At 55.5% G+C, this 57,671-nt stretch carries 45 protein-coding genes (2 of these 45 cut by a window edge); 17 read left to right on the forward strand and 28 right to left on the reverse strand.

Annotated features, from left to right (window positions below):
• Positions 1-3,585 carry the 5' portion of a hypothetical protein gene (locus Mal52_RS01265; protein WP_145373798.1) on the reverse strand. 408 nt of this gene lie to the left of the window's left edge, so only the first 3,585 of its 3,993 coding nucleotides appear in the window; the start codon lies at positions 3,583-3,585; the stop codon falls past the left edge of the window.
• Between the two features lie 444 nt (positions 3,586-4,029).
• On the opposite strand from Mal52_RS01265, the gene Mal52_RS01270 reads away from it, so the two are divergent.
• Both Mal52_RS01270 and Mal52_RS01275 read left to right on the forward strand, forming a co-directional pair.
• Positions 4,030-4,494, forward strand: a complete 465-nt coding sequence (locus tag Mal52_RS01270; protein WP_145373799.1) for a universal stress protein — start codon at positions 4,030-4,032, stop codon at positions 4,492-4,494.
• A 128-nt stretch (positions 4,495-4,622) separates the two neighbouring features.
• The gene (locus Mal52_RS01275) at positions 4,623-6,611 is read left to right on the forward strand and encodes an Nramp family divalent metal transporter (protein ID WP_145373800.1); all 1,989 of its coding nucleotides are present in this window, start codon (positions 4,623-4,625) and stop codon (positions 6,609-6,611) included.
• 110 nt (positions 6,612-6,721) lie between these two features.
• Here Mal52_RS01275 and Mal52_RS01280 read toward each other — a convergent pair whose 3' ends face one another.
• From Mal52_RS01280 to Mal52_RS01320, 9 genes are all read right to left on the reverse strand, one after another.
• Positions 6,722-7,780 carry a fatty acid desaturase family protein gene (locus Mal52_RS01280; RefSeq protein WP_145373801.1) on the reverse strand — a complete coding sequence of 353 codons (1,059 nt, stop codon included), beginning with the start codon at positions 7,778-7,780 and terminating at the stop codon, positions 6,722-6,724.
• 14 nt (positions 7,781-7,794) lie between these two features.
• The gene (locus Mal52_RS01285; RefSeq protein ID WP_145373802.1) at positions 7,795-8,706 is read right to left on the reverse strand and encodes a ThiF family adenylyltransferase; all 912 of its coding nucleotides are present in this window, start codon (positions 8,704-8,706) and stop codon (positions 7,795-7,797) included.
• Positions 8,707-8,766: 60 nt separating this feature from the next.
• Entirely contained in the window at positions 8,767-9,474 is a 708-nt protein-coding gene (locus Mal52_RS01290; protein ID WP_145373803.1) for a class I SAM-dependent methyltransferase, read from the reverse strand.
• A gap of 136 nt (positions 9,475-9,610) precedes the next feature.
• Positions 9,611-10,630, reverse strand: coding sequence for a patatin-like phospholipase family protein (locus tag Mal52_RS01295; protein WP_197534587.1), 1,020 nt, complete (start codon positions 10,628-10,630; stop codon positions 9,611-9,613).
• A gap of 55 nt (positions 10,631-10,685) precedes the next feature.
• Positions 10,686-11,837: an HlyD family secretion protein gene (locus tag Mal52_RS01300; protein ID WP_145373805.1), complete on the reverse strand. Its 1,152-nt coding sequence runs from the start codon at positions 11,835-11,837 to the stop codon at positions 10,686-10,688.
• Positions 11,838-11,942: 105 nt separating this feature from the next.
• Positions 11,943-12,689 (reverse strand): ABC transporter ATP-binding protein, encoded by a 747-nt coding sequence (locus tag Mal52_RS01305; RefSeq protein WP_145373806.1) that lies wholly within the window; start codon positions 12,687-12,689, stop codon positions 11,943-11,945.
• A gap of 10 nt (positions 12,690-12,699) precedes the next feature.
• Positions 12,700-13,824, reverse strand: a complete 1,125-nt coding sequence (locus Mal52_RS01310; RefSeq protein WP_145373807.1) for an ABC transporter permease — start codon at positions 13,822-13,824, stop codon at positions 12,700-12,702.
• Between the two features lie 46 nt (positions 13,825-13,870).
• On the reverse strand, positions 13,871-14,686 hold the full coding sequence (locus Mal52_RS01315; protein ID WP_145373808.1) for an N-acyl amino acid synthase FeeM domain-containing protein: 816 nt from the start codon (positions 14,684-14,686) through the stop codon (positions 13,871-13,873).
• 129 nt (positions 14,687-14,815) lie between these two features.
• Positions 14,816-15,073, reverse strand: a complete 258-nt coding sequence (locus Mal52_RS01320) for a hypothetical protein (protein WP_145373809.1) — start codon at positions 15,071-15,073, stop codon at positions 14,816-14,818.
• Positions 15,074-15,728: 655 nt separating this feature from the next.
• On the opposite strand from Mal52_RS01320, the gene Mal52_RS01325 reads away from it, so the two are divergent.
• On the forward strand, positions 15,729-15,932 hold the full coding sequence (locus Mal52_RS01325; RefSeq protein WP_145373810.1) for a hypothetical protein: 204 nt from the start codon (positions 15,729-15,731) through the stop codon (positions 15,930-15,932).
• Here the strand turns inward: Mal52_RS01325 and Mal52_RS01330 are convergent, their stop codons facing one another.
• The 3 genes from Mal52_RS01330 to Mal52_RS01340 all read right to left on the reverse strand — a co-directional run bounded on the left by Mal52_RS01330 (position 15,933) and on the right by Mal52_RS01340 (position 18,368).
• Positions 15,933-17,147, reverse strand: a complete 1,215-nt coding sequence (locus Mal52_RS01330; protein WP_145373811.1) for a class I SAM-dependent methyltransferase — start codon at positions 17,145-17,147, stop codon at positions 15,933-15,935.
• Complete coding sequence (locus tag Mal52_RS01335; protein ID WP_145373812.1) at positions 17,144-17,767, reverse strand: hypothetical protein; 624 nt, start codon at positions 17,765-17,767, stop codon at positions 17,144-17,146. Before Mal52_RS01335 ends, Mal52_RS01330 begins: the two co-directional genes overlap by 4 nt.
• Before the next feature lie 166 nt (positions 17,768-17,933).
• Positions 17,934-18,368, reverse strand: a complete 435-nt coding sequence (locus tag Mal52_RS01340; RefSeq protein ID WP_197533631.1) for a nuclear transport factor 2 family protein — start codon at positions 18,366-18,368, stop codon at positions 17,934-17,936.
• 222 nt (positions 18,369-18,590) lie between these two features.
• On the opposite strand from Mal52_RS01340, the gene Mal52_RS01345 reads away from it, so the two are divergent.
• From Mal52_RS01345 to Mal52_RS01355, 3 genes are all read left to right on the forward strand, one after another.
• Positions 18,591-19,103: a DinB family protein gene (locus tag Mal52_RS01345; RefSeq protein WP_145373814.1), complete on the forward strand. Its 513-nt coding sequence runs from the start codon at positions 18,591-18,593 to the stop codon at positions 19,101-19,103.
• Between the two features lie 113 nt (positions 19,104-19,216).
• Entirely contained in the window at positions 19,217-20,020 is an 804-nt protein-coding gene (gene yaaA, locus Mal52_RS01350; protein ID WP_145373815.1) for a peroxide stress protein YaaA, read from the forward strand.
• A gap of 388 nt (positions 20,021-20,408) precedes the next feature.
• Complete coding sequence (locus Mal52_RS01355; protein ID WP_145373816.1) at positions 20,409-23,129, forward strand: cadherin repeat domain-containing protein; 2,721 nt, start codon at positions 20,409-20,411, stop codon at positions 23,127-23,129.
• A 129-nt stretch (positions 23,130-23,258) separates the two neighbouring features.
• Here the strand turns inward: Mal52_RS01355 and Mal52_RS01360 are convergent, their stop codons facing one another.
• On the reverse strand, positions 23,259-24,737 hold the full coding sequence (locus Mal52_RS01360) for a HEAT repeat domain-containing protein (RefSeq protein ID WP_145373817.1): 1,479 nt from the start codon (positions 24,735-24,737) through the stop codon (positions 23,259-23,261).
• A gap of 772 nt (positions 24,738-25,509) precedes the next feature.
• On the opposite strand from Mal52_RS01360, the gene Mal52_RS01365 reads away from it, so the two are divergent.
• The 5 genes from Mal52_RS01365 (at position 25,510) to Mal52_RS01385 (ending at position 31,948) form a co-directional block, all read left to right on the forward strand.
• A complete protein-coding gene (locus Mal52_RS01365; RefSeq protein WP_145373818.1) occupies positions 25,510-25,857 on the forward strand; it encodes a histidine triad nucleotide-binding protein in 348 nt (115 codons plus the stop codon).
• Between the two features lie 121 nt (positions 25,858-25,978).
• The gene (locus Mal52_RS01370; RefSeq protein ID WP_231962495.1) at positions 25,979-27,001 is read left to right on the forward strand and encodes a DUF3500 domain-containing protein; all 1,023 of its coding nucleotides are present in this window, start codon (positions 25,979-25,981) and stop codon (positions 26,999-27,001) included.
• Between the two features lie 402 nt (positions 27,002-27,403).
• Positions 27,404-28,771 carry an aspartate aminotransferase family protein gene (locus Mal52_RS01375; protein WP_145373820.1) on the forward strand — a complete coding sequence of 456 codons (1,368 nt, stop codon included), beginning with the start codon at positions 27,404-27,406 and terminating at the stop codon, positions 28,769-28,771.
• A 139-nt stretch (positions 28,772-28,910) separates the two neighbouring features.
• Positions 28,911-30,095, forward strand: a complete 1,185-nt coding sequence (locus Mal52_RS01380; RefSeq protein WP_231962496.1) for an N-acetylglucosamine-6-phosphate deacetylase — start codon at positions 28,911-28,913, stop codon at positions 30,093-30,095.
• A 368-nt stretch (positions 30,096-30,463) separates the two neighbouring features.
• Positions 30,464-31,948, forward strand: a complete 1,485-nt coding sequence (locus Mal52_RS01385) for a serine/threonine-protein kinase (protein ID WP_145373822.1) — start codon at positions 30,464-30,466, stop codon at positions 31,946-31,948.
• 55 nt (positions 31,949-32,003) lie between these two features.
• Here the strand turns inward: Mal52_RS01385 and Mal52_RS01390 are convergent, their stop codons facing one another.
• From Mal52_RS01390 to trpD, 8 genes are all read right to left on the reverse strand, one after another.
• Complete coding sequence (locus Mal52_RS01390) at positions 32,004-32,846, reverse strand: ATP-grasp domain-containing protein (protein ID WP_145373823.1); 843 nt, start codon at positions 32,844-32,846, stop codon at positions 32,004-32,006.
• A gap of 116 nt (positions 32,847-32,962) precedes the next feature.
• Entirely contained in the window at positions 32,963-35,107 is a 2,145-nt protein-coding gene (gene glgP, locus Mal52_RS01395) for an alpha-glucan family phosphorylase (protein ID WP_145373824.1), read from the reverse strand.
• Between the two features lie 378 nt (positions 35,108-35,485).
• Positions 35,486-36,724 (reverse strand): NADH-quinone oxidoreductase subunit D, encoded by a 1,239-nt coding sequence (locus Mal52_RS01400; protein ID WP_145373825.1) that lies wholly within the window; start codon positions 36,722-36,724, stop codon positions 35,486-35,488.
• Between the two features lie 117 nt (positions 36,725-36,841).
• Entirely contained in the window at positions 36,842-37,369 is a 528-nt protein-coding gene (locus Mal52_RS01405) for an NADH-quinone oxidoreductase subunit C (RefSeq protein WP_145373826.1), read from the reverse strand.
• Between the two features lie 57 nt (positions 37,370-37,426).
• Positions 37,427-37,996, reverse strand: a complete 570-nt coding sequence (locus Mal52_RS01410) for an NADH-quinone oxidoreductase subunit A (RefSeq protein ID WP_145373827.1) — start codon at positions 37,994-37,996, stop codon at positions 37,427-37,429.
• Positions 37,997-38,104: 108 nt separating this feature from the next.
• Complete coding sequence (locus Mal52_RS01415; protein WP_145373828.1) at positions 38,105-38,587, reverse strand: DUF2203 domain-containing protein; 483 nt, start codon at positions 38,585-38,587, stop codon at positions 38,105-38,107.
• Between the two features lie 186 nt (positions 38,588-38,773).
• Positions 38,774-39,319: a NuoI/complex I 23 kDa subunit family protein gene (locus tag Mal52_RS01420; RefSeq protein ID WP_145373829.1), complete on the reverse strand. Its 546-nt coding sequence runs from the start codon at positions 39,317-39,319 to the stop codon at positions 38,774-38,776.
• Positions 39,320-39,619: 300 nt separating this feature from the next.
• The gene (gene trpD, locus Mal52_RS01425) at positions 39,620-40,639 is read right to left on the reverse strand and encodes an anthranilate phosphoribosyltransferase (protein ID WP_145373830.1); all 1,020 of its coding nucleotides are present in this window, start codon (positions 40,637-40,639) and stop codon (positions 39,620-39,622) included.
• A gap of 256 nt (positions 40,640-40,895) precedes the next feature.
• Between trpD and Mal52_RS01430 the strand changes: the two genes are divergently transcribed.
• Positions 40,896-41,849, forward strand: coding sequence for a nucleoside hydrolase (locus Mal52_RS01430; RefSeq protein ID WP_197533632.1), 954 nt, complete (start codon positions 40,896-40,898; stop codon positions 41,847-41,849).
• A gap of 160 nt (positions 41,850-42,009) precedes the next feature.
• Positions 42,010-44,508 carry a hypothetical protein gene (locus Mal52_RS01435; protein ID WP_145373832.1) on the forward strand — a complete coding sequence of 833 codons (2,499 nt, stop codon included), beginning with the start codon at positions 42,010-42,012 and terminating at the stop codon, positions 44,506-44,508.
• A 202-nt stretch (positions 44,509-44,710) separates the two neighbouring features.
• Here the strand turns inward: Mal52_RS01435 and Mal52_RS01440 are convergent, their stop codons facing one another.
• From Mal52_RS01440 to Mal52_RS01450, 3 genes are all read right to left on the reverse strand, one after another.
• A complete protein-coding gene (locus Mal52_RS01440) occupies positions 44,711-45,535 on the reverse strand; it encodes a hypothetical protein (RefSeq protein ID WP_145373833.1) in 825 nt (274 codons plus the stop codon).
• 43 nt (positions 45,536-45,578) lie between these two features.
• Positions 45,579-46,535: a glycoside hydrolase family 130 protein gene (locus tag Mal52_RS01445; RefSeq protein ID WP_145373834.1), complete on the reverse strand. Its 957-nt coding sequence runs from the start codon at positions 46,533-46,535 to the stop codon at positions 45,579-45,581.
• Between the two features lie 211 nt (positions 46,536-46,746).
• The gene (locus Mal52_RS01450) at positions 46,747-47,211 is read right to left on the reverse strand and encodes a superoxide dismutase [Ni] (RefSeq protein WP_145373835.1); all 465 of its coding nucleotides are present in this window, start codon (positions 47,209-47,211) and stop codon (positions 46,747-46,749) included.
• Between the two features lie 413 nt (positions 47,212-47,624).
• Between Mal52_RS01450 and Mal52_RS01455 the strand changes: the two genes are divergently transcribed.
• The gene (locus Mal52_RS01455; RefSeq protein WP_145373836.1) at positions 47,625-48,089 is read left to right on the forward strand and encodes a ferritin-like domain-containing protein; all 465 of its coding nucleotides are present in this window, start codon (positions 47,625-47,627) and stop codon (positions 48,087-48,089) included.
• A 193-nt stretch (positions 48,090-48,282) separates the two neighbouring features.
• Positions 48,283-48,762 (forward strand): molybdopterin-dependent oxidoreductase, encoded by a 480-nt coding sequence (locus Mal52_RS01460; protein ID WP_145373837.1) that lies wholly within the window; start codon positions 48,283-48,285, stop codon positions 48,760-48,762.
• Positions 48,763-49,451: 689 nt separating this feature from the next.
• Here Mal52_RS01460 and Mal52_RS01470 read toward each other — a convergent pair.
• The 3 genes from Mal52_RS01470 to Mal52_RS01480 form a co-directional block, all read right to left on the reverse strand.
• Positions 49,452-49,877 carry a diacylglycerol kinase gene (locus tag Mal52_RS01470; RefSeq protein ID WP_145373839.1) on the reverse strand — a complete coding sequence of 142 codons (426 nt, stop codon included), beginning with the start codon at positions 49,875-49,877 and terminating at the stop codon, positions 49,452-49,454.
• Between the two features lie 95 nt (positions 49,878-49,972).
• Entirely contained in the window at positions 49,973-53,041 is a 3,069-nt protein-coding gene (locus tag Mal52_RS01475) for an LPS-assembly protein LptD (RefSeq protein ID WP_145373840.1), read from the reverse strand.
• Positions 53,042-53,396: 355 nt separating this feature from the next.
• Positions 53,397-54,668: an ArnT family glycosyltransferase gene (locus tag Mal52_RS01480; protein ID WP_197534588.1), complete on the reverse strand. Its 1,272-nt coding sequence runs from the start codon at positions 54,666-54,668 to the stop codon at positions 53,397-53,399.
• 256 nt (positions 54,669-54,924) lie between these two features.
• On the opposite strand from Mal52_RS01480, the gene Mal52_RS01485 reads away from it, so the two are divergent.
• Together Mal52_RS01485 and acs are read left to right on the forward strand one after the other, a co-directional pair.
• Positions 54,925-57,207 carry an efflux RND transporter permease subunit gene (locus Mal52_RS01485; RefSeq protein ID WP_145373842.1) on the forward strand — a complete coding sequence of 761 codons (2,283 nt, stop codon included), beginning with the start codon at positions 54,925-54,927 and terminating at the stop codon, positions 57,205-57,207.
• Positions 57,208-57,492: 285 nt separating this feature from the next.
• A protein-coding gene (gene acs / locus Mal52_RS01490) for an acetate--CoA ligase (protein ID WP_145373843.1) crosses the window boundary here: on the forward strand, positions 57,493-57,671 show its beginning. It continues 1,777 nt past the right edge of the window; 179 of the gene's 1,956 nt are visible here — the first part of the coding sequence; its start codon is at positions 57,493-57,495; its stop codon lies off the right edge, out of view.

Consider the following 57,671-nt stretch of genomic DNA (forward strand, 5'->3'; position numbering starts at 1 on the left):
CGTTTCTGAAAGCGTTTCGGTTTTAATGCGGAACACATCCTGCCAAATCTCCGCCGCCTCAATCGCGCCTTCACGGGCCAGTGCTTCGTGCACGATGGCCACCGGCGTCAGATCCCACGCCTTGCGGTCGTAATCGGCTTCCAATCGCAGGAACGCCAACAGCTGATAAATGTTTTCGCCGTAGTCCGATTGCGTGGTTGTGCTGTTGTATTCGATAAAGCGTTCGTACTTGTCCTGCAAACAGCGAAGGATGATTTCCAAGCAATCAGATGCGTCTTCCCGATCCAATTCGCCGCTGGAAAGATCCTCTACCAATCGCATCGGATTGAGTGGATCGTCGTCCTCTTCCAGCATGTCCAGGTACGATTCGACTCCTTGACGCAAGATCGCGCGGATGCCCCCCAAGGTCAGATTGCCGCCGTAAAATAGATCCTGACCATATCGGCGGATAAACCATTTGACCTCGGACCAAGCCACACGGTCGTTCAGCGCTTCGACGGTGGAAATCCGCATCGTGCTACTGTGGTCCAGCCACAGTTCCAGATAGTACTCGCCGATTTCACCGACCGATTGAATCAACTGCTCGTCGGTGAATTTTCCGTTTTCCCAATCTTCGGAACTCCGGATCACGCAGCTCAGCGAATTTCGCAAGGCGGCTGAAAACAACCCGGCGAATTCCGTGACCGTCACACCGGCGCGATTGCTGCGGCGCTCCATCAATTGCGCTGTCTTGAGCGTATGCCACGTTTCGCGCAACAAACCCAGTCGCGGCAACTGCTCCAACAGAAATTGAATCGCTGATTGCAGCGTCCGCACGCGGGCGATCGCCAGCGGATCTCCTCCTTCGTGCAGTGGTACATACAACAGCGGTCGCCGCGAGATCGCTTTGAGGAAAGGCGGCAGCAACGCTTGGGTCTGCGCGACGTCGGAACGGAAAATAGCGCGGTACAACGGAACGGCCGATTGCTCCCAACCTTTCAAGACCGCTCCCGACGGTTTGTCCGGCAGGCAACTCAACAACGTCCGCGAGGAATCGCCGCATTTGCTGAAGACAATAATCAACATCCGCAACAACTCAATCTTCATCTGCGACTGACGGTCGAATTCGATCAACGATTCTTGATCGCCCATCGGCAAGTCCGATTCCATGTCGGAAACCGATTCAATGAGCACTTTCAGGCCCTTGAGCAGCGCCGTGTCATGTTGCCGCCAATGCAGGATCGTCTCGCCCAACGTCTCGGCAAAATCAGCTGCATCGTCGTCGGTCGGTGACATGGCGGACGACATATTCGCCGCCGCAATTTGCCGCAGATGCGACAGATTGGCCAAAAACACCAACCGGTCACGCAGTCCCGAACTCAGCGAATCAAATTCGCTATCCCGCGAGAAAAGATCGTCGTCGACAGTGTCACCACTGCGGCCGTCGCGGGCGCTTTCTTTGAACGTCACATCCTCATAAGCCGCCTCGAAGAGATTTGCTTCTTCGTCCTCGTCGTCGTCACCTTCGAGGTCCTCAAGTTCCTCGTCGTCGAGCAGCATATGCTGTTCGCCGGCTATCGCTTCGTTAAACGAGGGAACAGACCAATATGCGCCGGCGTTGGCTTCGAGGTAATCGAAGAACTTTTGAATCTTTGGCCAGGCACGGCGGCTGGTTGCGGTGGGGTCTTCGTCTTCGAGCGGCGTGAGCACCATTTCCAACCAGCGTCCCGCCAAAATGTGAAACGAGTAGTTACCCGATTCGAGCGAAACGGTTTCCCCTTCGCTGAGCCACTGAATCAGCAGTCCCATCGATGCGACAATATCCCCTTTGTCCAACAAGGCCGAGACGACCAGCGCGTACGACTTGGGGGATTGAAAGCGTTCGACTTGCTGCCGCCAAAAGGCAATGTCGCCCGCCGATTCACCAGCCGTCCGCCATTCGGCCAAGACCTCTGCTACGTGCGACGCGGACTGCCAACTTTCCTGCCCCGAGACGGGTGGCAAGTCGGCCACAGCTGTCGTGGCGTAGCGATCCCATTCGTCGGCCAAGTTGTGAAACTCCGTGGAGATCTTATCCAATGTTTCCCGGTCCCCGGCAGCGGCCGCCTCGCTCATCAACCGGGCGAACAAGCTGAAGACGCGGTCGACCAGATCGATCAACACGTCGACCCGCGGATCAACAATGCTGTCTTCCCGCGCGGTGAACAACGGAAACAAACCTTGAAAGCCGAGAATATTCCACGGGTCGACCAACGCGCCGCAACCAATTCCCCGGTGAATCAAATCCGGAATTTCCGCTGCCCGCTGAGCAGCCGCGGTGATGTCGTTATGATCCAAGTCAATATTGGCCGCCGTAATCGCGCACTGAATCTCGCATTCAATCCGCGCTGCCGAGGAAGGGATCGTATTCGCGTGCCGCATCGATTCTTCGGGATACCCCATCCGCGCATACAGCAGCGAGGTATGCACATGCTGCAGTTGCCGTGCTCCGTAATCGGCGAGAAACAAATTCAAATGCTGCCGGACGCGTCCAAACGGTTGCCGGTGCACCCGGGCTTCGGCGATGATTTTCTCAGCCACCAGTCCGGAGAGGGACTCCATCAGCCGCGTATAAAACGCATCCCGTTGGCGCGCGACTTTGGGCAACAATGTCGTAAGGCTAATGTCTGAGCTATGCGTGTCGGGGCCGGCGCCGCTGATCGACGATGCCATCAACATCGTTCCACACAACGCCGCTGCCGCTTGATACAGCGCCTCTTCTTCGGTCATGTCCTCGGCTTGCTCGATCCAATCGACCAAGGCATCGACAACAATTTGCCGCACGATAAAACGATGGTACAACCCTTTGTTATCGATGCAGTGCGGATCCCATTCGCCGAACGTGTAATTCGTCCGTTTATAAACCGGATGGCTTTGATCGTACGCCCGCACATCGATGGCGACTTCTTGGAGTTGATCCAAATCGAAATAGGCGTCTCGCAACAAGGCCGGCGGCGAAGCCCGCAAGATATCGAGTGTGGTCTGGATCAACTTCTGGTATTTGCCAACAGCAACGCCCGCCTGTTGAATATAAATCGGGACTGGGCGAAACCGCTCATGCGGATACGGCTGCATCCTGCGGCCCGATTCCAGAACCGCAATCGGACGATGCCCGATGAAGTCGTTCAGTTGCTTCAATGCGCCTGCGACAATCCGATCGGTTTCATCCCAAGGCGGACCTTGCGCCAACGTGGCTTCGAACAGCCGCGCCAGAAAAAAGGGCTGCTGCAAGGCGCCGTCGGGCAAATGGAATAATAAATCCCGATGGTATCGGCGATATTCCGGAGCGACTTCGTCGAAGACCAGCTTCAAGACCGCTTCGACCTGCCCCGTGTCGGCAAAGGCCGCCGACTGTCCCTCTGCCTTGCGCAAATATTCACCGAGCAGAACCCGCAGACGATTCCACGGAAACTCCGTATCGATCCAGCCGTGCAGCCGATTCAGTGCGCTGTGAAAACCGGGGTCGGGATTTCCAGCGGAAAAATTTAGATATCCCAGCAGAACTTGTAAGTCTGCTGCGACCTCTTGAGGAATCGCGGTCGAGGATCGGGCAGCTTTTCGAGCCATCGGAAGTTTTGAATTCTCATCATACAGTGAAAGCAGTTGGTCTATTGCGCATTATCTCGCTGCGCCTTAGTAGAGCAACCGCGTCGGCATTTGAAAACCCCGACGCCCGGTCCGTGGGTGTGCATGGAGACGATGCAGTTTTCAGCATGTCACACCGACGTCTTCGGGGCAATGCTACCGCACAAATGCCCAAACCGTAGGGTGTTTTTGAAATCATGCCACCTAGTTTGAGACAAAATGACCGAAAACGGTTCGGATCGGCCCGCAGGCGTAAATCGTTCCGGTTTTCCCTTTTCCGTAGCCTCATGGTTGGGTTTCCCAGCGTGATCCGATTAGAATCAAGATTGCCAGTTATTGCCAAACACGCCGGTGTCGACAGGTTCCGCGGGTCAATCATCCGTACTCGTCTTCGCCGATTCACTATTTTTTCGAGGGCGAGTCAACATGATTAACCTCAAACGTATTCTCGTGGCGACTGACTTTAGCGAACACTCCAACGTCGCCGTCAAGTACGCCACCGCATTAGCACAGGCCTTTGACAGCGAAGTGATTCTGTGCCACGTCGTCGAGGCGCCCGATTTGATTTCGCAAATCCCGCCAACCGGCGAAGGCTATTTTCCGCCGAACTTCCAAGAACAACAGCGGAAAGCGGCGGAGGAAGAATGCGCCAAAATCATCACCGACTCCGGCATCAAAAACGGCCGGTCGTTGATTGTGGAAGGGAGCGCCTTCTTCGAGGTGATCCGAGCTGCCAAAGCCGAAGACGTGGATCTGATCATCGTTGGGACACACGGTCGCGGCGCGATCGCACATGTGCTGCTCGGTTCGGTGGCGGAAAAAATCGTCCGCAAAGCCCCGTGTCCGGTCTTGACCGTCCGCGAGGGAGAACACGAGTTCGTCCTGCCCTAATGCTGCATGAGCCCTCGGAGGACCCGAGGGCTGGAGACAAGTTCGCCGCTTGAACTCCTGAACCCCCGGTTTTGCTGGGGGACCGTTTATGGAACTTGAATGACTCAACCGCCACAAGCGAGCTGAATATGTCTGAGACGCCGCAATTCTCCACCGATGACGTGACCGAACTCGATGCCGGCAAAAGAAAAGTCCCCAAAGACCAAATGCCGGGCGTTGCCAATATGCCCGCCTGGAATGTGGGGGAATTGATCGACGCCCCCAAATTCGGTTGGAGGCAGTGGACGTTGTTGCTCGGGCCGGGTTTGCTGATGGGGGGCTCGGCGATCGGTGGCGGCGAGTGGCTGATGGGGCCATTGGTGACTGCGAAATACGGCGGCAGCCTGCTATGGTTAGCGACGCTCAGTATCCTGGGCCAAGTGATCTACAACTTGGAGATCAGCCGTTACACGCTGTATACCGGCGAGCCGATTTTCACCGGCAAATTCCGCATGGTGCCCGGCCCCACGTTTTGGGTCTTCATCTATCTGCTGCTCGATTTTGGCTCGGTGTTTCCCTATCTGGCAGCCAACGCAGCGACACCGCTGGCGGCCGTCATTCTGGGGCATATTCCCGATCCCGAAAACGTCGTCTATGAACGGCATCTTCTCAAGTACTTAGGTTATGGGATTTTTCTGGCAGCCATGATTCCTTTGGTCTTTGGCGGAAAAATCTACAACTCTCTCAAGGCGCTGATGACGTTCAAGATCGTGACCGTGATGGGCTTTTTGATCGTCTTGGGCATGTTCTATTCTCACACCGCCACCTGGGTCGACATCTTCGGCGGCTTTGTCAAATTCGGCAACCTCCCCATCCGTCGCGGAGAAGATCTCAACCACAATGGAAAACTCGACCCCGGCGAAGACTGGGACCACGACGGGCGACTCGACGTCAAGGAACCGATGCTCAAACCGTTGTTGGATTCTGATGGTGATGGAAAACCAGATGCAACGGACATCTATGAAACCGGCAAGCCCGACAACATGGTCACCATCCAACAAGGGGACGAAACGGTCTATTGGCCCGACTTGGACAAGGACGGAAAACCGGATAAGACGGTGATGCTCGACACCAACAACGACGACGTGCCGGATACCGAATTTCCGCTCGATGCGGATCAAGACGGAAAATTGGACACATTTGTTGACATCGACGGGCCGAACAAAGATGGCCACGTGACTCGCGATGGCGACAATGTCGCCAACATTTTCACCACGCTGTATCGCGGCGAACCGATGCCCGATATCGACTGGTCGATGATCGCGTTTCTGTCGGCGCTGGTGGCGATTTCCGGTTCGGGTGGACTGTCGAACACTCCGGTCAGCAATTACACCCGCGACCAAGGTTGGGGCATGGGGCACCTTGTCGGCGCTATTCCCAGCGTGGTCGGCGGCCAGGACCTGGAACTCTCGCACGAGGGAACCGTCTTTGTCGTCAACGACGAAAGCCTGCCTCGCTGGAAGCGTTGGTACAAACACATTCTCCGCGACCAACTCGTCGTCTGGATGCCGGCATGCTTCTTTGGGTTGGCACTGCCCAGTATGCTCTCGGTACAATTTCTACCGCGGGGCGCCGTCATCGACGACCAATGGACGGCCGCCGGGATGACCGCCGGAGCTGTGCAGGACGCGGTCGGCGGCACGCTGGGGCAATTGGCTTGGTTTATGACGCTGTTCTGCGGATTTCTGGTATTGGCGCCCAGCATGGCCACCTCAGCGGATGGTGTGATTCGCCGCTGGGTCGATGTCTTCTGGACCTCCAGTCCGCGACTTCACAAAGTCGAACCCAAGCATATCCGTTACGTCTATTTTGCTGTGCTTACGGTGTATGCGACCTTCGGAATGATCATGTTGACCCTCGGCAAACCAGTCACGCTGTTGTTGATCGCGACGACGATCTTCAACTTCGCTTTAGGTTTCAGTTGTTGGCACACCTTGTGGTTGAACCTGGTGCTGTTACCCCAACAAATCCGTCCCGGTTGGTTCGCCCGCATCACGTTGTTCTTGTCGGGCTGTTTCTTCTGGACGGTCGCCACCATCTCCGCCACGATCACCCTACAAAAGTTTGGCTTGTTGTAGAATAGGGTGGCTGGGGACAGACGAAGTCTGCCCCCAGTTCATGAGGCGTAGGTATATCAAACGACCTGACGTCATGCACAGCATGACCTACGCAACATGCGAAATGCCGTTTAAGCAGGCAAGACGTCATTCAGTACGCTCTTGCCTCGCAAGCCCAGCAGTGAATCGTTTTGATGCGCGTGGTCGGCGTATTCGGGATGCTTCAGCAGTGCGGCATGCAACTGCGGGAGATTGTAATACGGCACCGACGGGAACAAATGGTGGTCCAGGTGGTAGCCCACATTGTGCGGCGCGAATAACAATCGCTCCACCGGTCCTGCGGCGAAGTTGCGTGACATGTTCAAATCATGTTCACCTTCCAACCCAAAATGCTCAGCGATACTCCGCAATCGCAAAATCACGGGCAGAATCGTAAAGGCCGGCAGGTACCACAACAACAGCACGGGCACCCACATGCCGGTGACCGTCACAGCTGTGGCCAACAAGACGTAATAGCACAACTTGCCCCAGGGGCGCGGCTTAGCTTCGTCCGCTTTGGGCTTTTGGCTGGAGAGATCACCGATGGCTTTGAGCATGTCCAAAAATCCGCCGCCGCACAGATCGCGCGCCAGCAATTTGGCCAATGCCCAACGGGTCTTGGGAAACTCCCATTCCGGTTTGCCTTCTTTGCGAGTCCAGTCCGGGTCGTCGTCGGTGTTCAGATGACTGTGATGCGCCAAGTGGTTGGCCCGGTACCCTTCGGTCGAAACCAACACCGGCCAGGCCAACAACCAATTGCTCAGTCGGTCATTCCAACGGCGGCTGGAAACAATACGAAAATGCGATGCATCATGCATGATGATCAACAACGCATGCTGTCGCGCCGCAATCAGAATCGCGCAGCCAACCCATACCAATGGATGTGGAAACATGATTGCTGCCGTAAAGCAGGCGGCGATCATTGCCCAGTCACAAGCGATCGCCGCTAGGCCTCGCCCGGGAGTGAGTTTTGACAATTCGCGCAGGCGCTGGCGAAACTCATCCGTAAGGCGGATTTCTCCCGGCGAGACGGCGTCTGTCTCGCCGCGGGTTTGCGTTTGACCGGAGAGGATTTCCTGCATCTCAGTCGCGGCAAGCTCGTGCGTTTCTGCCAGTTGTGTTGCTTGATCGTCGTTCGTGGTTGTGGACATCGTCGTGACTCCCGTTAATCCAGTAGGCCCATTTTGCGAAACTGACGTTTCGCGAGCCACAGCTTGAGCCGTTGTTTAGGATGGCGATTGCCGCCGCGAAGCTTGCCATGCCGGAACTTCTGCAGCAATGCATCGAATTGGAAATAGTAGGGAGCCGCCTTGACCCGTCCCACACCGATCAAAATTTTTGTCACTTCCGTCGCCGCCACGCCCGCGCACATTTGACAGGCCAGTCCCAGCGAGGGAATCGATTTATCCGTAAATTGTTCTTTGGTGACGTCCATGTATTTCAGGTACAGCGTATCGGGCGTCAACCCGCCGATGAAATTCAACATCTGCTCAAACGGCGTTTGCCCGTCATGCATGTCAAAATAGTCGTCAAAGCCAATGCCGCCCGGTTCAAACACCATCCAACCGATGCTGAATCCAAAGGGACCGGCGGTGACCACATGTGTTCCTTGTTCGGCCGCGACTTTGAACACCGTCCGTCGGACGTCGGTTTTCAATAGGTCCATGCCGTCGAGCAGCACATCCACGCCGTCCAGGAATTCGTGACAGTTGTCCAAGGCGAGCGGGCGATGCCAGGCGTCGATTTCGATTTCCGGATTGATGTCACGAGCGATTTTCGACATGACCTCGACCTTCGGTTCTCCTACAGTCGAAGCCTTGGCGCCGTATTGCCGGTTGGTGTTGGCCACGTCGTAATGATCGGGATCGGCGATACGAAACCGCGTGATCCCCAATCGCGCCAAGGTCGCTAGATGGCTCCCTCCCACGCCCCCCATGCCGGCAATTGCCACACAACTGTTTCTGAGCTTTTGTTGCTGTTCGGGCGAGATCAATCCGCTATGCCGCGAAAACGCTTCGTCATATGACCAAGGTTGCGTCGCATCGGTGATCGGGATCGCTTGAGTGGCTGCGGACATGTGTGTGATTTCATTCTTTGACTGAGGGTTGTCGACCAAGCGGCACGAATGTTCTGCGAATTAAGCCGCTGGTTTTTTCACCGTCAAATACAACGTATTGCCCCGGACCTCATCGCCAATGATTTCAAATCCGTGTTCTGTGAATAACGTGCGAGCCTGGTCAGCATCAAAGGGACTGATCAGAATTCCCTTCCGCATTGCCCAACCATTGATCCGATTCGCAAACCAACGCAGCGGCGCCAATCCGCGGGGATTTAATAGAACATTCGCCGTCGCCACGCCCCCGGGCGCCAGCACGCGTGAAATTTCATCCAGCGCCAAACCGGGATCGGGAAAGCAGTGGAAACCGTTGGCAATATTGACCGTCTGGAATTGTCCGTCGCTGAAATCGAGTTTTCCTACATCGCCGTATTGCACCGTGACGTTCTCCCTCTTGCGGAACGCCTTGGTCGCCGATTCGATCATCGCAGACGAAACGTCGATAGCAATCACGCCGGGAGTCGGCCGTTTACGTAACCGACGGTACTTTAGGCACATATCAAGCACGCTGCCGTTGCCGATCGGAACTTCCAGATGACTCTCCGACAAGTTGCCTTCGAAAAACGAGACCTGTTTCCAGATCGTCGAGTTGTAGGCGAACGTCACCAGAAACATGCCGCGGATGTCGTACCACCACGACGGCGTGTTGAATGCCCGCGCTACCCGACGGACTGACGGGGAAGCGGAGGACGCGGCTAATGAGGCTGTGTTGGAGTCGACTTCGTACATGATTTCCAACTTATTCAATCGAATACTGTAGACCGAGCAAAATCCCACTCGGTCTGTTTTTAAGTTTGGGTGGTAGTAGATACCTAACCCACTATGTATCTAGCCCATGGATTGACAACGGCGAACCGAGAGCGTGCTACAGGGCATCGAATCCGAATCCTGTCATCGTTGTATAAGGGTTGTGAGGAATCTGTTCCCGCTTCTTTTCCGGTGTGGGCAACGGACCGTCTGCGGTTGGCAATCGGACCGTCCGTGACGTATCACACGCCAATCGAACCGCATCTTCGGCCAATTCCTCAAGATCGCGATAATCCTTTGTCGCGGCCGGTTGGGCGGCCGACTTCTTCCGGACTTCAGTTCCCGACAGGTCGAGAAAGTTCCGAGACTGTTCGTAGCCCATCGCGTACAATTCCGCTCGCTCTTGGACTGAAAGATCAAAGTTCACCGACGAATGTGCGCCGGTGCGGACCAACAAGGTCCGCCGCCATTGATCGCCGGAGATGCTCGGTTCATCGGCGGCGTCCAACAACATTCCCGCTACGCGTTGTACATAGGTCTTGAGTCCAAATTGCTTGGAGCGTGCGAGTCGGGCGACTTGATTTCGCACCAGCCGAATGGTCACCGTCTCGTGCGGACTGCCGGGAAACAACAACTCATCGTCGATGGCTGCCAACGACCCGTCGATCAAAATCGCACCCTGCATGCGGCGCACGGCAAAGATGCCTGGAATTCCGATCGAACACCGCACACTCGTAGCCACTTTTGTTTCGGGTGTCGTTTGATTCGAGAAAATGAACGGTTCGCCCGTTTGAATGTCGGTGCAAACCACAGACAACGGGTGCTGCAAATCACAAAAACGCCGACCTTCTAAAAAGCTATCCAGCCATTGTTCGAAACGGCGTCCGGCGCATAATCCATAACCACGGACGATACCCAACGGCCGGAAATCTAAAAATTGGCGATAGTCGGTATCCCGCATGAGATCGACCGCCTCGTCATGCGAAAATCCAGCAGCCAGGACGGAAGCAACCAAGCTACCTGCCGACGCACCGGCCCAGCCGCGAATGCGACCGCCATGCTCGTCGATCCCTTTCAAGCTGCCGAGATGGGCCGCCAATCGCGTGCCGCCACCTAACATGCATACATTTAATTCCATGAACCGACTCCCCCCGAAGCCACAAATCTTGTGTGAATCGTTGTTGCTTCTGCTCTTAATTTCGTTGTTCTTGTTTCTTTGCGTTATCGGTGGTGACGACTTCCGGAGCAGCGGATTTGCTTTCCGAAGCTTCCGGTTCCTGGTCTTCACCCGTTTCGATAAACACATCAACCGGCAAACCGACGACCAGCGTGTTTTGCTCGTCCAGCACGATGACAACTTCACGCACCTTCACGTCGATACGCTCGCCCGGTTCGTTGCTCATATATTTCTTGGGAACCATCAACGGCGAACAGGAAACCACCTTGCCGTGAAATTTTGTCTCGGGATCACCATCGGCCGTTACGTAGGCGTGCTGGCCCGGTTTGACAGCTAGTGCATCCAATTCTTCCACGTAAGCCCGCGTCCGCATTTGCGACGCATCGACCATGACCAGCAATGGCTGCAAGTCTTGAGGGCCGACCATCTGTCCCGGCTCGCGGCCCACGCGGAGAATGATCCCGTCTGTGGGAGCGACTAATTCCGCCTTTTTCAATTCGGTTTGAGCGACACCCAATTCTGCTTCGGCCTGGGCGATTTTAGCGTCGGCAATAATCAAATCGTCCTCCCGAGCGGGAGCTTCGATTTCCTTGATCCGCGAGTTTTCCAATTGCTGTTCCGCAAGGGCCGCTTGATAGGCTGATCGGCGTTCTTCGAAAGCCTCGGCCGTAATGGCGTTTTTCTTTTGCAGTTCCAAACCGCGTTGATACCCTTGCTTGGCGGTTTCCAACTGCACGCGAATTTTGACGAGCGCGTTTTTAGCGACCTCAATCGTCTCGGGCCGTTCGCCGTTGGAAAGGCGGGTCCGTTCACTTTTGGCCAGGGCCAATTTGGCCTGCGCGAACTCGAGTTGTTTTTTTAAGGTTTCCGTACCCAATACGGCCAACACCTCTCCCTGTTTGACTTGTTGGCCTTCGTTGACATTGACCTTCGCCAAACGTCCGGCAATTTCGAACCGCAAGGGGACATCACGCTGCGCCCCTTCGATGATACCGCTGGCAAAGATTAGCGGCCGTTTGTTGACCGAAACGGCCGGTGTTTCTCTTTTTTCTGGCGCGGGCGCTGCACCCACTGACCAATTGTGCAGCCACGGCATTTTCTCAGGCGAGGTCATCGCCACGAAAGCGCCGATGCCCATCGGGAGAACGATTAATAATAACCACCGCATTGCTATGCCCTCGAGACGCGATTACGACCGCGTGTTATGTCTTTGAAAATTTTGTTTGGTGTTCGGGTCGCCGTCAGGTTTCTGCCGACTCCGCAATTTTAATAATCACCGGATATCATTCGCCGATACCGTTTGCCCGGCAAAGTTTGTCGTGCGTGCTTTTTGTTCGGTTGTCGATTCGTTAATCCGGCCGTCGACCAGATGTAAAATTCGGTCGGCCATCGAAAAAATCCGCGAGTCGTGCGTGACTACGACGACCGTTTTCCCCAATGACTTGGCCAGCGTGTTCAATGTCTTCATCGCACTTGCGCCCGATTCGGCATCCAGCGAAGCGGTCGGTTCGTCCGCCAAAATCAAATCGGGATCGCCGGCCAAAGCCCGCGCCAAGGCAACCCGCTGTCGTTGGCCCATGCTCAATTGTGTCGAACGATGATCCGCCCGATCCGACAGGCCGACCAAATCCAACAGCCGCCGCGATTCGGATTGCGCCAATCGGGAGGGGTATCCCAACAGGTCCAACGCCACCTTCACGTTTTCCCAAGCCCGCAGACCGTCAAACAGATGAAACCGTTGAAAGACAAATCCAATGTTTTCGCGACGAAACCGCGCCTGCTGTTTCGCATTCAGGCGACTGACATCCTGATCCAAGATCTGTAACGTGCCGCTGTCGGGAGATAATATACATCCCAGGATCGACAACAGCGTCGTCTTCCCGCTTCCCGAGGGACCGACCAAAAATACACACTCTCCGCGCATGACCTCCAAGTCGATCCCGTGCAGGACGGTCGTTTTGATCGCCCCGGACCGATAGGTCTTTTCAATACCGCGAGATAGGATGACGTGGTCAGTCACAGAACTTGTTTTATCCTTGAAGTACAATGGCCGGATCAATCCGACGTAAACGTTGGAAGGGCAACACAGAGGCCACGAGGCAAATTGTCGCGACCAGTCCAATCCCCGCTACTCGCAAAATCATGGGAATTTCGATCGGTGCCAGCGGCGTGGAGCAATACGTCTCCGCCACCCACACAATCCCCATGCCGATCAACGTGCCCACCACGGCAATCGTACAGGACTGGACCAACACCACTTGTAAAATCTGACCGTTCTCCGCACCGATCGCTTTGAGCGTCGCGAAATCGTTGACGTGATCCAATGCGAGCGCATACAAACTTTGGGCCACCATCAACAGTCCCACTAACAACCCCAGGACCGTTGCCATACCAAAACTAATACCAATTCCGGTGCGGTGCATCCAATAATCTTGAGAAATCTTGCGGAACTGGGCCGCTGTATATACGTTCGCACTCGGCACGAGATGCCGGATCTCTTCGCTCAGCTCATTGAGATTCACACCGTCAGCGGCTTGAATCAAAAAGTACGAGCAATAACCCTCACGGATTTGGGCGTACTGTCGTGCGGAATCGATGTTGGTGAATACGTAGGGCGTGGTCATGAAACCGATCACGCCATCGGTAAACCCGGTGATCTTTGCCCGATGGCCGCTAATTTCAACAATGTCGCCGATTTGTGCATACCCCAATTTGCGGGCATCGAGTCGGTCGATGGTGATCGAATCGGGACGGTAGACATATGTCTCGCCGCCTTCGTCAACATTCCACGCAGCTCCTATCTTAGAAAGCGGGTCGATGCCGATAATCATCAGCGTTTCGAAACCGCCATCGGGGAGCGTCGCAATACTCGGCTGGACGATATAGGGGTCTGCTAGGGCAACACCCTCAAGTCCGCGGATGCGATTGAGCCATTCGACCGGAATGTCGTTGGCCAGGTCGACGTTCTCGACCAAGTGCTTGCCCACCCAGATATCGGCGTCGGTGTGATCCACCAGCAAACTGGCTTTATGGATCAGCCCGAGATACAACCCGCCCTGAACATTAACCAAGACTAGCGAGAAAATGACTCCCGTTAGAGCTGTGATTAGTTTTCCGCGATTCGAAAGCAGAATTTTTAGGGCAAAAGAAATCATCGCGCGACCACCAGCGGGGGCTAGGTCGGCGTCCGTGTGTCGGTGATTAACACATCAGACTGGGGATAGTTAAGCCGCCTTCCAGTGCGGCATCAGCAAATTCTTCAACCTCAAGGGCGTTCATCGGTGTCGACTGCAGTTCTTCCCTGGGAATAGCTGTCCCAAAGAACTGGCTATAGCAGGCAGGCCGTTCCACATCAATACGAGGGAAATTCAAGGCACACGCCACAGCCGGATTATTTCGCACCGAAGGAAAGGATTTTTGGCTGCCGATTTGCTCGAATCCCATAAACCGCATGTAAAACTGAGCATGACGGGGGTGGACGGCAATCAGAAACTGATCCATGCCATTTTGGCGAGAATGTTGAGCCATCAGCCGGGTCATCTGCACAAACAACGGCAATGTCTGCTTCACTTGTTGACGCCGGTGCGCCAGACAAGAGACCTCGCCCAGCGAATACCCGCGGTCCCGCAGGCCGTTGACTTCTCGATCATAGATGCAATCCATCGGCAGACCGAGTTCACCGTCGCCGATCAAACTGACCGTGCCGATGACTTCGTTCTGGTAAACCGCTATGAAAACATTGGTCGTCGGCAACAAATGGTACGGTGTCACGCGCATTTCGAAATCGTTGGGTTCAATCAAACCCGTTTCGACATACGCTTCGTAAACCAGATTGAAGGCCGCCCTGCGCTCATATTGAGTACTCGCAATACGATACGAGATCTCCTTGAGAGGCGCAACGGGTACATCGGCCGCAATGTTCATAGTTGCTTCGGCCGGGGCTACCATGACTGCTCCAGTTGAAAATCTAGTCCATCGTGGGAAACCACGAAGTTTGGGTAAAGTCTTTTCAACCATAGCTTACAGATTCCTGTCTAACGTCCTCGAACCCCACGAAAGGGGTTTCCGGGTGCAATTTAATACTCAGTCGCCGACACAATCGAATCGGGTTTTCAACTGCAACTGGATCCATCCACGGAATTTATGTCACAAGACGTGTCTGGAATATTCGCAAATGTCACTGTCAGCGTCGTTCTTCAAGGAATCAAACGAATTGCCATAACCAAACTCATCCGTAGAAATCACACGATTCCCCAAAGCGGTCACACGACTTGTGCCGATTGTTACGATAACGCCTGGATGTGTCGGATATTGGCTTCGCTCAATCCAAGTTTCTGAATCCTTCAATTGTCCGGGACGCAAGCCGCGCCCTTCGTTGGTGGCATTGAAATCGGTCGTAATCATACGACCAACAATCTCATCGACTTGTCGATGCCGTCACTACGGGGCGTATCACGTCTATTGTTCACATTTTGCCGGGAGAACCGGTGATCGGGGTCATAGTTTTCCTCATACGTCTGACCCGTACATCGATAATCCGGCGACCACAAGGTTGTTTGGCCATGTCAACGTTTTGAGGCCATCGCCTCTTAAAACAAAAAGCTATGATTGAATGAATTCCCGTTTCTCTTAAGCATTCAGGTGCGCATTGCCCCGTATGCAAATGAGATACGTTTATGATTTGAATGTGGATAAGACGACCGAAACGGTCAGAGGAGAGGGGGCGCACAGGGGTGGTTTGAATCGTCGCGAACTTACCGGAGCGCGAAGCGCGTTATAGCAGCGCGTCAACGAACGAAGAACAGGGATTCCCCTGAAATCTGCAAAACCACTTAATCCTAAAAGACTGCATCCTTGCGAGAGTTGGCCCGAAACTCCTATTTTACTCGCTTTCGTAAATAGCAATGTCCTTTAATGTACTGGCGTAGCCGTCAATTCCATTTGACATCGCGCAAGTGATAGAGTAGAGAGGTTACGTAAAGTTTCCCGGAAGGACAAGGCTGCGAGGCAACTCGGCGGGCAGTTTTTTTGGCTGGATGAAGCTAATCGGAATATCAGCATGGCCATGAACGACGAAGAATTGCTCGAAATCAAAGACCGCCTACAAACCGGATATTGCAATCCGCATTGGCGTAAGCATGTCGAAGAACTTGTCGCCGAAGTCGAACGACTGCAGACGTTGCTCGATGCCATCACGCGGCTCTCTGCCGTCGATCCAGCGGATTTCGACCACGATCCCGGCTCGGATACCGTGATTCTTTGATTATTCGGCGACCCGCTCTGCTAGCTCAGGCAACACACGCTCCAGATGCGGCCGCTCGATCGACAACAGCTGCTTCAAAGTGCGATACTCGGCAATCAGCGCCGTACGCCGGGCTTGGTTCACAGGCTGCTTGACCGCTCGCAGTAGTACGTTTTTTGCTGTGTGCTCCATGTCGATGAACTCGACGACCGACGTGGCATAGTCACAAATCCCTAGTGCCGTCGCCCGAAACGCATCGGTGGCAACCGCCGCGAACCGCTCCTTGAGAATTCCATGCGCGGTCAATGCCCGCAGCTCCTGGTTCTGGATTGAGGTGGCGAATTCGTGCTGGCAACACGGAACTGCCAGGATGACCTCGGCTTTCCAACGCACTGACTGGGCAATGGCATCGTCGGTCGCGGTATCGCAGGCGTGCAATGAAACCGAGAGGTCCACTTTCTCCTCGTCTGCAAAGCGGTCGATGTTGCCTGTCTCAAATCGCAACCCCCGGCAATGCAGTTTCTCGGCGACTCGTTGGCAAGTTGCAATCACGCTGGGTTCGCGATCCAAGCCCGTGATCTCCACATCAAAGTCGTGGATCACGGTCAACAGATGGTGCAGGGCGAAGGTCAAATAGCTTTTGCCACACCCAAAATCAATCACCCGCAAACGACGGTCGCGGGGAAGATGCTCTACGATATCGTTGACGATCTCCAGGTAGCGATTGATTTGCCGAAACTTTTTGCGTTTGGCGGCGCGCACGGCTCCGTCGGCGGTCATGACCCCGATCTCGACCAGAAACGGACAGGCAGTCCCTTCGGGGATCAAGTATTGCTTCTCGCGGTCATGCAATTGCACGGACGGTTGTTTGGTCGGTGCATGGCGTTTGACTTTGTACGAGCCATCCGCCCGCGCCCGCACAACGTAGTCGCAATTGGCGGTGAACAGATGCCCGTGTTCAAATTCGGTTTGCAACAGATCTCCCAACCGCGCTGCTGCTTCCGGTTCCGAAAGGTTCTCGTGCGTCTCTTTTTTCTGGAAGTGATACGTCAATTGAACAGCCGTCTGCTCCTTGATCGCCACCAGCCGCGCGGTGACCTTGCGATATTCAACATCCGAGGCGGAGCGGCGTTTGCTCAGCGTACACTGCACGAAAACCTCGTCAGCCAGCGCTTGGGAAAACAGTTCTGTGGGAAGAGCAGGGGACAAGTTCACGTCCGGAGAGGAATGCGTCATGTCACCACGTGTTTCCAGGGCGGCGTTGCAATCAGGTTGAACATGTTTTTATCGAACGCCTCTCGCGGTGAAGCAGGTACGAGTTTCAATTTTGTGCTGTGACCGCGGTGAATGATCCATGCGCCAAAGCGGCGGGAAATGGATTGTATCATCGCACTGGGAACAAAAAACGCGCCGGGGTTCTCCATCAATGATCGCGGCATGGCATCCGCCTGTTCCGGCGCCAAGCGTTGCGGGTGGAATGTAGTCGCGCGGGAGAGTTCGTCGGGACTCCAATTCAGAAAAATTGCACAGAGTGACAAGGGGGCCCACAAAGCCGAAGCGATCGACCAAAGGACCATGCCGTCGGAGTGATTTCGCTCTGGGTCAGCGAGTTCATCGACGAGATGCGGCAAAAAATACAAGCCGTTGGTTGTGGCATACAGCAAACCTCGGGCGGGCAGCGCGCGACGGCGGACTGTCACTTCTCCCAACGGCGCACGGACTTCACCCAAGATCGTCTGCAATCGGGAAAGGGGTGGATCGGCTTCGTTGATGTCGACCGCTGCCATACAATCGGGGCAATGCCCGCCGCGAGGCTCGACCCAGCTATAGCATTCGTGGCACAACAGCATCGACATACAAAGTTCCAAAGTCAGCCCGTTTCCCTACCGTTCGGTCGGCAGTTGCCGCTGCGTTACTGTAATTACCGCAGCCCCGCGCAGCAAGGTGAGCCTCACGGCAGGTGCTTTTGCCACGGGTTGCGAAAAAGAGGAATCACCACCGGGTACCGGTCACTGCATCCGGTCACTTTTTGACCGGTGTCTCTTGGTAGAAGACCGAGCGCCACTTGCCGTCCCGCAAGGCCCATGTCGATGTCGCGTATACGGTGGTGAGGGGAATCTGCTTATCGCCGTGGCTTCCCTTCCAACGGAATTTGTAGGTCAAAATACCCACGTCGGGACTGACCTGGACCAGCTTCACGTCGGTCACGGTGTACGATGTGATCGTGACCTGCTCCAGGCTACGCAAGATGTCCTGACCGGCTTGGCGGCCGCCATCGTACGTGACAGCAAACGTCTCCTCGGCCAACAGCGCTTTTAATGTCGCTTGATCCTGCTGTTTGATCGCTTCGATGAGTTTTGACTCTTGTGCCAACAGTGTTTTCTGAAGTGGGTTCGGCGGCGCATCGGCACCGGACAACAACACCGCAAACAGAACGATGGCGAATCGATATTTCATGGTGATTTTCACTTCCGACTGAAGACAGAAAAAACGAGGTCCCGAACGATCAGCTGATTCTATGAGCCGATGCGCTCCCCAACAACCGCGTAACATCCTTGGCAGTTGCAATTCACAGGGTTCTGGAGTTTTGGAAATTGCATGTTGAAAGGCGTGACCATAAAATCGGCGGTCAGCACGTCACCAGTTCCATCAACCAATTCGCATTGAGGTCACCCCGTCATGAACATTGGCCAAACGATGATTCCCGAGTTTGATATGGAGATGGCAAATACGCGCAAAGTGCTGCAGCTGGTTCCCGATGAGAAATGGGACTGGAAAATCCATGACAAATCTAACACCGTCGGCTGGGTTGCCAATCATCTGGCCGACATTCCCGCCTGGGTCGAGAAAATTCTTTGCCACGATACACTCGACGTCGAACCGGTTGAGGGACAGCCCTATCAATCCCCCGTAGAAACATCGACAGCTGCGGTGTTGGCGTTGTTTGATAAAAACGTCGCCACTGCCCGACAACTACTGGAAACCGTCGAGGATGCAAAACTGTTTGAGCCTTGGTCGCTATTACGGCAAGGGCAAGAACTCATGACCTTGCCTCGCTTGGCTGTCTTGCGAACCTGGGTTCTCAATCATACGATCCACCATCGCGCGCATTTGTGCGTCTACTTGCGGGTCAATGATGTTCCAGTTCCCGGTCTCTATGGCCCCTCGGCCGACGATGCCGGACCGGCCTAACAAGCGGACGGAAACAAATGTTGCGACATTCCTGGTCGGAAAATTCGCCAACCCATTCGTCGGCAAGAGCACTCCTCGTCTAACGCTATTTCTCAAAAAACGATCGTCCCGCAATGTTGATACTGCTCTCTCCGGCAAAAACACTCGATCTGTCGCCGCAACAACAAACGCAGACATACACCGAGCCACTATTTCCCGACGATGCCCAGCAGTTGATTAAAAAGTTGCGCGGAATGTCGATGAAGGCCTTGGGAGAGTTGATGGGCATCAGCAGCGATTTAGCGCGGCTGAATCGCGACCGGTATGCCGAATGGTCGCTTCCCTTTACACCAGAAAATGCGAAACAGGCCGTGCTGGCGTTCGACGGCGAGGTCTATACGGGACTCGCGGCGAGTTCGTTTCGCGCGGCTGACCTCAAATTTGCGCAAAGTCATTTGCGTATCCTATCAGGGCTTTACGGCGTGTTACGCCCACTCGATTTGATGCAGGCGTACCGGTTGGAAATGGGGACGCGACTCGCCACGCGGCGGGGCAAGGATTTGTATGAATTTTGGGGCGATCGGATTTCCCAATCGATCAATGCCGATTTGGCTCAGCAAAAACACCGTGTGTTGGTCAATCTGGCATCTCAGGAATACTTCAAGGCGGTACGACCTCGGCAGGTCGACGGCCGGACCGTCGCGGTCGTGTTTCGGGAAATCAAAGGCGGCAAGTCGCGGACAATTGCGACGTTTGCCAAACAGGCGCGGGGACGGATGGCGGCTTGGATCATTCGCAACCGCATCGTCGACCCGGCCGATTTGAATCAGTTCGCCGAGGCTGATTATCAATATGTCGCCTCGGAGTCGACCGCGGATGAAATCGTCTTCTCCCGCCCGCAACCGCCACCACCGGGCAAAGCCAAACGGTCGGCATAATTGCCATCTCCCGAGTGACCGGTGATTCCGGTAGAGACGCCCGAATCTTCTCTGAACTGCGGGCTGGAGGTTGCTAAAAAGCATCATCGCGCGTGGCAGGTGCTAGAGTCTTATGCGGATGCGGATTTCTCGGAATCCGTGAAGTATCGCGATATCGTAGACCGCGCAAGCGACTTGGCTCGGTTCAGCGACTTCATTCTGCAACGTCCATTCTGAAATGTCATGAATATCGAAGTTACATGATCACGAAACCCGCAAGGTTTTGTGCGTAACGAACAGTGGGCACATGACGAACCAGTGTGGGGACACTACTACCATCCTGAACTCCAATAGCCGAATTTTCGTCGCCGACACGCGATGAAAGGGCATTGGTTGGGGGGCAATTGACGTGCGAATTTCTCTTTTCATCACGACCGTCTTGGCCATTTCATCCCAAACGGGCATGTCGGATGAGACACAATCGGCCAATGCGCCGGGGCAACCTCAAGGGCCGCGGTTTTCCGTCGCAGAGAATAGTCCCATTGGAACCACAGTGGGAACGGTCACCTCGAAAAAAGGGGCCAACCAATCGCTGCGAACGTATTCCATTACTGGTGGCAACGAACACCAGACGTTCGTGATCCACGCCAAGACCGGCCGGATCGCTGTGCGAAATTCCTCCCGATTGGATTACGAAACCAACCCCGAATACGTGCTGCAAATCACGGTCGAGGGGACGGAAGATTTTGATGACAGTTTTGATAGCGGGTTTGCTGCGGAATTGCGCAAATCAGGCATCAACGTCGAGGATGACAAGCAACTGCTCGAAACACTTTCCGTGACGATCACTGTTAAAAATGTCAATGAGTTTCCCGCACTCGAAGCACAAACGCTGTCAATCGCCGAGAATAGCGCCGCTAGTGTGGTTGTCGGCCGCGTGTTGGTCTCTGATCCAGATGCGGGTGACACGCATTTGTTTTTATTCAACAACGACAACGCGCGCTCTCCGTTCGAGATTGATCCTCGCACTGGTGAGATCACGGTCCTCGATCCCACGGCACTCGACTATGAAATACAAACCTACTTTGAAATGAACGTCGTCGCCATCGACGCCGGGGGAGCGGCCCTCTCAGAAACGCTGCGCATCGAAGTGACGGACATCAACGAGCCGCCGCAACTTGCCGCCGAAATGTTTACGCTGCCCGAAGCCAGTGATCCCGGCACGGTTGTCGGTCGTATCCCCGGGGTTGATCCCGATGGTGAAGCTGCGCTGACTTATGCCATTGTCCGTGGCAATGACGACAACGCTTTCACTATCAACGAACGGACGGGCGAAATCAGCGTTGCAAAGAGCGCTGCATTGGACTTTGAACAGACACCACAACGACAGATTGGCATCGAAGCTCGCGACGCCCAAGGCGACATCGGAACGACAGAGGTGCAAATTCAACTCACCGATGTGAATGAACCACCTGTTGCTGGAAACCAAGAGTTTGCGTTACCTAGCCAAATCGAATCGGGCGCGGTGCTCGGAACGATCTCGGCAGATGACCCGGACCAGGGGGAGCAGTTGACGTTCGGGATTACCGACGGAAACGATGACGGTGCCTTTGCAATTGATCCGAAGACCGGTGAGCTGACAGTCGTCTCTCCGGAAAAACTAAATGCCCGGTCCGCGCGTCAAGCGGCCTTGTCGATCAGCATCGCTGACCGTGCGGAAGCATCAACCACGGCGACCGCCACGATTGATTTGGGAATCGCCCAGGCAGATTCATCACTGGCTGCCGCCATTCGGGCCATGTCCGCAGAAAATGAAGACACCGACGATACGACCCATCCCGTGGACAGCCAAACGGCAGCGGTTGTAGCAAAGCCGACCCCCAAAACCAAACCAGCTCCGCCCGTGACTCCCAAAGTTGCAACGTCGGCCACAGCACCGGCCGCGGTTGCAACGGCGGTACCCACGAATGTCGTTCCTGCATCCAACAAACGAGCGGCAGCGAGTTGGTTGCTACTTTGTATCGGAGGTGCTGCGGTCGTTTGGGGTGCAGTCTTGGTGCTGACGTCCTTGCGTCAGCGGCGAATGTCGGCGACTCTTAGGAAATCCATTGCCGCCGCTCATCACGATGAAGAATTGCTGCATGAGCGGATGCTGAGTTTGGACGCGTTTTCTAATGAATTACGTGCCGAACGCGATGAGTTGATGGCTACGCGGCGGCTGCTTACTGGAGAATTCGAGAAACTCAAGTCGCTGTTGGGGCGGCAAACTGAGGAACTCCGCTCGACTGACACTGTGCTGCAACATGGCGATGAAATACTACAAAAACAAATGGCCATGGCTGCTGCTCCTGCACCTGTAACAGGCCCCGCCGGCGAGACTTTAGATTCGGTGCGCCGCCAATTCGCCGTGCAACACCAACGCTTGGGGACATTGCAGGAAACGATGGAGCAACGCGATCGCGAGCTGATCGATACCTGTTCTAAAATGGATACGCGTCTGGAGGAAGTTTTGCAGAAAGTGTCGCTGATTGACACTTTTGACGAATCGCAACAGGGAGGCGGAGATGACTTACCTCCATCTGAGGAAGATAACGTTGCCGGAGCCCATGCGATGGCTGCCTGGGACAAACGACAAGCGCAGATCCAGGAACTGGAACAACAATTCGATAGCAGTACCGGCGAACCTTCTCCAAGCGGAATGGCCACGAAAGCCTCTTTGCAAGACGAGGCCATGACATCGACGGCTGTAAGCGACATGGAATTTGACTATGGACTTCTCGACGCCAAGCCATCGCCTGGTGAACTCTTTACCGATGACCCCGCTACCGATGAGCACGTTACCGAAGAGATGCAACAAAAGTGGGCGGCCCGTACGGAACTGAATACACTCCGCTCAGTGGCGAATCAATCCACTCGAACAACTCTTGCGAATTACTCCCGCAAGAAATTTCTCAGAAGTAAACTGCTGTTGGGTTCGCTGGCGCTGTTTGGAGTCAGTTTCGCGATGCTCCTGTGGCTGGGCGGATTGGGGGCCAATGCCTCGCAGTCCTCGCTGGGCTGGGGGGCTTTGGGAACAGGTGCCGTCGCAACGGTCTTGCTGGTCTCCTCTTGGTTTAAACACCGCAGGTAGTCGCAAGCGGCTGACGTCACTCGAGACGTAAAAACCTTAGACATAAAAAAACGGGGCGGAGGGACATCAGCGTCACCTCCGTCCCGTTTGTTTTTTTATCGCTGGTAGCCTGATGAACCAGCCCATGCTTTACGGGTCGATGAGCAGCAAGGCGCGTGTGGCCGCATTGCGTACGCCTGGGTTATCGTCGTTCATTGCTTCGAGCAATTCCGGAACGACCGTTTTCGACGGCGAACCGACAGCCCCTAAGGCGAAGGCGGAAACTTCTCGCACGCGAGCATTCTCATCACTCAGCCGAGCTGCCAAAGCTTTCACCACGACATTGCTGTTGGGTGCGATCTCTGCCAAGGCATAGGCGGAAACCCAACGGACGTCGGCGTCGGCATCGTCCAAGGCGCTGGTCAATACGGCAATGGAGTTCGCATTTTTGCCGGCCACCTTCCACAAGGCTTCAGCCGCTTGCAAATTGCCCGGCGTCACTTCGCATTCTGACGCAGAGACGAGCATCGGGACTGCTTTTTCGGCTGGCGGACCAATCTCGCCCAAGGCGACTGCTGCCAACGACTGCACCGAATTGGCGCCGTCACTCAGCCCGTTGGAAAGTGTGGGGACCGCAAACTCGGTTTTATGGGTGATCCGCCACAAGGCCAACGCAGAGTGCATGCGCACCTTGGCGTCGGCATCGTGCAGCAAGACCGTTAATGCGGGAACCGCGGGGGCCGCTTCCTCTTTCATCATTCCCAACCGATAGACAAGTTTGTCTCGATTGGGTGCGTTTGGGTTGCTCAGTGCTTGCAACAGATCAGCGACGTCCCCTTCTGCTTCCAGGGGAATCGGTAGGGCCGGGGCCGTTGTCGGAAAAGTGGATGTCGGGCGACGGTCGTCGACTGCAATGTCGGAAGCAGCCGGGGTTTCAATGGTCTCTAACCGAACCAACGGTTCGCGGCGATTGATCTGCCGCGGTTTGCGCGTCACTTGAATCGCAGGTTGTTCAGACGCTGTCGTGGTTCGCTCGGTCGTGGTCACTTGCCGTCGCGTACGCGGCGGTAGAAACAGATCGCTGGATGCTTCTTCATCATTGGCCGGGACCGGTTCCGACTCAACGGGCGGAGCTTCCGGAGGCAAGTCCAACGCAGGAGCATCTTCGGAAATATCCGGCACCGGATTAATATCGGTGGGGACGTCGTCAGCCGGTTCTTCATAAGGGAGAGCCGGTGGCACGGGCGGAGGCCCATCCTCAGCCGGGACGTCACCAGTATCGACCGGCAGGTCACCGTCGTCGGCCGGTTCGGGGGCCGGGACGTCAACCGGCATCTCGGAGTCACCCGGATATTGCGGCTGCATCATCGTCGGCGAACTGGGACAGAATCCCCCCGGCGGGCAGTTTTGGAAGTCTTGAGGAAAGACCCGCCAACACGTGGGGAAGTATCCGTAATACTGTTGGCAATGAGGACTAATCTTCACCGGATCGTATTCGGTTCGATTTTCTTTGTGAAAGAGTCCTTTGAACCACCCCGCCGATACGGTCGTTGGCCAGAAGATGGGAATGACTGCGAGGGCAGTCACGACAGACAGAAGCCGACTAGCCGACCATGATTTCTTTAACACGATGATCTGCCTCCCTGCGGGGCGTTTTCAGTAACAAGACCTCGATCCCCTGCGCGCTCAGGCAACGCAAATTCGAAGACCGCTTCCCGCATTTTGGTGGAAGGGTTTCGAGGCTGGGTCGGATCCAGGTAGGTTATTTGGTCGTTGAGGTCCCCCCTGCGCAAAACCAATTCTTGCGCGGCAGGACCACGGGTATGGTTTACATCGGTTGGCGCACCCGGTCCATTTGAAGGAATTGCGCCGGTTATGCCCGACTTGACGTCTCTTGCCTAGATTGACATTCGCGGCTGTCCCGAAACGATGACGATCGCAGTCCCATTACGATCGCAATGGGCGGTCAACGTAACCCAGGGCGTCGCTGCGCTTTGCCCTGGGCTGACATGTTATGGCTCCGTCGGGGCGAGATCAGCGACCACTCGACGGTACCAAGTGTATTTATGCCTTTGGCCGCTATTGCACCTCAATCGAGGCCCCAACGGGGCCACACAAGTCAGCCCAGGGCAAGGGTGCGTGAGCGAAGCGAACGCCCCGCCGCCCTGGGTTTGGATGGCCGTAGAGCGATTTAGCCCTGAAAGGGCGACACAATTCATTGGCTTAAACAACGCCAAATTTCGCCGCCGTCCAGGGATTCATTCGCGAGACACGAATTGAGATCGCTCGGCCGATTTGCTACGCTCAGCACAGCAATCGCAGGTTTTCCCGGACTGAGATGTTCTAGAACCGGGACCGTGTTTAGAGACCGTTGCGAATTGACCCGGCGGGAGCGAGTCCGATGAGTGACGAAAAAACGATCTTCAAAAAAATCATTGATAAAGAGATTCCAGCAGACATCGTTTTCGAAGATGACCTCTGCTTGGCATTTCGCGACGTCAATCCACAAGCACCCACGCACGTGCTGGTGATCCCTAAACAGGAGATTCCTTCCGTCGCGGATTTAGCAGATAGCGACGCCGCCTTGGCGGGTCACTTGCTGTTGGTAGCCCGCGACGTGGCAAAACAGTTAGAATTGGACAGTGGATTTCGTCTGGTGGTCAACAACGGTCCCGGAGCAGGCCAAACAGTGGATCATCTGCACATCCATATTCTGGGAGGTCGCAGCTTGGTTTGGCCGCCCGGATAAATCCGCACGGTGAAATTGCTCGCTGAGGAATAGAACCGTACTTCGTTTCACTGATTAGATCCTACCCCCGTTGATATTCGCCTTTGCAAAGACATCGCTCATGAATTTTAAGGAACACCGCATGCGATCGACTAAACCTCTGATTGCCTTTGTTGTCATGGCCGCCATGGGAACGTTGTTGTGGGCCGGAGCCGAGGGGGACGTTCCTTCGGGAGAGCGGATGATTGCCGCCGCCACCAAATTTGAGAACTCTCTCAATGCCAAACAGCGCAGCAAAGCGGAGTTTCAATTCGACGACGAGGAACGCTTGAACTGGCATTTCATTCCCCGCGAGCGGAAAGGTCTTCCGCTGAAAGACCTGGAAGGGGAGGCACTCAAGGCGGCTCACAACCTGATTCAATCGGGCCTGTCGGATGCCGGTTATACGCAGGCACTGGATGTAATGAGCCTCGAAGAGGTGGTCTACCTGCTTGAACAAGGGGACCGGCAAGAACGTCGCGAACGCCGCGACCCGGACAAGTATTATCTGAGCCTGTTCGGTAAGCCGAACCCGCAAGGGAAATGGGGCTGGCGACTGGAAGGGCATCACCTGTCGTTGAATTTTGTCGTCCAAGATGGCAATGTCGTCTCGAGTACACCGGAGTTCTTTGGCGCCAATCCTGGCTACATCAGTGCCGGACCGGGACGGGAAATTCGTGTGTTGGCGGCCGAAGAAGATTTCGCACGGCAAATCGTCAACATCAGCACTCCGCAGCAGCTAAAAACAATCTGGATCAGTGAAAAGGCGGACAGAGACATCCGGGGCGCTGGCGAATCGCAACCGGTGGTCACCGATCCGATTGGCTTAGCCTATCGCGACATGAGTGACGAACAACAAAAACTATTATCCGCACTGCTCAGCGAATATCTGCGGAACATGCCGCAAGACATTTCGCAGCAGCGGCACGCGGAATTGAAGGCGGCCGGTTTAGACGACATTACTCTCGCTTGGTGGGGCGGTCGCGAACGGAACGAACCGCACGCGTACCGGTTGCAGGGACCGACCTTTATTGTCGAATACAACAACACCCAAAACTCCGCCAATCACATTCATTCCATCTGGCGCAACCTCAGCGGCGATTTCGATGTCGCCCGCAATCAGTAAATGATTCCGGTCAAGGTTACGCCGTCTGCAGCCGCAATCACAAAAGAGTTTTTAACCACGAAAAGAACGGTGATTCGTCGTCCGTGCTACTAACATCCAAAATCTTTTCGCCATTCCCGGCTTTTGAGTTTGCCTCTAACAGATAAACCACGAAAGACGCGAAATACACGAAAAAAAGACAGAGGAAACGACATAGACTTGCGGCGCTGAAGTAGAACTTAAAAAACAAAACTTGGATGAAAATAACTTAGGTTCTTTTTCGAGTGTTTCGTTTTTTTCGAGGTTCAGTTTTTTTGCTGACATTGCGGTAGCAGGCCACACCGGATGTTTAACGGCTCTTATTCCCTAATCGAACGTCATCCCTTAAGGCTCACACGTTCGTGTTTTTCATGAGGTCGACCGATGAGTCAAGTCGTCAGCAGTGCGTTGGAACAAGAGTACCGCGATGCGTTTCCGGAATCGGCAAAGCATTTTCAGCAAGGCCGTGAGACGTTTCCCAGCGGCGTGACGCATGATGCGCGGTATCTAGAACCGTTTCCTGTCTATGTCCATTCGGCTGCGGGATCGCGCAAGCAAACCGTCGAAGGTCGTGAATTGGTCGATTATTGGATGGGGCACGGATCGATGTTGTTGGGGCATAGCCACCCGGCCGTCGTCGCTGCCGTCCAAAAACAAGCGGCGCTTGGCACGCACTATGGTGCCTGTCACGAATCAGAAATGCGCTGGGCGGAATGGGTCATCAAACTTGTTCCTTCGGCCCAGCGGGTGCGATTCGTCAACAGCGGCACCGAAGCGACATTGATGGCACTTCGTGTCTCTCGCATCGTCAGCGGCAAAACGAAGGTGATCAAATTCGCCGGCCATTTTCACGGTTGGCATGATGGTTTGATCCCCGGCGCGGATGCTCCGCACGATACCGGTAGCTACGCCATGCCGGGTGTGACCGATAGCGTGATGGGCGACTTGGTGATTGTGCCGCCCAACAATTTGGCTGCCTTAGAACAGGCCATTGACGAGCACGACCCGGCTTGCGTGTTTGTCGAAGCGACCGGCGGGCACTTCGGGGCTGTTCCCGTACGGGGCGAGTTTCTCCGCGGCTTGCGCGAATTGACCGAGCGTAAGGGGGTGATCCTGGTCTGCGACGAAGTGATCACCGGGTTTCGTGTGCATCCCAGTGGAGCACAGGGGTATTACGAATTTGTGCCCGACCTGACAACGATGGCCAAAATCCTCGCCGGCGGACTCCCCGGCGGCGCGCTGGCCGGCCGTGCGGACTTAATGGCGGCGCTGGAATTCGACAATCCGCACGGCAAAAAAATGAAGCACCCCGGCACGTTCAACGGCAATCCGCTTTCCGCCGCAGCCGGGATTGCTGCTTTGGAAATCGTCTCCACCGGCGAGCCTTGCACGCATGCCAACGAGGTCGCACGACGGCTCCGTACGGAGATCAACGAGGTCTTCGCCCGCAAGAATGCGCCGTGGGTGGCGTATGGAGAATTTTCGGCCGTCAATATCTTGCCGAACTACACGGGTCCCCGCCCCGAGAGCGACGATTTCATTCCGCACGACAACCAGTTGGAAAAACTGGACATCAGCTTTGATCGCAGGCTCTCCAGCGCCTTCCGCATGGCGTTGTTGCTCAATGGCGTTGACTTTTTCGGCTGGAAAGCCATGACTTCAGCAGCGCATAGCGACGAGGACATCCAACAAACCGTCGCTGCCTTCGACCACATGATCGACCGCCTCCGCGACGAAGGCCTGTCGGAGTAGCTTCAACGATCTCACCACATAGATCGTAGGGCAGGCTCCCGCCTGCCGGATGATACGTTGGACGTGGCTTGGCAAATCCGGCGGCAGGCGGGAGCCTGCCCTACTTACTTACAACTTGTAGAAGCATACTAAACTTTGCGTGAACGCTATCGGAAACCATGAGGCTGTGATGTTTATTGAGGGACGCCGTTACGATACCGGAGAGCCGGTCCGCATTTCGATTGATCAGGGGCGGATTGCCACCATCGAACCCGCGCGCCCAACCGGCCCCATTGAAGAGTGGCCGTATGTCGCACCGGGGATGTTTGATTTACAGATCAACGGCCATGGGGGCATCTGGTATTCGCAACCGGGACTGACTGCCGAAGATATCATCGGCACGCTGATACCGCATTTCGCGCACGGTGTTACGCGGATATTTCCGACGTTGATCACCAACTCATTCGAGAATCTAGCTTCCGGGTTCACAGCAATTCGCCAAGCTTGTGAACAAGAAGCGTGGGTTGCGGAAATGGCCCCCGGTTGCCATTTGGAGGGTCCGTACATTTCGCGCGAAGATGGACCGCGCGGGGCGCATGGTTTGGAGTATGTCCGCGACGCCGATTGGGATGAGTTTTCTCGCCTGCAAGAGATCTCCGGCAACCGCATTAAACTCTTAACCTTGGCACCCGAAGTACCCGGCGCGATTGAGTTGATTCGCCGTGCGGTCAAATCGGGTGTGACTGTCTCCATTGGGCATACGGCGGCCACACCGGAGGACATTCGCGCCGCTGCCGATGCCGGCGCTACGCTGAGCACGCATTTGGGCAATGGTGCCCACGGCATGCTGCGGCGGCATCCTAATTATATCTGGGAGCAACTGGCCGAAGACCGCCTGCATACCAGTATCATCTGCGACGGACATCACCTGCCCGCCAGTGTGGTGAAGACGATTCTCCGCGTGAAGTCGCCCCAGCGGACGATTCTGACCTGCGATGCGGCCGGCTTAGCGGGATGCCCGCCGGGTGAGTATCGTAATGCGGGCGTTGACGTCGAAGTTTTGGCCGATGGCCGGATTGTGATTGCCGGACAGGATCAACTGCTCGCCGGTTCCACTCTTTGTACCGATGCCTGTGTTGCCAACGCTATGCGTCTGGGCGGCGTATCTTTGAAAGAGGCGATCGATATGGCGGGACGAGTCCCCGCGCGGTTGGTGGGGCTGGAAACGATCGAACTTCTGCCCGGTTCTCGAGCAGACTTGATCACGTTCCACGTTTCGCCTGAGTCAAATTGCCTGGACATCCGTGCAACATTGTTTGGTGGTGAATACCGGCATGGCGGCTGATGCCAGCCGGTGGAGCGAGGAAAACTCATTTCGGCACAGTCCTTGCTGGTTTTCCCTACCGTGCGCAAGGATACACTTGAACATCGTTCGGGAGATGATATCATCAAATTAGGGAAATTTCGTAGCCTCGTGCTGCCTCTTCCCGTACCATGGAAAAGTGCACGCAGCCCGAAATCCGACTGAGAGGCCAGTACTCAGGAGAAACAGGCTGAATACTTTTGGGAGAATTGTCGCAGCGTGAATCGACCATCAGCTTAAGGAATCGTGGGAGGGGCAACCGAAGACCGCTATGTTTCGCGTGAAATCCTTGTGGTGCCCTCATTCGTCGCCCCCGTGGACAGACAACAGCCTGAACTCGTAACAATCTCATGCGTTTAACCTCCGTCGATAACCTAGGCCATCAATTGGTTCGCTTGGAGTTCGTCACTCAGTCCGAACTCGCGGCCTGCATGGCTCAATTGCGCGGCAACGGCAGCACGCCGGAGGATCTGTTAAGGCTGTTGGAACGCAAACAGCACGTGACGTCTTACCAAGTGGGCAAGATTTTGCGGGGCGAAATCGATTTTCTCGTGCAAGGGCGGTACACACTGATGTACCGCAATGGGGCGGGAAGTTTCGCACGCGTGTTTCGTGCCAAAGCCCGTGACACGGGCGAGATGGTCGGCATCAAATTGCTCAGGCAGCGATACGTACAAGACCCCGGAAGCGTCGCCGAATTTCATCGCGAAGCGCAATTGGGCAAGACGATGAAGCATCCCAACATCGTGCCGATTTACGATGTGGGGCGAAACGGCGACCACCATTATTTCTCGATGGAGTTCATCGAGGGGGGAAACCTCCGCGAGTTGATGCGGATTCGCAAAAAGCTTTCAGTCGCCGACGCCACGCGTTCGACGCTCGACATGGCCAGTGGTTTGGAATACGCCCTGGGCCGCGGCTTCACACACCGCGACCTGAAAATGACCAACGTCCTGCTGAGCAGTAAAGGGGTCGCCAAGTTAGTCGACTTCGGATTGGCGGGCGGGGATTTGCATTTGCACCACGAACCGGGCGAGAGTTCAGCGCGGGCCTTGGAGTATGCTACGCTAGAAAAATCAACGGGTGTTCCGCCCAACGATCCCCGTAGCGACCTATTTTTTCTGGGTGCGATTTATTACGAATTGCTCACCGGCGTTCCCGCCTTTGGCCGCGCACGCGAGCGGTCCGACCGGGCTCAAGTCAGCCGCTATCGCGACGTCCGTCCGATTACTGCCATCGATTCGACATTACCCGGCGCGGTGGTTGATATTGTCAACAAAATGTTGCAGTACAATCCCAAGGCACGCTACCAAACTCCCACGGCATTGATCAGCGATTTACGCAGTGCACAGCGCGAATTGGGAGACAGCAGTAGTCCAGACGTACCGTCGCAGCCATCCAACAAGCAGCGTAAGCGGCGGCGTGACAGCGAAATGCGGACGGTGATGTGCATCGAGGATCGCTCGAAACAGCAAAATGACTTGCGAAGCTATTTCTCGAAACATGGTTTTCGCGTGCTGATGCTCAACGATCTGCAGCGCGGGTTAAATCGCTTGTCGACGGCGCCTCCCGACTGCATGGTGATCATGGCCGAATCGGTCGGCAGCGGTGCCCTAGAGGGCTTCCAAGAAGCGGCTCGGTTGCGAAACGGTTCCCCGATGGTCACTGTTTTGGTGCTACCGGAAAACCAAGCCGATCAAAAAGCGGAAATCGACATCACGCCAACCGAACAGGTCCTGGTGCAGCCGGTCACCCTCCGCGAACTGCGCACCTGCATCAAAACCGGTTTAGACGCCGCCAGCAGCAACGGCAAATCCGGCCCGGAACGTAACTGAGCGGTCCGGCGTTACGGCGGCCATTAAATGCGCCAGAATTCGCTGGTTAGCGGTTTCAGACTTGTTGACGCCAAGTATCGAGTGCAACCTCTGAAACTGCTCTAACGATAGCTGCTGTGTCGCATGCGTACAGGTCTGCGCAATTGAACACGCCGATTTCCAACAGCCGATACGCACCTTGGTCTGTTCTGCAAATATCAGCCACCCAGACACGCTCCGGTTGATACGCGGATGAGGCGATGATTTCCGCTAACTCCAAGGCTTTCGGGTCAATCGTCGCTTTGGGAGCAAACTTTTCAGAGTCAATATATTCTGAACCGGTAACGATGGTCTGATCCGCAATGATGAACCGCCACTCAGCGACGATCGATTTTGGCGAACTGACGACAACCAGGGCATTGGCAGGGACATCATAAAAGCCCATCAACTCCATGTCGGCATCAAACGTAGTTGTCGAAGTAATTTGGCCAGTGAACAGCTTTAACGGGGAATCAGGACGAACGAAAATCTTATCGTCGCGTCCCAGTGTGCCGAATAAGAATTCACGGCACCGCCGGAGTTCACCGAATGGCAGCATGATGTAGTCATTATTGAGGAGGTGTTCCCCAAAATGGCAATAATAGGAGGAGCATGCAAAGTTTTCGAAGGTTGCGAAAACACCTGGCTTCCAAAGTCGTTCGCGTGAAATTCGTGACACGATTTCAATGTCACCGTGGACGACGGCGCACGCATCTTGAGGAAAAATCTCACGATACGAACAGCCTTCGTCATCCCAGTTGTAGCCGGCCTTCGGATCGTGAATCAGTTTTACTTCGTGGCCTTGCGCGCGAATGTCGGCAATCAATTGGTCTCGATAATGATCAAAGAGCCCCGCATCGATAACCCAGCCGACGTTCATTTGTCGTTTTGACTCCGGAGGAACGCATACACCTACAAACCGGCGCACTGGAGAAGAGGGCCCGCCGATTCAGCAGCGAGCCCCATCTCTGTGATGTCACCAACAAGCGCTGGTTGCTAATGCAGATCCATGTCGCACGACAAACCGCCGCTGGCGCCGATGTAGGTTTCCAGCACGTAGTCCATCACCATGCGGTCGGCGTTGAATCGCCAGCCTAAGGTTCGCACGGCGCGTTTCATGCGCTTGATCCACTCTTGCGGCAAATCGTCGACGTCGCGGCGGTAATATAGCGGCACGACCTCTTCGGTCAGTACCTTCATCAGGCTGTCGGCATCGCGTTGATCCTGAATCTCCTGATTCACGTGCGTGCGACCTGTGCCGATGGCGAAGCCGTTGCTGCCATCGTAGGCCTCCGCCCACCAACCGTCCAAGATCGAGCAGTTCAACCCGCCATTGAGCACCACCTTTTGGCCGCTGGTTCCCGAGGCTTCCAACGGACGCCGCGGATTGTTCAGCCAAACATCGACCCCTTGCACCAAGTGCCGGCCGAGGTTGATGTCGTAGTTTTCCAGCAGCACCACCCGCCCGCGGAAACGTTCATCTTGGGACAACTGGTGAATCCGCTGCACGATGGCTTTACCGTTGTCATCAGCTGGGTGAGCCTTGCCGGCAAAGATGAATTGAATGGGCCGCTCTTCGTCGCCGATCAGATCGGCCAACAAATCCAAGTCCCGCATAAACAAATCGGATCGTTTATACGGTGCGAACCGCCGCGCAAATCCGATCGTGAGGATCTGTGGATCCAACGAGGCCCGCATTTTTTCGATTTGCTCCGGCGACTCTTTGCGACGCTCCGCTTGGGCCACCAGTTTGCGCCGTGAATAATCGATCAAACGGGTTTTCAGCAATTGGTGGGTTTCCCACAATTCGCCCGGCGAAACTGATTCAAAATCGGCCCAGACCTCTGGTTGGCCGGAGTTCAAATACCAATGATCCGGCAACACGCGGTCGTAAAGTAATCGCATTTGTCCCGCCAGCCATGTCGGCACATGCACGCCATTGGTGATGTGTCCGATCGGAATTTCTTCTTCGCTCCGCCAAGGCCACAAATTCGCCCACATGCGCCGGCTGACGACGCCGTGCAAGCTGGAGACGGCGTTGGCTTGTCGGCTGAGTTTGAACGCCAAGACGGTCATGCAAAATGACTCGTGCATATTTTGTGGTTCGACGCGTCCTAGACCCAATAGTGCATCGTGGCTGAGTCCCAATTCGTCACGCAATGGGCCGAGGTGTTCTTCGACCAAGTCTGCATCGAAGCGATCATGGCCGGCAGGAACCGGGGTATGCGTGGTGAAGACGCACATGGCAGCGGTCTCCCGCAGCGCCTCGTCAAAACCAAGTTCGTCTTCGGTGATCCGTCGACGAATGACTTCCAAGCCCGCGAACGCCGAGTGCCCTTCGTTCATGTGGAACATGCCCGGTTGAATGCCGATCGCTTCCAAAGCGCGCACACCGCCGATGCCCAACATAATTTCCTGACGAATCCGCGTGCGTTGGTCGCCGCCATACAAACGGGCGGTCAATTGACGATCCTCGTCTTTGTTTTGTTCGATGTCGGCGTCGAGCAAAAACAGTTTGACGCGGCCGACATCCACCCGCCACACGCGAGCATGAATGTCTCCGCCGCGAGTGGCGACGGAAATCACTACCGGTTTTCCTTCAGGATCCAATGCCGGCCGGACCGGCAGATCGTCAACGTTGAGTTCGGTATACGATTCCTGTTGCCAGCCGTTATCGTCGATGTATTGGTTGAAATAACCTTCATCGTAGAACAGCCCCACGCCGACCAACGGCACACCCAAGTCCGAGGCGCTTTTCAGGTGATCGCCTGAAAGCACACCCAGTCCGCCGGAATAAATCGGCAGCGATTCATGCAGGCCGAACTCGGCCGAGAAATAAGCGGCCGGCCGTTGTCCCAACACGCCGGCGTGCCGCGCACCCCAGGCATCGGTCGATTCCATATACCGCACCCAGCGCCGGTACGCCCAGTTGATTCTGGTGTTCAGGCCCATTTCCATGGCGCGGCGTTCCAGCTTTTCGGGCGGAAACTCCTGCAACAAGATGACGGGATTGTGTGCCAGTTTTGACCAACGGAGCGGGTCGATGCTGCGAAAAATTTCGCCCACTTCGGGTTGCCAAGACCACCACAAATTGCTGGTCAGTTCGGTCAATTTTTCGTGGAGGGTTTTTTGTTTAGCCATGAATTTCGCCGTCTCGTCTTCGTTTTATGATGCCGACACGCATCGAAGTGCGCGCCGCGCGGAACGACCAATGTACGGAATATAGCCGCGTGGATGTGGTTTAATGAATCACGCCGCGACAAGCAATACGAACCGATCAGACTCAGGGGCAGTCCCCAACATCTCTCGCGGTCGCGCGTCTTTCCAAAGTGGCGGAATCGCCTGCAGATCGAAAATCCACATCCGCCGCAGAGTATAGCGAATGGAAGCGTCTGCTCGAAGCCTAGACCAATCGCAGCCCGTCAAACACAGCAATTGCCGTCGCGCAGATTGGCCAGCTTGCCGGGTTTGACTTAGACTTGGGACTTGTTGCCGAAAATGTGCGACAACCAGTGCGACTCAGCGGTCGATCTCGCCCATGACGACGTCCAACGATCCCACGATCGATGGGATGTCGGCCAGCAAGCAGCCGCGGCAGAGGTCGGCGGTCACCGACAGATTGCAGAAGCATGAGCTTTTGGCCCGTGCGCGAAGCGGTGCCGCTTTTCCGTCGCCGACGAGATGAAATCCCATCTGGCCGCGGGGGCATTCCGTTTCCAAGTAGCATTCGGCCGAGGGGAGTTTGGTGTTCAACTTGAACGGCACGCGGTACTCGCCGGCAGCTGTGGGGTATTTTGCCATCGCTTGGCGAACCAGGCCGATCGATTGCACAACTTCCATCATCCGCACATAAAAACGGCACCAGTTGTCACCCAGGACCGCTTCGGGCGGCGCTTTTGCAAAGGGAGCAACCGGGATCTCGTACTCGTAACCTTCATACATGCGGGTGTAGATGCTTTCGCCGTCGCGACGCAGGTCGTGATCAACACCACTGCCCCGCAGCACCGGTCCGGTACAGCCGTAGCTAATGGCGTCTTCACGCGACAGTTCGCCGATGGCAGCGGTCCGCTTGATGAAGATGGAGTTTTCAGTCAGCAGCGTGTGGTACTCGAGAATCCGCGGCTCCAGCCAATCCAGGAACATTTCGGTTGCCTCCATCCAGGAGACATGTTCGTGCGGATCACGACCGGTCAAGGAAGCGAGTCCGGGCGGAATGTTGATCGATGCCGGCAGGTCATGCGTGGCGCCGCCGACGGTGATGTAGCTGTAGGTCAGCCGCGCACCGCAGACTTCTTCGAACAGATCGAGGATGATTTCGCGTTCGCGAAACGCGTAGAGGAACGGGCTGAAGCTGCCCAGGTCCAGCCCATAGGCACCCATGCCGACCAAGTGGCTGGCGATGCGTCCCAATTCGGCAATCATCACCCGCAGGGTCATTGCCTTTTCCGGGACTTCCATGCCGATGAGTTTTTCGGTGGCCAGCGCGAATCCCAGATTCATATTCATACCGGCCAGATAGTCCATCCGGTCGGTGTAGGGAATCCATTGTGGGGGAGACAGGTTCTCGCCAATTTTTTCCGCGCAACGATGCAGGTAGCCGATGTGCGGCGTGACTTCGTGCACGACTTCGCCGTCGGTCCGCAATAACAATCGCAACACGCCGTGGGTACTGGGGTGTTGCGGCCCCATATTGACCAACATCTCGTCGGTACGGACGTCGAACTCAATGACCCGGGGATCTTCTACTTGAATGCTCATCGCGGTCTCGCGGTGCTGTGTTGTCGTTTGAATTTAGTCCGTGCCGCCGGCAGTTGCTCACGGAGTTCGTATGTCATCTTGGCAAGAGCGAGGCTCCCGCTAAGCCGCTGGCGAGGATTAGTTGCGAACGCCGTGGTACTCGAGCGGAAAGTCGTAATCTTTGCGTAACGCATGACCGACCCAATCTTCCGGGCAGAGAATTCGCCGCAAATTTGGGTGTCCAGCGAAGTGGATGCCCATCAGGTCGTAGGCTTCTCGTTCGTGCCAATCGGCGATGCCCCACACGCCAGTTACCGAGGGTACTTCCGGCAATTGTCCTTGCTGGTCGTTTTGCCAACGGGGGAGTTTGACTTTGACCGTCAAAAAATGCTTGTGCGTGTAGCTGTATAAATGGTAGACGACTTCCAAGTGCGGCTCGTGTTCGAACTTGGCCGCCTTCTTTTCGTCCGGTTCAAAGTAGTCGACGGCGCTCAGATTGTTCAGCCCATCGAATCGCAAGTCGCTTGCGTCTCGCAGATAGGTGGTGACTTCCACAATCGCGTCCGAGGCGACTTCAATCCAGGGGTCGAGAGCGTCGGCGTCGACGGCGATGATTTTGTCGCCAAATTTCTCAACAAGTTGCTTATGAATTTCTGTGGCATTCATCGTGGCGGGTTGCCTGATCAAGAAGGGAATTCGCAAAGACAATCGAGAGACGCGGGGCTACGCGACAGGTGCGGGTTCACGTTGCTCGATGGGGAGTGGCGCGGGAACCGGCGGGCCGTCCTGCTTGGCCTTTTCTTGAATTTCTTGTGCCACGGCCCGGACCCAATCCAAGTCACCCCGTTTCCAGACGTAGGCAAAACCGACAAGCAGCACGGAGAAGAAGACGAGAATGTCTCCGACGCCCAACAAGCCGATGTCCATGGCGGTTTGCCGGGAAATTTCATGCGTCGCGGCGGTTGCGGGTTGATCGAGCAGCTTGGCGCTCAGTTCGGCGCGGTGATCGAGTTGTGCATCGGCCAGCTGCATGGAGCCGCCGAAGATCATCGCCCAGGGAAAGAAGAAGGCGACTTCGACGTCGAAGATAATAAACAGCAATGCGACCACGTAAAATCTTAGGTCAAACTGAATATAGCTGGTGCCGATGGTCGGTTCGCCGCACTCGTAGACGGAGATTTTTTCATCCGTCGGCTTATTGGGACGAACCAAAAGGCCGATCAGCAACGGAGCTAAAAGAAAAATCACGCCGACCAGCGAGAACATCAAAAAGTGTCCGACCAAATCCGTCATTGTCTTGCGATTGCCTTATTACGTATCCAGGGAGTCGGTGCACCGTTACCGAGTCGTTATTTTACTGAGTCGTTATTTCTTACCGCTTGCTAAATTCGAGCGGATGTTTCATTCGCTCGCGTCGTGCGTATCCAGCGGCTTCTCGCTTGTCAGCGAGTCTTCTAGAAGTGAGTGACGTCCGGAGAATCCGGCGTCCACTTCGTGCCAGTACGCGAGTTCTTCCTCACCCAGATGCCAGCACAGGTAAACCACCCGGCCGTCCATCATGTGTGGAAAATCGACGAGACCACGCTCGAAGTCTTTGAATTCAACGCCAAGTTCCTGCAGTTCGTCGACGTACTCCTGCAACTTTTCTTCATCGCGGCGCAGTTCTTGTTCGATCTGCTCAACTTCCTCACGATAAGGATTGTCGGCGTCGCTCTCTTGTGACCGTTTGACCTGCGAGTGATGCAGATGCTTCAACCGATCTTGACGTTCTCGAACGTCCTTCGCCTGACGCACGATGTCGCCGACGATCGCGCGAACTAACGGTAGGGTTTTGCGGGCCTCTTCCACCGTGAAGAGCTTCCCATCGAATGTTGTGGAATCCATGGTGAGGCCAATTGTATGAAATAGGCTGCTGTGACGGACATGCAGGTCGTCCTACGAAAAGCATGCTCGTTCTTGGCAGCGGTTTTAGTGATGAGCTTCAAAACCTGAAAGCCATCGTTGTTTCTGTGTCGCGATTCCGTCGTGTGGGTTTTGAAAGGAAAGTGATAACGCGTATCTCGCAAATGACTATGATTCCGCCGGTTCAAACGGACTTGGTTCGCCTTTGACCCAGACTGGTTCGGAGAGCACTTTGGATTCCGCGACAGCCGTAGGATTGAGCGTAGTTTGTCCCCATGCGACTTCCAATGGCAACTTGGAATAATCCACCACGCAACCGTCGCGGCCGTAACTGCTCAAGTCGTGGTTCGACCCCATGAAGATACAATCGACCGGACAAGGTTCGACACACAATGCACAAAACATGCATTTGGTGTAGTCAATCGTATAACCTTCGATCCGAAAACCTTTGCCGACAGGGCTTTTAACTTTATCGATATAAATGCAATCCACCGGACAGGCAGCGGCGCATTTGTCGCAGCCGATGCAGGTTGTCAGGTCGAAGCGGTGAAATCCGCGATACCGCGCTTTGACGGGAACCGGGACTTCGGGGTATTCGTAAACTTGCGTAAAGGCTCGACGGCCGTAGGTTTTACGCATCGTGCGCATCGTGACCCACATCCCGCTGACTACGGTTGAAACCGCCACCCAGATATTCCGAAACCATTCACGCATCACAAACTCCGATTTACCATCACTTCCCCGCCCGTTTGGCTTGTGGGGAAGTTGCCAACTGTCCAATCTGATAACCAACTCGCTGCTAACGACTCACAACTCAGGTGAAAGTCGTTCACCTTGAATTATATGACGTGAAGGTCCCGCTGCAAGTCACATGCGCCGCTTCTCATTTCCGGGAATACCCGTGCCCGTTGCTGAACGGCTTGGCTGGCGGCACTGTTCGCCCTATTTGTGGCTTGGTGCTCGCGCTCGGCATAAAATTCTAGAATTCCCGCCAAATGACTCAATTTTTGGACGTCAAATCGCATTGGTCATGGCGACCAGTTTCGCCAAAACCAATTCCGCAGCGCGAGAGTCGATCGCCTCTGCTGCTGTTGTGGCGGCTTCCAGGGGATCCTCGGTTTTGCCGACAGCCAGCAATGCCGCGGCGGCGTTGGCAATGACCACATCTCGATGCGGTCCAGGTTCTGCGGCAAAAATCGCCTGAATCACCTGGGCGCTCTCCTCAGCGGATTCCACACGCAGGTCGTCCGCTGAACATTCGTCTACGCCAAACGACGCGGCTGTCCATTCGTGCTGCGATATCTCTTCGCCACGCACTTCCCAGGCCAGGGTAGTACCCCACAGGCTGACTTCGTCCAATTCGTTATTGCCACAAACCACCAGTGCCCGCGAGCGTTTTAGTTGGGCAACGGCTGCTGCCAGGATCTCAGCGGTCGCGTTGCGACTGGCCCCCAGCAGTTGAAATTCAGCGCGAGCCGGATTGGTTAGCGGTCCTAGCAGATTGAAAATCGTAGGAAACCCCAAGGTCCGGCGGATTGGCGCCGCATGTTTCATGGCTCCGTGCATCAACGGGGCGAAGCAAAACCCGATGCCGATTTCATCCAGGCATTGTGTGACGGTCGCCACGGGAACGTCGACTTTTACGCCCAAAGCTTCTAAGACGTCTGCCGAACCGCTCGAACTGGACACACTGCGATTGCCGTGCTTGGCGACCGGGATGCCCAGTGCCGCAGCGACGATCGCCGTGGCGGTGCTGATATTAAAGGTGTGTAGCTTGTCGCCCCCGGTCCCGCATGTGTCCAGCAAACCCGTTTTATCGCTGGTCACCGATACGGCACGTTCCTGCATCGCCTGAGCCGCGCCGACGATTTCACCTACGGCTTCGCCCTTCATCCGTAAGGCCGTCAGTAGCGAGGCGATCTCAGCGGCCGTCCATTGGCCGTCCATAATGCCGCCCACACAGTCCCGCATTTCTTGGGCGGAAAGGTCCAGGCGCTGCAAAAGTTTTACGATTGCGTCGGTGAAATTGCTCATGGAAGATGGCTCATCGAAAAATCCAAACCCCTAACAAATCGATCGGCCATCGCGCGAACTTGCGCCATTGATGGGCGGCATTTGATTCCTCAACACACCATAACAAAAAACGCATCCCAGGCCGAGTTGCCAATGCGGTGATTCTGGGTTGCGCAGAGCGCGCATTCGCAATTGACCTAATTCCGGGAGAGTCATAGAATGCGCAACGTTCTGCCACAAAAAGTGTTACGAGCGATCGCAACTCAGGAGTTTTCTCTTGCCTCGAAAGCTGATCATTGACGTCGACCCAGGAATTGGCGATGCCGTAGCCGTCATTGCGGCTCTGTGCGACCCCGAACTTGATGTCGTCGCCCTCACCGCGACTGCGGGTTGCGTCCCGGCCGACGTTGCCACTCGCAATCTGCAAACCATTGTCGAACAAATCGACCCCGACAAACGGCCCCGTATGGGAGCCGCTGCCGAAAGCGGGGCCAAACCGACCGCCGACAAGGCACAAGCGATTAGTGAGATCGCCAAGCTGCATGGCCCGTCCGGCTTGGGTGACCGCCAAATCGAAGTCGCCGACCTGCATCATCGGCATGATTCGGCCAAATTGATGACCGACCTCGTGCGGGCCAGTCCCAATGAGTGCACACTGCTGACCCTGGGCCCGCTGACTAATGTTGAAGTTGCCTGCGAACGTTGCCCCGACTTTTTGAATTTGTTGGGTGACCTCGTCTGTCTGGGCGGATCGGTGGCCGTCGGCGGCGATGCGAATGCCGCGGCTGAGTTCAACATGTTCTACGACCCCACCGCTGCGCGCAACGTTCTCAATAGCCCCGCCACCAAAACCATTGTGCCGTTGGACGTCAGTAACCAAGTTGTGATGACGTTCGAGGAATTCAACCGGTTGGGTCTGGAACCGGAGTCTGCGCAGCAAGCGTTTTTACACGAAACGCTCGCCTACTATTTGCGGTCCCACCATGAGCACTTAGGCTTGGAGGGAATTCAACTCCGCGAATTGGCCGCACTGGCATTCATCACGCATCCCCGGTTTTTCGAGACACAGCGGATGGTGATCGACGTCGAGACGCGCGGCGAATTGACCCGCGGCATGACGGTCTTCGACCGCCGCGCGACCGAGCAATGGCAGACCAACATCGACGTCGTGATAGATGTTGATGTCCGCGGCGTGTTGGATTACTTGACCGACATGTTGAAATGTGTGTGACGGCCAGCCGCCGACGCTCCCCTCTCAAAGTCTAGCGAGACCGTTGCTATGCAGCCTCGGTTGGGATAGTTTGCAGTGGCAAGAAACTCCATTGCAGTTCACCCCATTGAGCAACCTCACTTCTTGAGGTTGTCCTCGCATTTCATCGGAAGGGGCGGTCATGCTCACCATGCGGTCAATTCTTACGTTGATTTCAGTTGTCCTGCTGACCACCATGTCGACCAGCCGCGCGCTGGCGGCGGATTGGATTGATCTCTCGAAAGCAGAGATCGTCATGCCCGACGACGGCACTGTCGTCAAGACCGCGCGACGTGTGCTCACCGAAGAAGTCGCCAAGCGGACCGGAATCGAATTGGCCCATGGCACGTCACTTGGCAAAAGCAAGGCGCCGGTCATCGTGCTCTGTCGCGCCGACAAAGCTCCCGCGGAATTGCGAGAGTTCGTCGCCGCCATGAAAGTGCCCCAGCAGGCGGAAGGTTTTGCCATTGCCGTCAACCAACAGGGCGCGACTCCCATCGTGGTGCTGGCCGGGTATGACGAACCCGGTGTGCTATTTGCTGTGGGGCGGTTCATGTTGCAGTTGAAGATGAAACCCCAAACCATCGAGTTTCCCGCTGACTACCGGATTGCGACCGCACCGCGCTACCCACATCGAGGACATCAAATCGGTTTTCGCAACCTGGCCCATTGTTATGATGCTTGGACGGCTGAGACTTATGAACAATACATGCGAGAATTGGCGGTGTTCGGTGCCAATGCGTTCGAAACGACATCGTTTTCGCTCGAAGGGCTTGATGGTCCGCATGCCAAATTGACTGGCCCAGAGATGGCCGCAGCATGGTCGCGGATTTGTCAGGAATACGGTTTCGATTTCTGGCTGTTTGGGTCGGCAATGGGCGGTGCGGGGAAATCCGAAGCCCAAGAGTTGGCCGCGATTGAATCGCAATTGGAACGACTCCGTGTGATTCCCCACCTGGATCATATCTATCTCACCGGCGGCGACGGCGGGAGTTCTCACCGGCGTCCCGACTTAATGTTCCAGCAGACGGGCCGGTTCGCCGAGCAGGCACGCAAAATCCATCCGGGACTTGGTGTGTGGGTTTCCAATCAAGGGTTCGGGCCTGAATTGAATAATTGGTTTTTCGATTACCTACAGCAACAGCAGCCGGAGTGGGTGACAGGGGTGGTCTACGGCGCATGGTCGCGGATTCTGCTTGACGAACAACGCGCACGGGTGCCGTCGCGTTATCCAATCCGCCGTTATGCAGACATTGGTCATTGCCTGCGTGCCCAATACCCGGTGCCGGGCTGGGACCGCGCCCTGGCACAGACGCTCGGCCGCGAGCCATTTGCCCCCCGGCCCAAAGGGCATGCCCGGATTCACAACCTGTTTGATGAATACGCCGATGGTTTCGTGACTTATTCCGATGGTGTTGGCGATGACATCAACAAATTCACCTGGACGGCATTGGGCTGGGACCCGGATCGCGACGTGAATGAGATCATGCTCGACTATTCCCGCTTCTTTTTTGGTTGGGATATCGCCGAACAGGTGCGGGATGGTCTGTTCATGTTGGAAGAGAATTTTTCCGGTTCGCTGGCGGACAATGACGGCGTTGAAAAAACTTTCGCCCTTTGGAAATCCCTGGAAGACAATGCGGACGACGCGTTGCTGGCCAACTGGCGTTTTCAGGAATGCCTGTTGCGGGCCTACTATGACCAATACACGCGATTGCGACTGATCAAGGCAAACGAGAGTGAGACGCGGGCTCTCGCTGCGTTGCGAAAGGCTCCGCAGATCGGTGTTGAGCCGGCGATCAAAAAGGCACGCGCGATCTTGGCCGAGTCGGACCAAGATGCGACGACCGACGCGCTCAGAACGCGGATCGTCGAACTGGGCCAACAGCTTTTTGAAAGTATCGGCGCGCAGCTGGACGTCGAGAACTACCAGGCCAGGAATGCGGAACGGGGGGCGGTGCTGGATTTTCTCGACACACCCCTGAACGACAAACTATGGATCGAGGACGAACTCGACGCAATTCTTGCCGGCCGGTTCACAGCAACCATGCCTGAGGAACCGGGACAGGGGGATGTGCGCCTCGCACGTCTGGCACGCATCACCGATTGGGAAGATGCCGGTCCGGGCGGATTCTATGACGACTTGGGCTGCACATGGAAACAACCGCATCTGTTAAAACCAAAATCGCTGTGGGATGATCCGGGAGGTGTAACGACTCCCCGCGAAGCGCATGCTATGTACAACGCCGAGCACCACAGGCTCTCCTGGCTGGATGTCGAGGAAGCCCTGTTTGCCGCCCCGTTGACAATGCATTACGAAAAGCTCGATCCGAAGGCGAATTATCGCATTCGCGTGACCTATCTCGGACGCTACAACGCGACCATCCGCCTCGTCGCCGACGACAAATATGAAATCCACGGCCCCTACGGCCACACGTTGAAGGGAGCCCGTTATACCGCCGGTTACAGCGACAGTGCAGCCGTGGCTCGGCCAACGGATGACGGCAAACTCCCGGAGGTCACCCCATTGGAATTCGTGATACCCCGCGAAGCAACGCAGGATGGGGTGCTTGATCTGACCTGGCAACGGATTACTGGTCGCGGAGCGCAGGTGGCTGAGATCTGGTTGATTAAAGAATGATGTGGCGAGTTGGAAAAATTGAACGGTCTCACTTCTGTGGGCGTTGTTGCGTTTGCTCTTCCAACCACGACACTCCTCCGCGCAGAGCGCCGAACACGTTGCCCCGCCAGCCGTGGCCGCCCGGGTAGGTCTGCAGCTTGACGTCGGCTCCATTCTCACGGAGTTGTTCCTCTGCGTTGCGGGCCCTGCGATGTTTATTAGATCAATCCAGTGGCCATTCCTTTTCGAGACGACTCTTCAATTCGGCAAGTTCTTTCTTCTGCAGTTTTACGTCCGACGACTTACCGGAGAGCGAGCGACGTGCTCGGACGACGGTACGATAAACCGACTGAAATAATATTTTGCGCAACTTGTCTTCGTGACGTGCAATCTCGTCTTGTCGAAAGTCTGCCAATGCATGGCCGACAGAACTTTGCTGATAGACCGAGGATTCGGCGGCATATCCGGGCAACTCTTTGACCAGTGTCGCAAGTTGCAGACTATCGCCGGTCATGGCGGCGGCGGCCAAGTACCAGAGGGCTAACTGGTTCTCATCGTCGATGTCCTGGTCTTCGATCGCTTGGAACAGGTCGTTTCGAGCCGTTTCCGCAGCCTTCGTACCAGGTTGGATCTCCATCTGCGACCGTTTCCGCAAGGTCCGCGTCATCAGTGTTTTTACACTTGCAGGTGGTTTGCTGATTTGAATCGCATGTTTGACCAATGCTGACATCACATCATCCAAGACGATATGCGTTTTGAAATCGTAGTCTTTGAACTTGAGGGTCGCCTGCAGCGATTTGGGGAGGCTTTGAAAAACCACCAGTGGATCGGCGGATTTCGGTTTGCCTAGGCAAGAAAACACAACCTCGTTCGGATCGCTTTTGTTTCGTTTTTTCTCTTTCGCTTCAACCCGGACTTGCGTTCTGGTCTTCACGACCGTGATCTCCAATAAGCTTCCGTCTTCGATTTTCGCGTCATCGAGAAGTTCAACCTTCCCCGATTTCATGATCCCGCGAATTGTCCGGCGATCGGTATTTGTCTGTTTCAAGAATGTCTCCCATGTCTGAAAAATGGGCTACCCGGGTGTTACCCTACCGCGGTTGGAGCACCGCGCGGTAGATGCGGTCTTGTTGTTCGTAGACGATGGTCCACTTACCATTGCTTAAGAATGGGTTGGAGACGGTGTCGACTTTTTTGCCGGTAAACTCAGCAGCGCCGGACTTCTTCCAGGTCAGTAGGTCGCTGGATTGCCAGTAGGGACGGCCGGCTGCTTGGGACAGGCCGAGGTAATGTCCTCCCAGGTCGGCTACCGCGAGTGAACCGGTTTCTTCAATCGTAGGGATCACCGGTTCATTTTGTACGCGTTTCCAGTGCACCATGTCGGTCGAGACGGCGATGTTTAATCCCTGCTGACGCGTCTTTTGGTTCATGCCGCGAAACAACAGGTAGTAGCGGTCGTCGCGTTCAAAGATTGGTGAGGGATGGGTGCTCAACAGTGTGTCCCATTCACCGGGGCGGCTTTGCAGGACGGGATTTTCGGGATGCTTTGTCCAGGTTTTTAAGTCGGTCGATGTCGCAATGCCAATCTGTTTGGTCTTGCCGTCACGGCCGGAGTAAAAGAGATAATAGCGATCCTTGTGCTTTGTGACCGTCGGTAATTTGGCGACCACGTGGTCCCACGCTCCCGGTGGACCGATGTCGAGAATTGGGTTTTGCGGCCACTTCTCCCAGGTGATTCCATCAGCCGAGGTTGCCAAGCCCATCCGCTCATGTCCCCCTTGGTTGAACGGTTTGTCCTGCGCCTCGAAGAAACAGTAATACGTTCCGTCTTCGACCAACACGAACGGATTGTCGACCGCATAATGATCCCAGGCGCCGGCCGGTCCCCGGTCAATGACGGGACGACCTGAGGGCATCTCGACCCAAACTTGGGTCGTGTCGAACGGCGGAAGTTCCTCAGCCGGTAAGGAATGTGGCAGCACGAGTAGCAACCCGAACAACACCCAGCATGGAACATTGGGCAGTCTCTGTCGGTAGGACAATATCATTCTGGTTCCTTAGATGGAGATTGCAATTTTTGCTTCGTGCTGCGTGACTTCCAAAATCTCCGGGGGGCGCGGCTGCGAGAATTCTCCTTGCGGTCGGGCCAATCGCTGGATGCAATCGCCCGGCTCTTCAAGTGAAACACCCCGCCTGCTCAAAGTCGCAGACGGGGTGTTCGTTGGATTCCAACCCAGCGCCAAATTGGCGTCGTGCGGCTTAGTGTTCAAAATCGGGCTCTTTGCCTTCATAGGCCCGATAGAAATCGTAGATCGCTTTTTCCAGCGACTCGGCCACTTTGGGATCGACGGTTTGTTTGCATTTCATCGCGGTCACGATGATGTTGTGGGCGGCCTTCAGTTGCTTGACGTAGGCCTCGTTGTCGGACTTGATCCGTTGTGCAAAGAAGTATTCCGCCATGATCTTCTGCGTCTTGGATGCGTGTTCTTCTTTGGTGTTGATCCAACGCACCAGTTGGTTTTTGGACTGAGCGTCGCTCTTTTCGGAAAGTTCGTTGATCTGCGTCATCGCTTTGGAGATGGTGCGGAAGTCTTCCAACATCTGTTCAAACCGAGTCTGGTCGCCGTAGATACCGCAGGGGACTTGGCAATGCGCATCGGCAGTGCGGACACCAACCAAACTGACGGCGGCCAGGGCGAGTGAGAGCGTTACGAAGCGAGACATGTTGTCATTCCTTTTCGCTAAAAGTGTGGACGAGCGCCGCAGGTACAATCGACGCCCTGATTTTCAAATACAGAGGGGCGTATATTACCATGTCGGCGGTGCTCTGGTCAAAAGGTCGAAACAGGCAGTAATGTGACGGGAAATTATGAATTCTTGATGAGTGGTCTATCCCCCAAGCCCCATCAGTTTTGCCATTTTCCTGGATTTGTTCCATGCGTGATGGAGATTTCGCTCTGCGTGACCCAGGGCGTGACGGCAGCTTTTTTGGCGGCATGGAGGTCAGGATTCCTCGTCACGCTTCTGCTTTCCAAGTCGAACGTTGGCGTCGCAGTTGCCGAACTGACGGAGGCTTCTACAATAGGGGGCACAACAGACAGGCTCGATTCAAGTTCAATGCAGAAGAGGATTGCACGATGAGTGACGACGTACGGAAACAGATTATCGAAGAATTGAAAGTCGCCTACTGGATGGAAATCGAGACGGTGATGAACTACATCGCCAACTCGATCAATCTGGATGGCGTACGTGCGGAAGAAATCAAAAAGGCGCTGGCCGCCGACGTGCAAGAAGAATTGGGGCACGCGCAAGTGTTGGCTCGGCGAATCAAAACGATCGGTGGCGAGGTCCCCGGCAGCCAAGCATTCTCCGCGACACAAGACGCGCTGCAGCCTTGCTCGGACCATACCGATGTGAAGTCCGTCATCAAAGGTGTGATTGCTGCTGAAGATGGTGCCATCAAGCAGTACAACAAGTTGATCAAGCTGTGCGACGGTGTGGATTACGTCACGCAGGATCTGTGCATCACCTCATTGGCGGACGAAGAAGAACATCGCCGCGACTTCATGGGGTATTTGACGGAATACGAACAGCGCAGTTAACAAATCCAATTCCAGAAATGCCGCGGGTGAAGGGGGCGTGGATAATTGATTGTTGTGCGGAAACCCTCACCCCGGCCCTCTCCCAGAGGGAGAGGGAGAATATGTTGTTGGTCGCTTGCGCGGTATTGTGAGGCGATTCTGGTTGGTCTTGGTTCGTGCTGCGCTATAGCGGAGTGGGAGGGTTCAAAGAGTCATGTCCGGTGCATTATTAAAAATTGACGGTGAAGTCTCGCAAGCGTTGGAGTTGTCGTATGCCGATTTCGAGGCTTTTCCCGAAGCTGCGCAGGTTTGTGACGTCAGTCGATTTCACCCCACGCGGCAGGGGGATGGAGTGACGTTGCAATCGATTTTGGACCGCGTCCAGCCAGCCGAGTCGGCGACCTATCTCACGCTACACGCCTCGCACGACGACTTTGCCGCCAGCATTCCGTTGGCGGCCGTCGCTGCGGAGGGGATCGTCGTGTACAAAAATGCCGGCGCGCCGTTGCCGGTGGAGAAGGGGGGACCGGTTCGGTTTCTGATCCGCGATCCCGCCGCCTGTCACACGGCGGAGTTAGACGATTGTGCGAACGTCAAATTCGTCGACCGCATCGAACTCACCGCCGGCCGCGGCCGCGACACACGCCCGGAAGACGACGAAGAGCACGAGCAACTGCACGCCAATGAGTCATAGGTCTGTGGGTAACACGAAACTCAAAAGTTCCAATGTTCCGGCAAACTGGCACCGCACAATTCGCATTTGAACCAGCCGTCTTTCACGATATTCCTCTCACGACAACCGGGGCACAGACGAAACACGATTGATGTCGTAAAACCGCCGGGGTGAGGTAGTGGAACAGATTCTAGCGCTGCCGCGACGTGCGGCCAAGATTCCGGTTCGGGGCAAAAGCCGGTCGACTGATTCGAGACTTCCGTGACGTCTCCTTCGGCTGTGAACGTCATCTCTCCAGCGGATAGAACAGGACCGCCCGCAGCGCAAGCAACGTGTTCTGAGCGACGTGGTGCAACAAGCAAGCATCCGTTTCGATCAATGACAAATGTTGCAACGAGCGTTCCGTCGATTTCCGTGTCGTCGGAATGTCGTGTCAACCATTCGACTATATCCGGTTTACTACGAATAAATGCGCCGGAAGGTAAGGACCGGGCTGCGTCACGAATTTCTGAGGGACCAACATAGTCGTAGAGGCGAGTTTGCATTGGATTTCGATAGCAAACGCGAAAAGGGTCTGAGCAACATCCTCGGTGGACAACCGCGCGAATTCGACTGGGGAATTCGCTTTCAAAGCCGCCGGAATCTGTGTTGAATCCGTGTTCAATCTGTGGCTAAAAAACTGCGAGCCCAAGTACGTCGCGTCCGTATCGTTATTCCGCCCAAAAATGCGAGACGCGTTGTGCGAAGATCATCCCCACGACGATCAGGCCGCCTAGGATGGTCATCATGACCGCAGCTGTCGAGATGCCCAGTGCTTTGGCCGCTTGGGGGGCGATTCGGCCATCTTCGGGGTCGACGACAATGGCACGGAGAGCTTGATTGAACATTTCGGCCGCCAAGACGATCGTCATCGACAGGACCACAGCGACCCATTGCATCAGGCTGAGGGCCAAAACGTAACCGGTCGCCAGTACGATGCTGCAGCCGAAGAAATGTACAAAGAAGGCGCTGCCTCCGCGGATTCCTCCGACCACACCCCGTTCGGTCAGCACCAAATGCTGTCGCCAGGCGGGCCGTTTTTGTCGACGGACGGAATGACTGCTGTCTGATCGATGGTAAGTTTCTCGCGATTGCATAGTACGTTCCAGATGGTGCGTCCGGTTCGAAGGTTTGACTTTGTGATCCACAATTGAACTCACTGGGGGAGCGACTGAATGACAGCCGCTGAGGTTTATCGCGTCCCGCCGCTGCCGCTGAAGGAATCGCCGCTGAAGGTATTCGATCTCAGGTTGATGAATCGCGGTTCGACGGAAATGCCGATGCTGCTGGTGTTTTTACTGGGGTTGTAGGAGGCGCCGACGCGCAGATTAAAGTCCTTGCCTTGCCGGGTCACGGTGACGGATTGCCCACGATCCTGGTTTTCTCCGATATCGTAAGCTGTGCCGACTGTCGATCGCCATTTGGGGCTCATTTCGTAATTGACGCGCAACGTAACGATTTGGCTGTCTAGGCCTGAGGAGTTTTTGATTTGGCTGATGCCGGCGAAGAAGCTGCCGCGATCGGTTCGCTTAGAGAGCACACCGGCATCCCACAATTGCTGGCCGCCTTCGAATGTGTCCCAGCCGGCGCCGGCGTACAAGCTGGTCCGTGCCCCGACGTTCCATTGATACCGCGCGCCGAACAAACCAAAGTCTTCGCCAAAGTTATCGCGATTCGGATCGGGGAAGTACGATGTTTCGAAATCCAGGATCATCCAGTCCTTGATCCGCGGACGATCCAGCGGGCCGACTTTCGTTTGCCAGCGGTTCCGCCAGGCCAGCCGCGCCACTTGTTGATCGTCGACCAATTCGTGATAGGGGGCAGTGACGGATCGTCCGGCTCCCGTGCGTACCGCGTAAAACCGTGGGTCAACCGTCGCCGGCAACATGCCGCCGTAGGTTGTGGTGATCATATGTCGGGTGAATTCTTCTTGGGAGTTGTCGTTGAACTCGTTGTAAATCGGCACATCGTTCAAATCCACGTTCGATTCGGAATACGAATAATCCGCCGTAAACAACATCTTGTGCGCGAGTCCATTGAGGTTGAAGATGTCGCTTTGCACTTCGGGCATGTATTTGGAGAACATCAAACTCCCCCGCACACCCAGGCTGCCGTAGAGCCGTGTTGTCTGCTCGGCGTTTGCGTCTTCTTCCCAATAGGTCACTTCGCCCAAGGCATAGGGGACAATGATTGCCGGCCCTAAGTTAAAGGGGGCGTTGAGTTCATGTTTGGTCGAGGCGATGTTTCCGCCGACGTCCACATCCCAGGGCAGGGGACTAAACAGGGGATCGATCTCCGGTCCGGGATCCTGCACGGTCCGCAGGTTGGCGTTGGCCAGCCAGGAATGTTGCGTCCAGGTTAAGGCTCCTCCGAAGAGCGGTTGGGACAGCGTGTAGAGGTCGGCCCGCGGCAACCATTCGGTTTGCGTAAAAAAATCATTGACCCGTCCGCGGGCAATCACCGACCAGGCCCAATTGTCCAAATGCTGCTTGGCGTAACCGTAGGTCTCGTTGTCTTTACCGTTGTCGTATTCATCCTCGAAATACTGTTCCAGGAAGTTGTAATCGGTGAGGTAGCCGACTTCGCCCCAGAAGGTGATGTCGTAGGGGAAGTTGTGACGATGCCGCATGCGGAGCCGTCCGCGGTCTTTGGTTTCCAAATCCAAATCGCGGCGTCGGCGGCCCAGATTGTCATGTCCGGAGTCGTGAATGTAAAAACTATCCGAGTTCCCGCTATAGGTCCCGGCGATATTGAAGAGATCCTCGCCTTTGTAAGCCGAATCGGTCCCGATGGAGAATCCGCGCTCGGTGAAATAATTCAGCAGAAGATTCAGCCGCATATTTTCCGGCTCTTCCCAACCGGCCAACATGAAGACGTCCCAGGCGGTATAAATTTGCGACCCAAAGATGTTGTCGCTTTGATAGGTCAGTCTGCGCAACGGGATGTCGGGTTCTTCGGCCGGAAAACTGAGTTTGGGCCAATAGAACAACGGCAGGTCATCGAAACGAAATGTGTTGTTGAGCGTCGTGGCCCACAGTTGCATTTCGGGTTCCATCAGACCGGTTTCCGGGTTGTATTCCGGTTCGCCACCACCAAAGAACCAACTGGCGGGACGCGGGTCGAGGAAAATGTCGGAGGCTTCGATGCGGTAACCCGGTTTGCCGAATTCGCTGGTGGTGATCCAAGCACCTTGGGCGTGAAACGATTGCTCGGCCAATTGTCGGATGACGTTGGCACGGACGCGCACGTCGTTTTTGATCTTGGGTACTTTCGACCGCAATTCGGCATCCATAATGTACGCTTGATTGGCGCGTGCGTCGTAATAACCCCGCTTGGATTTGATAACAGTCTCCCCTTGGCGGACGACCACATTGCCTTCCAGATAAAACCGGAGTGGCTGGTCAGGGGATTCTTCACCAACGGCGGAGAAGGCTCCGTCGCCTTGTCGCCACATCACCACGCGATCGGCCGAAAGATCGATCGGTCCGGCCAGTGTGCCATCGGGTGCGCGGACACCTTCGACTTGCACGTTCACGCCGCCGGTGATGATCGTCACCGTTTCGGGCGGAACTGTGTCGGTGGATTGTTGGGTGACAGCATTAAACGGCACTTGGCTGCGCGAAAAAATCTGAAATCGCCGGATGCCATTTTGAGTTGGGTTGAGCGGGATGTCACTTGTTTCAGGAAACGGCTGCAAGCTGGGGCCGTCGGGAGGGGACTCGTCGGCCGGTCCCGGAGCGCGAAACTGTGTCTGGCGAATGCGCGGCAAGGTGCCCCGTGTACGGCGCTGCCACGCACGGCGATACAAGACGTCATCGGTGGCCGGTTTTTCTTCGATTCGTTGCCGTACATGAATCGTCATTCCGCCGCCGGTCACCAGATCGAGCAGCAACGAACGCTCCGTCAACGTGCGTCCTGGTTGTTCCACGCGGACGTCGCCATCCAAAAATGCTGTCACATGATCGCGTCCCGAATCAGCTTGCTTGGTGATCCAGAGCACCATTTCGTTGGCGGCAATGTCGGTGCCGCCCTGTGTGATATGGCAGCGGCCGCGCAATACCGACGTAAAGGTATCGCCATCGTGCCAGTCCTGGGAATGCTCAGCACTAATATGGATCGCATCCGACTTTGTGGTGGACTCCGCAGGCGCAATGTCATCGGCCGCCGCCGGTGCGAAATAAATCACCAGCGACGCCAATACGGCAAGGGCCGTAAAGAGCTTCCAAAGTCGGGAATGGGTTTTGATGCCGGGTCGGCTCACAAATGAGCTTTCAGGTCGTTCTCGGTGAGCTGGATTGGGAGTTGCTCGCACTTGCCCGAGGGATGGAGAAACCATGATCGGACACGGTCGGCACAAGAATGCCGTCGAGCAAACCGTTAAAAAATACAGACAGGGATCAGGATGTGAGAGAGTAGGATGAAGGGAGTCTGTTGCCCGGGATCGGGCGGTGGCCCGCGCGCCGTCCGTCACGGCGTTCGGGAATGGGGCGGGATTATAAGAGCGGTTCCGCAAAAGTGTCAATAACGGCTCGCGCGGCTTCTTTACCAGGAAAGTCCAGCGCAAGACCTTTGCTGAAAGCGCTTTAACCACGGCCAAGGCCGCTGACGATTTGTTGCTAGACTTTCGTTTTAAGAGACCTGCCGCGCCAGTGCCAAATCGCCCAACATCCCTGCGCTACGAACAGTGCAATGACCGGCATCAACGGCGTTCGCATTCGCATGTTGGCCCAATAACACGTATGGACCAGTGTAAACGAGACCAACAACAGCGCAGCGGGCATCCAATCGGGCCATTGATTCTTTTTGAGAGAGCAGAGTCCCAAAATCATGTCGGCCAAGATAATCACATAGAAAGCGCAGACGCTGTATTTCAAGATGCGTCCTAAAATCGATGTGGGCTCCTGAAGGGGAACAACGCCCCACAGTCCCCGCGCCAATCTCAAAAAGGAAGCCCGTAAGAAAAATCCTGGCTCGGCGGCAATATTGTCGTGCGCGCGGTCGTTCATCCAGCGGTCCCGCGCGATTTCCGTTGTGATCGGCGGATCATGCTTTTGTATCTCCTGCTCCAATCCGTCTTGCCAATTCTTAAGGCTTTCACCCGACCAGACGGCGTTCCAATCTCCACCGACCACTTCGTGGTAGTACACCGGGTTATTTCCCAGTAGTAGCGTATACCCTCCATGTGTCGTGGTCAGAATGGGTCGGCCCAACACGATGACGTTTCTAACGACCCAAGGCGACGTGATGAGCAGAATCCCTAAAAGAATCGGCAGGGGGTTGACGACATCTTGTCGGCCGATGCGCCGCAGGATCCACCACACAGCTGCCAAGGCTCCAAACGCCCAAATGGTTGGTCGGCAGAGTGCGTTCAGACCGAAAACCAATCCCACGCTCAGTAACCGACCGTTTGTGGGCGGGTTGGAATCTGTGTTCGGAGCGATTGTCCAAAACAATAAAGCCAGCAAAAACGCCGCCAGCGTTTCGGTCATGACCAACGTCGTGGACTGTAGTAATAACGGATCGACAGCGGTGATTGCCGCCGCAACCAGGCTAAATCGTGATAAACCGAGTCGGCGAGCCGTGGCATAGCTCAGCAGTATGGTTCCTGCTCCTAAGACCAGATGCAGAGCGGCAATTCCCGCGTCGTTCAGCCCGGTTTTCAAGATCGCTGCGACGATCAGGGTATAGGCCGGGGGGCGGTAGGCGGTCGGTTGTTGTGTTTGGGGATGCAGGTAACCTTGGCCCGCTGCGACATGCTGGGCGATTGCGCGATAGGCGTCGCGGTCCTCGGCCAGATGGTCAAATTGCGTCCATAATACGGCGACTCGCAAGCCGATTCCTGCGGCGAGGATGATGATCAGCCAAGTTGTGTCGGAAATCCGTTGCACGTTGCCGTCCAGGTTGAGTGAGTCAAAGGCCGCCGCATGCTATACTACTCGCGCGTGCTGGGTTTGGAAATACGCGGATTGGTGGGGTCAGCGCGAAACGTGATGGGAATTCGGCCTTTGGCTTTTGACCGCAGGCTGTCGGAATAGCCGGCAACCCCGGAATCGCCTATCGTTTCTCCAATCGATGCCGGCCCCAGTGACGAACCCTAAAGTCTAAAGTCTAAAGCCGACAGCCTAATCTCGCGGGGAGAACATTGTGGCAGCCACGGATGCGCCTAGACCAGAGCCGAACGATTCGCCGCGGCTGTCCCGCTTTGTCGATTTTTTGATCCGCCACCGGATTGCCTTGTTCCTGTACGCTTGCGTGGCAGTCGCCGGTGGGATCGTTCCCGCGTCTCAACTCACGTTTGATCAATCAATCGAGTCGCTGTACGCCAAAGACAATCCGCACCTGTTGGATTATCTACACAGCAAGAAACTCTTTGGCGGCGATGAATTTGTCGTCCTCGCGTACACCGATCCGGAATTGTTGGCCGACGAAGGCTTGGATCGGTTGGAGTTATTTGTCGAGAAGCTCGAAAAAATCGAGGACGTCGTCAGCATCCAGGATTTGGCCGCGTCGATGAAAGTCGGCAATATTCCGTTGCTCGACGAGAACGAAATCCTCGATTTGTATCGTGGTTTGCTCATCGGCGAGGATGAACAAACGACGGCGGTCATTTTGCGGCTGCAATCATTGAATCAAGCGAAACGGTCGCGAGCGGAAACCATTGCCGCGATCCGCGCGGTTGCCAAGGATTACCAGTTTCCCGTGCATATCGTCGGCGAACCGGTGCAGGTGCACGATATGTTTCGTTACGTCGAAGAGGATGGTGAAACGCTCGGCCTGTGGTCGTCGGTGCTGCTGATTGGTGTGATCTTGCTGTTCTTTCGTTCGCTACGCTGGGTCGCGTTGCCGATTTTGATCGTGCATGCCACGTTGATTTGGACCAAGGCGATTTTAGTCCTCAGCGGCATGCAGTTGAGCATGGTCAGTTCGATGCTGACGTCGCTGATCACAATCATCGGGGTGGCAACATCCATTCACCTCACCGTCCACTTTCGCGAGCGGCGCAAACACGCGGATCGAACCGAGGCGTTGCGGCAAACCTTCATCGACCTGGGACCGGCGATTTTTTGGACCTGTGCCACGACAGCCGTCGGTTTCGCGGCTTTGCTCTCCAGCCACATTACACCGGTGCAAAGTTTCGGCATCATGATGGCCTTGGGGGCGATGCTGGTTTTGGTTGCGGCAGCCACACTGTTACCGGGTGGGATTTTGATCGGATCATTCAGCCCCGATCCCCATTACGCACCGGCTGAAAAACGACTGGGGGCCGGTTTGGAGCATGTGACCAACGCCATTGAACGCCGACCACGGCTGCTGGGCTTCGCCGCATTGGCCTTGACGCTCTTTGCCTTGGCGGGCTTCATGCGTTTGCGGGTGGAGACCGATTTTTCGAAAAACTTTCGCGACGACAGCGTCGTGGTCCGCGACTTGAACTTTGTGGAAAACCGTCTGGGCGGCTCGGGAACCTGGGAAGTCAATTTCCCCGCTCCCTCTGCGGATGAGGAGCTGGATGAGGAGTTCTTAGACCGCGTGCGCGACGTGGCCGATCAGCTCAACGCGCTCGACGAGCCGCAAGGGGAAACTGAAAGTGAATCCGAACCCCCCAGGCCGATGTTGACCAAAGTGCTCTCGCTGCCCGATGGTTTCGATGTTTTGCCGGACAGCGCGTTTTTTGTCTCCGTTTCGTTGGAGCGGAAACGCAAAATCATGCACAGTTTCCAGCCGGAGTTCGAAACAACACTCTACAACCCCGAACAGGGCCGCATGCGGATCATGCTCCGTGCTAGGGAACGTCAGCAATCCGATGCCAAACTTCGCGCGATTGATCAAGTCACGGAAATCACTGCCGGCGAATTCGGTGAAGCCAATGCGACCGGGCTGTTTGTGTTGTTGACGTTTTTGATTGAAAGTCTGCTGAGTGATCAAATCACCAGTTTCGTACTGGCAGCCATTGGCATCACGACCATGATGACCATTGCCTTTCGCAGTCTGAAAATCGGCCTGATTTGCTTGGTTCCCAACGTGTTTCCGATCATTATCGTCATCGGCCTGATGGGGTGGGGTGGTGTGCCGATTAATATCGCCACCGCCATGATCGCCAGCGTTTCCATGGGGCTGACGGTCGATTCCAGCGTGCATTACATCGCCGGCTTTCGCCGCGCTCAGGCCCGGGGGCTGGATGTAAACGACGCTCTGCGTGCCACGCATCAAGGGGTCGGCAAAGCCTTGGTCTTCGCCAATATCGCCTTGATTCTTGGTTTCAGCGTGCTGACGTTGTCGCACTTTATTCCGCTGATCTATTTTGGCGTGCTGGTCAGCGTGGCGATGCTGGGCGGGTTGATCGGCAATTTGGTGCTGTTGCCGCTCTTATTGCGGTTGGCTGAGGGGCAGTCGATGGATGACGTCTCCCCTGGTGAAGCCCAGAGCTGAGGGGTGGTGGAGCGGACGTCTGCGGTTTACGTAAACTTTGCCGCTGCGCGGGGCGCACCAAAAATCCGGCTGTGTGGGCTTTTTGGGCGGTTCGCTCCAACCTGCGCGATCCAGCGGTGTGATCGATGGCATTTCGTTGACATGCCAATTTTCAGGGTCTAAGATCGGCGTTCCCCCGCAGACCAAGAATTTCAGGTCATTGCCAGTGTCTCGTCTCCGGTGCTGTGTTTGTAGCTCCAGCCGGGCGGCGGGTGTCGTATATTTTGAGTGAGAGGAATGAAGTCCATGACGAACCCATCCAGCGACAGCATCGAAAACGTCCTCCATGAAAACCGCAAGTTTCCCCCTTCGGAGTCGTTTTCTGCTGCAGCCCACATAAAAAGCGAAGCCGAATACCAAGAGATGTGGGACCGTGCCAAGGACGATCCCGCCGGTTTTTGGGGCGAAATGGCGGAAAACCTGGA

Origin of the sequence: Symmachiella dynata (assembly GCF_007747995.1) — a bacterium.
Classification (GTDB): Bacteria; Planctomycetota; Planctomycetia; order Planctomycetales; family Planctomycetaceae; genus Symmachiella; species Symmachiella dynata.

What these genes read in the sequence shown, in the direction of transcription:
- Mal52_RS01420 (WP_145373829.1), bottom strand. Translation starts at nt 39,319, where the DNA reads ATGCGTGAATGGTTTCGGAATATCTGGGTGGCGGTTTCAACCGTAGTC.
- Mal52_RS01415 (WP_145373828.1), bottom strand. Translation starts at nt 38,587, where the DNA reads ATGGATTCCACAACATTCGATGGGAAGCTCTTCACGGTGGAAGAGGCC.
- Mal52_RS01370 (WP_231962495.1), top strand. Translation starts at nt 25,979, where the DNA reads ATGCGATCGACTAAACCTCTGATTGCCTTTGTTGTCATGGCCGCCATG.
- Mal52_RS01450 (WP_145373835.1), bottom strand. Translation starts at nt 47,211, where the DNA reads ATGTCTCGCTTCGTAACGCTCTCACTCGCCCTGGCCGCCGTCAGTTTG.
- Mal52_RS01345 (WP_145373814.1), top strand. Translation starts at nt 18,591, where the DNA reads ATGAACATTGGCCAAACGATGATTCCCGAGTTTGATATGGAGATGGCA.
- Mal52_RS01285 (WP_145373802.1), bottom strand. Translation starts at nt 8,706, where the DNA reads ATGTCCGCAGCCACTCAAGCGATCCCGATCACCGATGCGACGCAACCT.
- Mal52_RS01320 (WP_145373809.1), bottom strand. Translation starts at nt 15,073, where the DNA reads ATGATTACGACCGATTTCAATGCCACCAACGAAGGGCGCGGCTTGCGT.
- Mal52_RS01330 (WP_145373811.1), bottom strand. Translation starts at nt 17,147, where the DNA reads ATGACGCATTCCTCTCCGGACGTGAACTTGTCCCCTGCTCTTCCCACA.
- Mal52_RS01315 (WP_145373808.1), bottom strand. Translation starts at nt 14,686, where the DNA reads ATGGTTGAAAAGACTTTACCCAAACTTCGTGGTTTCCCACGATGGACT.
- Mal52_RS01335 (WP_145373812.1), bottom strand. Translation starts at nt 17,767, where the DNA reads ATGTCGATGCTGTTGTGCCACGAATGCTATAGCTGGGTCGAGCCTCGC.
- Mal52_RS01470 (WP_145373839.1), bottom strand. Translation starts at nt 49,877, where the DNA reads ATGCAATCGCGAGAAACTTACCATCGATCAGACAGCAGTCATTCCGTC.
- Mal52_RS01340 (WP_197533631.1), bottom strand. Translation starts at nt 18,368, where the DNA reads ATGAAATATCGATTCGCCATCGTTCTGTTTGCGGTGTTGTTGTCCGGT.
- Mal52_RS01295 (WP_197534587.1), bottom strand. Translation starts at nt 10,630, where the DNA reads ATGGAATTAAATGTATGCATGTTAGGTGGCGGCACGCGATTGGCGGCC.
- Mal52_RS01405 (WP_145373826.1), bottom strand. Translation starts at nt 37,369, where the DNA reads ATGAATGCCACAGAAATTCATAAGCAACTTGTTGAGAAATTTGGCGAC.
- Mal52_RS01275 (WP_145373800.1), top strand. Translation starts at nt 4,623, where the DNA reads ATGTCTGAGACGCCGCAATTCTCCACCGATGACGTGACCGAACTCGAT.
- glgP (WP_145373824.1), bottom strand. Translation starts at nt 35,107, where the DNA reads ATGGCTAAACAAAAAACCCTCCACGAAAAATTGACCGAACTGACCAGC.
- Mal52_RS01310 (WP_145373807.1), bottom strand. Translation starts at nt 13,824, where the DNA reads ATGATTTCTTTTGCCCTAAAAATTCTGCTTTCGAATCGCGGAAAACTA.
- Mal52_RS01280 (WP_145373801.1), bottom strand. Translation starts at nt 7,780, where the DNA reads ATGTCCACAACCACGAACGACGATCAAGCAACACAACTGGCAGAAACG.
- Mal52_RS01455 (WP_145373836.1), top strand. Translation starts at nt 47,625, where the DNA reads ATGAGTGACGACGTACGGAAACAGATTATCGAAGAATTGAAAGTCGCC.
- Mal52_RS01290 (WP_145373803.1), bottom strand. Translation starts at nt 9,474, where the DNA reads ATGTACGAAGTCGACTCCAACACAGCCTCATTAGCCGCGTCCTCCGCT.
- trpD (WP_145373830.1), bottom strand. Translation starts at nt 40,639, where the DNA reads ATGAGCAATTTCACCGACGCAATCGTAAAACTTTTGCAGCGCCTGGAC.
- Mal52_RS01410 (WP_145373827.1), bottom strand. Translation starts at nt 37,996, where the DNA reads ATGACGGATTTGGTCGGACACTTTTTGATGTTCTCGCTGGTCGGCGTG.
- yaaA (WP_145373815.1), top strand. Translation starts at nt 19,217, where the DNA reads ATGTTGATACTGCTCTCTCCGGCAAAAACACTCGATCTGTCGCCGCAA.
- Mal52_RS01365 (WP_145373818.1), top strand. Translation starts at nt 25,510, where the DNA reads ATGAGTGACGAAAAAACGATCTTCAAAAAAATCATTGATAAAGAGATT.
- Mal52_RS01445 (WP_145373834.1), bottom strand. Translation starts at nt 46,535, where the DNA reads ATGATATTGTCCTACCGACAGAGACTGCCCAATGTTCCATGCTGGGTG.
- Mal52_RS01300 (WP_145373805.1), bottom strand. Translation starts at nt 11,837, where the DNA reads ATGCGGTGGTTATTATTAATCGTTCTCCCGATGGGCATCGGCGCTTTC.
- Mal52_RS01270 (WP_145373799.1), top strand. Translation starts at nt 4,030, where the DNA reads ATGATTAACCTCAAACGTATTCTCGTGGCGACTGACTTTAGCGAACAC.
- Mal52_RS01385 (WP_145373822.1), top strand. Translation starts at nt 30,464, where the DNA reads ATGCGTTTAACCTCCGTCGATAACCTAGGCCATCAATTGGTTCGCTTG.
- Mal52_RS01325 (WP_145373810.1), top strand. Translation starts at nt 15,729, where the DNA reads ATGGCCATGAACGACGAAGAATTGCTCGAAATCAAAGACCGCCTACAA.
- Mal52_RS01390 (WP_145373823.1), bottom strand. Translation starts at nt 32,846, where the DNA reads ATGAACGTCGGCTGGGTTATCGATGCGGGGCTCTTTGATCATTATCGA.
- Mal52_RS01375 (WP_145373820.1), top strand. Translation starts at nt 27,404, where the DNA reads ATGAGTCAAGTCGTCAGCAGTGCGTTGGAACAAGAGTACCGCGATGCG.
- Mal52_RS01400 (WP_145373825.1), bottom strand. Translation starts at nt 36,724, where the DNA reads ATGAGCATTCAAGTAGAAGATCCCCGGGTCATTGAGTTCGACGTCCGT.
- Mal52_RS01435 (WP_145373832.1), top strand. Translation starts at nt 42,010, where the DNA reads ATGCTCACCATGCGGTCAATTCTTACGTTGATTTCAGTTGTCCTGCTG.
- Mal52_RS01460 (WP_145373837.1), top strand. Translation starts at nt 48,283, where the DNA reads ATGTCCGGTGCATTATTAAAAATTGACGGTGAAGTCTCGCAAGCGTTG.